Below are 57,671 nucleotides of genomic sequence, written 5' to 3' on the forward strand. Positions count from 1 at the left end.
TCGTCGTCGGACTGTTCTCCTTCTCGTGCTCGTTTCGCTCGGAGCTGTCGAGCCTCACATTCGGTGAGGGCTTCTTCTGGGACACTGAGATAATCGAGCGCCCACTCTTCGACCTCAGGGAGCGTCATCGGGTGAGGGAGTTCGTGATGCCCGACGGGGCGGGCGAGGAATGAGCCATCATCGTCGCGAAGGTCCTCATCATAGTACCCGAGAAAGTATCGCTCGAGGCCGTTCACCCCTGGACCATCCATGATGGTAATCATGGTGAAAGAGTCCGCCTCGAACTCTGATTCGAGGCTGAGGGTCGGATATTTGGAGGTGATATTCACAGGTACAGTAGGACGGGTCTGGTCATAAGTGAGACTGAATCACATCAAATGTGGCGGCTACAGTTCTTTCGAAGGGTATGGCTCGTCTGTCTCGACGCCGTCGGTGTCATCGTCATCTTCGACCTTGACTTCCTCACGGAGACGAGTTTTTTCAGCACAGTGGTCAGAGAGGACCTGACAGAGGCGTTGGCGCTGGCTCTCAAGAGTCGTCTGGGCGCTCCGTACTCGGCGAGCTCGGTCGAACGCGAACGGGTCGCGATACTGCAGATGCGTCGGGATACTGACTTTGGCGAGGTCACCCCCGGATGAGACACCGAGTTCTCTAAGATAGCGTCGGAGCAGCGCCTCCGTAGAGCCGATTTTCGACCGCAGTGCTCGAAGCGTGCGCTCGTGACCGGATGAGAGACCGTCACGCGCCTCGTAGTCGATAGCATCGAGGTCGATATCCTCCCACCGAGGCACGTTATTGGGCGTAGAGTCACCGGTCATGCACTGGCTTGCGCTTCGTCCGGGATATTCGCGCTCGGTGCGTCTGGGGTGATGGGTGCGCAGACGGCGGGCGGGTCGGGATCGGTGTCGTTGTTGTTCTGAAAGCGACGGGCGATTCGGTCGTGGAGTGTTGTGCGCTCCCGATCGTCGTCCGTGTCATCGTACGGACGGCCGGTAGGGAGGGCGATTCGACCGGAGATCGTCCCGTCGCCGTGAGCGGTGAAGAGGACGTGGTCGGTGGCGTAGCCAAACGTGTTGACCGCGAGTTCGTGGAGCTGTTCTACTTCACTACGGGTGCGTTCAGGCGCGTCTTCTGCGACTTCATAGGTCATGTTTGTACGTCCCTCACCGGCACGGGGGGCGACAAAACTGGTCCTACGCTACGCTCGCGTCCGTACTGTAACGTAGGACGCTGAACGCCGGAAGAACGATTCAAAATGCTCCGATCGAGACCTGTTCGTTGACTTCCTCCCACAACTGAAGTCGTGGAATTCCTCCGTTGGGATGTCGGGCTATGCCGATTCCACGGAGGCAAGATTCCCCACCGTGCGGTGGGTACTTCGGTTTGTGCGCTCCTCGTTGGGACTTGCCCTCTCGAGAGAGTGTGGTATCTCCGACCAGTGATGGTCGTCCCACTTGAGGCGCACCGGCTGAGCCATCAGCCCCACTTCCGTCCCAGTCTCACGTTCGAGGAACACCTGACTCGCTTTGAGATCGGCGTGTCCCTCGTACCCACAGACGCAGCGGAACAAGTCACCGTTCCGCTCCGTCTCTTCACGTTCACCGCACCCTGGACACTCCTGTGTCGTCCACGCCTCAGATTCCTCAAGCAGGTCGATGCCGTACTCCTCGCAGACACACTCCAGCCGGTGGATGAACCGTCGGTACGCCCAGAAGTTGTGCGTCTTCGCGTTCACTTCGGCCTTCCAGTGGGTCGAGAGGACGTCTCGAATGTCGCCGACATACACTGTGGATACGCCGTCAACGTACAGCCGTTCGACGAGGTCGCGAACGAGTGCGTCTTGAGCGTGATCACGCCGCCCGTACATCTGGTCATACAATCGGTCGATCCGCTTGCTTGTTCGCCGCTGGTCGTCGAGTTTTGACTGGAGTTCTGCGATTCGGTTGGCTGCCTCGCGGAACTGCTCAAACGGCTGTGAGCCGTCGTACAGGAACTGCTCACCGGTTGTGGTGGTACAGGCGACAAGGTTGTTGGCACCGATGTCCAGAGCGGCTGTTTCATCAGCCAGTGGAGTTGCCCGTGTGTCGTCAGGAATGGTCACGGGCTGCGAAGCTCTGAATGTGCCATCAGTTTCGTCGTACCACAGTTCCAATCGACCTTGGTCCTCATAATCGGGCCAGTTCAGTTCGCCCACGATTTCCAACCGGAGGCGGCTTTTCGGACTGTTGTGTCTGTCTCGTAGTTCTTCTCCGACGATCATCTCGAGTCGGGAACGCGTGCCCCACTCGACACTGTATGCGTCCTTTCGAATGACTCCTTTCAGAACACGGCCGTCGTCTTTGTTGCCACGAAACCCGGGCGGACTGGGGTGTTCCGTGACGGAGTCGTCTGATTGGTCGTGGTACTGCTGTTTGTTTCTGAAGAACGCAGTCCACGCGTTGGAGTTCTTCTGGATCACTTGCTGGGCGGTGGACGCACCGAGGACTGGTTTGTATTGGCCTTCGAGTGAGCCGGTGTCGGCGTCCCAGACACTCTCGTCTTCGAGGCCGTCTTCGTCGTTGTACCGCATGAGGCGCTCGTAGTTGACCTCGTTCCAGAGTGCAGCTGACGCATCCAACAGATCCCGCAGTACGCGCTCTCCAGCCTGTGAGAGCGGTCGCACGGCGAACGTGTTGGTGCGCTTCATCGCTGTACGCACCTAGAACCTATAGATATGAATATCTATGCTATTTCTATTGAGGTATGACGAACAATATTCACATCCAAGTGGACGACGACGAGCAGTTCGAGAAGATGAAGGAGTTGAAGGACAAGTACGGATTGACGTCGAAAGGTCTGCTGGTACAGGGGATGAAGCGGGTGGAGGAAGGAGAACTGTAACGTGGGACATCCCGCGGGCAGGCGACGTTGAACGGGTTCTGAACTGGCGGATTCACCCCACGACAGAAGTCATGGGCTCTCTCCTGCATTCTCTGTAGTGGCCTTCGTCGACAGCGAGGCGGTCACGCTTTCCGTGAGGATGAACGAAATTACCGGCGTGCCCCGACGGGCGCTTGCACTTAGTGCCGATAGGAGCGCTACACGATGGGCACCCTACCTCAAGCACGGGATCGCGGGGCCACGTTCGATCACAGCCGTCGCGATTGCAGGAGAGGGTCATACGAACTCGTCGAAACCAGCCTGGGAGGTGTCACTCGGGTCGAGCGTGACATCGAGGTTCGGTGCGAGTGTTGGTTCTTCGGGTGTTGGTTCCGGGTCGACGTCCAGCTCAGATTCGGTGTCCGGTTCCTCTTGTGCGGCGCCGGCGTCGGTGTCGTCGTCGATGAGGGATACACCGAAGAATCGGGCGAGGACGCGGTCACGCTCGCTCGTGTCGAGTTCTCGCACAGGATGGTCGCCCCCGATGAGCTGGGCAGTGCTGATGAACCATACCCGTCGGGCATCGAGTTTCAAGGCGTCACCGAGTAGGACGTACCCGGTCATAGCGTTGAGAACGAAGTTGAGAACGGCCATCTTCGCGCAGAGAGGATCTTTGTCGTATCCGAGATAGACGGCTGGAGTCTCTGGTGCGAGGTTCTGGAGTCGATGGGCACTGTCGACGATGAGTCGACCGCTCCCGCACCCAGAGACATCACCGATCACCAGAGGGTCGTCCGGCGTGGCCTCACGGAGGCTATCGGTGTCGGGGAGGTTCATCTGGGCCATCGCTCGGCTCACCGCTCCGGGCGTGAAGTACTGGGCGAAGTGCTCGCTGGTGAGGCCGTAGTGTTCGTAGACGCCGCCGAGGACATCTTCTTGCGTTTCCTCCATCGCAAGGACGAGACCCCCGAGGGCGTTGGCGTGCAGCGTCGCGAACTCTCGAACCGTCTCCTCGTCCCGACCATCATTTCGATACCGGTCGAGCGGTTTCTGATAGGCGTCTTCGTCGCCGGAGAAGCTGGCGACCGCCATACTGATCCAATCGGAGAAGACCCGGTAGGTGGATTTACCCGTCTGCTGACTGATGTCGTCGAGCGAGTCAGTGACGAGTTCGCGGTGTTCGGGTTCCAAGAGTGTCGTCATGGCGACGGGTGACCTCCCGCTGTTCGCGGCTGGTGAGAAACGGCGATCTCGGGACTAGCGAATCGACGAGCGCGGTGAGGGACGTGGATACCCCGGGTGAGAGGGATGAATATTGAGTCGTGGTCGCCACAGACGATGCTCGCGAGAAGTTCGTGTTTACACATCACGCGGAAGGGAGCGGATTGCTTGTACGGGCACGAACAGGTGAGGGCGTCCCCCCACGGGATGAATGGGTACTGGCTCCCGCTGTCGTATTCTCCGACAAGGACGGGTGCGGGGAGTTCGATACCGTAGTCAGCGAGAGCCACTGGTTCGTCAGTGTTCGCGTGTGAGAGCACAGATTCCTGGAGGACGTACACCGAGTCGATGTCATGTTCTCGGGCGATTGCGTCGGGGTTGGTGTCGTCGTCAACGATGACCATCCCCACGAAGGCGTTGTGCTCGAGGAGGTGGTTGGCGTCGGGAGTGGGTCCGATGCACTTCTCGATCAGCGACCCATAGGACGACTCCTTGAGGATCTGGCGGAGATTCGCGCCGGGGATGAGTTCCTGATACCACTTCTCCCGGTCCTTACGCACCTTACGGACGGCTTCGTGAGGGTCGGATTGCTCACTAGCTTCGCGGATACGTGCGGCAAGGTAGGCAGGTGCGTCGGCCAGAACAGTGTCATCGTCGGCGTGTTCGTAGAACTTCTCCTCTTCGCGAATCCGCACATCACACGATGCTTCGGCGTAATCGAGGCCCCTCGGCTTCTGTTTTATTCCCCGCCAGGGATGGGTTGCGGGAGTCTCAGCCTTGTACGACCAGGGATTGTAGTTTCCAAGGAGTTGGTCGCGGCGGACAGGCCCACCGCGCATGAAGTCGAGGCGAATCTGGTGTTCGATGGGTTCGACGTTCGGTGGATCGCGATCAACTTCGTAGTCGTAGTCACGGTCTATGTGGGCGAGTGCGCCTGGTGGCAACGCCAGGTGGGGCACACTGCCGTTAGCTGAGTGGATGGTTCGACAGGACATGATTGACGAAGGACGGAGTGCGGACGCCGGTCGTCTGCTGGACGCCCCGCTACCGATACGGGGGGCAACAAACTGGCTCGGAAGACGTCCTATGCAACGAACCGAGTGTCGTCGTGGCGTAGGAGTATGTCATCGTGGTACGCAGAAGTTCTCATACTTTCCAATACAGCAGATCCCCAACTGAATGAAATCACGTTGACCGATATAGAGGTTATATGCAGCAGACACCCTCGTACCGAGGCAATTCGTCAGTGATGATGCATACTGGTGACCTACCATGGAGTCAAACCCGCTACTCACCTCTCTCACCCAGTTTAGTCACTTGGTTTCGGGTTGATTTACTAAAGCCATATTTCGGGGGTGCGTACTTGAATCAGGTCGAGCAACGAGAGAGCCACTGAGCGGGACGGCTCAGTTCACGCTCTTCGAGAGTTCGGCCCCGGCTTTGAACTTCACGTCGTCGGAGGCGCTCGCTCCCGTGAAGTGGACAAGTCGCCCTTGCGCAGTCATAGTTACAGGGACATCAGCGGCAGTCCCCTCCTCTTGCCGCGTCGTTCGTCCCGGCCGCTTCCGGAGGATGATGTCCTCTCCTTCTGCTTCTGAGAGGTGCCCTTCGGCAACCGCATCGGAAACAGCCCCATCGAACAGTCTCGCTCCTCGTCGCTCTCGTTCGCCAGACAGGCGGCGGGCCATCACGTCGCCGTACCCATCTCCATCTAAATCACCAGCGCCAACACCGATGACTGCTGTTGGTTCTCCCACAGCCACGAGTGTGATTGAATCCACGTAGAGGCTGCCATCGTCGATGACCCAGCCACCCGTGTAGATGTACTGATCAGCGTGCTTGCAGCGGCGTACGGACAGCAGCGCAGGGAACGGCGACGGACACTCCGGCGGTGCGATCATAATCGGGCACACCAGCGTCGACGTGGTCGAACTCTCACCGAGTTCAGCACCCCACTCATCGAAGTCTGCAGGCTCGGACGAGGCCCCGTCTGCGCTGACCGCAAGAGCAGGCGTCGTTTCTGTGGCCTGCGGTGGGTCGTTCACTGGATTGACCGTGACTCGTCCGTCTACGACATCTGATTCGAGGTGGATTCCCGTGTCGACTGGTCCAGAGACGGCGGAGAGGAACGTGTCCGAGTTGTACAGCGAATTATCGTCAGACATGAGTCCCCTGTTAAGGACGCTTTCACCGCCGACCGCGTCTCCCTCGTAAATCGGACTGGTGTTTCCACCTCCGTTCTCGACCTTGTTGTCGCCCCACGCGTAGACTTTCCCGTCAGTGTCGGCTCGTCCTGTCACGTACTCGATGATGCGGCGCGGCGTGAGCTCGTCACCGACTGCAACGTCGCTTCCCGGGAGACTGGCATCAGGTACGGTGATAGTGAACTGCTCGCTGAGGACTGGCTCGCCAGCGAGGTACTCGTACAGGGCGGCGATGTCTTCGTCACTCGCTCCGGTCAAGTCCTGAAGCGGAGGGTTTTCGAGGACGTGTTCGGAGGTGTCCTGCAACGACTTTTCGAGTAGTTCGATGTCCCCCTCGACGATTCCTTGTATCTCTTGGAGTGCCTCGGCAGCGTGGCTCCATTCTCCATTGTCAACGTGCGTTGCCGCTTGCTGAGTCAGTTTTTTCCGTCCCTCGGCGTGTTCTCGGACGGTTACGCACACGTCGTCAGAGCAGCTTTCCAGCGTCTCCTGTATCTCATTGATACTGCTCCTCATATTGTCGAAATATTCATCTATCTCCTTTGAATTTTTTCCACGGCCAGTTCGAGCACTACGCTTGCTGATGGATACTGCCTCCGTTGTCTGCGAGAGAAGCGTATTCTCCAAGTCTAACGCAGCCCGAAGAGCGTCATTGTAATCACGGTCGCCTAATCCGTCGCCATCCGAATCGGTGTCGTCCGACCGAATCTTCGACTTATTGCTCCGACTGTTGTTGTAGTTAGCTCGGGCGGTGTTAGCAGCATCCCCTGTGTAGGTTGTTTCTCCTTCGAGGTCGATGGCCGCGAGAGCTGTTGAGGTTACCCACGCTTCGAGTTCGACTTCGCCGGAGAGCAGTCCGGAACCAGCTGAGGCCGTCGGTGTCAGTTTGTACACGGTGGGTTCACTTGTCGGGGAGGGGCCAGTGTACGCGCCGACTCCTGCGAACACTGCTGCTGGAGACGCACCCGTATCCGTCACTTGCGACGCTACTCGACTCAGACACCCACTCAGCCCACCAACCGCAACGGCACCGCTCACGGCGAGTAGCTTTCGACGGCTAATAATAGCACGTGTCACACTGTCTGCGTGACTGTCTCGTCTCCGTGAATTCATACTCGAACGGTGGACGAAGAGGATTATCATAAGTCTTCTTATGATTGTGGTGTGGGAATAAAATCGACGGATAGCCGATTAGCGCGTTGTATTCAGCAAGCTGGATCTATCAGCCACTGAGGTAGATGGTGATAGAATGTCTGGATATTTTTGCTTCCTACTCTCACAGCCCGGCTAGCAGGCTCGCGAACTGGTCGAGTCTGTCGTCCAGACGATCGGGTGTGTAAACGGCTTTCTGGCGTTCATAGTAATGCGAGAGTTCAGAAGCACTGTCAGAGAGCGACCCGGGCTGGCAATCGGTCGCAATAGTGAGCGAGCACACGGGTGCGTGTGACCGCCGTATTTGGTCGATAACATCATCCGTCGAGGCGGGGTTGCCATCCGTCACAGTGATTATCAGCGGCTCGTCGCGTTGTGCTTCGACGAGTTCACGGGCGAGGCTAACCGCATCCGAGAGGGGCGTCCCGCCACCACACGTCGTATCAAGCAGATTCGCCTGGACGTGGCGAGTGTCTATGCTGAACGGTTTCACGAGACGTGCCTCACCACGGTAGAAGTCGGTGATGGCGACACGAATACCGAGGTTCTCCGCGGCGAGTGCAAATCGAGCGAGTGCTTGCGTCGCGATCTCAATCTTCGGTGGTGACCCCCGACGCATCGACCCAGAACGATCGAGGACAAGGACGAGCGCGTACTGCTTTTCGTCCCCAAGGGTTCGGGATTTACACACGCGGGGGTCACCGATAGCGAGGCGATGACCGGCCCGCGGATCGTACGCCCCAGAAGAAAGACCACGTCGCACGTTTTTGCGGCGGTCGAGTCGAAGGTACATTTCGAGAGTTTCTGCGACCCGATCAGCCCCTTCTTCGATAGCGCCCCACTCGCGATTGAGGGCGAGATTGTCGCTGATGGGGAGAATCTCGAGATCCTCGAGACTTCCAGGCCCACCGTATTGTCCACCCTCCCCATTGTTCTGATCTTTTCCGTTCTGTGCTTGCTGGCGGGCGGAGCGTTCGAGCTGGTCAGCTAGCGCGGAGAGTTCTTCTTCGAGGGCCTGTTCGTCGATACCTTCGCGCTCGGATTCACGGTGGGCAGCGCGTTCGTCTCCGGCTAGGGCATTCTCGTAGGTGGCTTCGTCTTCGTCGGGCGACCTCGTCGAACTCTCGGTATGGGCAGGTCCTTCCGGGATGTCTTGCCCCGATTCAGAGTCTGATTCTGCTTCGGGTTCTGAACCGGACTCCGATTCCGAACGTGCGTCGGTGTCGATGTCTCCCGCCGCGCTGCTGCTCGCCGTCTCGAGCGTCGGGGTATCCGCTTGGTCCGACTGGCATGCCTCATCTAATCCGTCCGAGGAGTGCTCGTCGTCGGTCTCGCCTTCGCTCGTATCGGGATTTGTACCCTCGTGATTATCCTGGGAATCGCCGCCGAATTTCTCGAGAGTGAGCTGGTCTTGGTTCTGTTGCTGAGTGTCGATGGAACTCGAAGCGGCGGATCTCGGGACGTCACCCATGTCCTCCTCGGGAGATGGTGACTTCGACGGCGCTTCTGTCTCGGTGTTCGTCCTCTGGCCTGGATTCCCACCCTGTCGTTCCTGCTCGCGTTGTCGGGCACGGTCAGCGGCCTGCGCGATAGCTTGAGCCCGACTCAACGGTTCGGATTCTGACTCGGCCTGTCCATCATTCTCTCCACCCGCCTTGTCTTTGACATCTCCCTCACCATCACTGTCGCCTCCCGTGTCCTGAGCGGCGTCAGTTCTCTCCACGTCGGCTTCTGCGTCACGTCCGTCTTTACCATCGCGGTGGTGCCCCTGTGCGCCCTCGCCAATGCTGGGGGCCTGCTCGTCGTTCTGTTCGTCCTCTTCCCCATGATTGTCGATCTCGCCGACGTCGGTGGGGCTGGGATCGTCCGTGACCGGCGGTTGTTCGAAGACGTTTTGATGGGGGTCACTCGTTGCTTCCCGCGATAGCGAGACGTCGGTCGGATCGAAGTCTTCGGGGAGTTGCGTCGGGGGCTGGGTCTGTGACAGCCGCTGTGAATCCTCATCTGTACTAGCGCCCTCTTCAGCGTCCTGTAGCCCTTCGTTTCTACTGGAACTGTCGTCGCCTGCATCAGAGTTGGATGGCATTTCCAGCAATTCTGCGGCCTCGTCACTCCCATCCCCGCTGGACTGGTCTTGATACCCACCTTCGTTCTTACCACCGACCTGTTGGTTGACCTGGACGTCCTGTTCCTGCTCTTCTTCGTCCTCTTTGTCGGCCTCGAGGACGGGCTGAATGTGGTCGGTCCATGTCTGGATAACTCGTCGCGCTCGACGGATCGAGGCGGTCTTGTCGTGGTTGTGAGTGATGTCTGATCGGTCGGCGCTCCGAATCGCGTGTACGTCGTCAGACAGCGTACACAGTTCTGTGTGGATCGCCTCGAACGCATCCCGATCCGCATCACTCTTGAATTGTATGCGAGAATCGTTTTCGTCGAGAAGAACATCGGTCGTTCCCGTCGGATAGATGGCTTCGTCGTACAGACAACTCGTCACAGCGTCCCAGAACGAGTAGCGAATTTCCTCACCGTCTGGGATGTCCTTGGGCGTCTGCGAGTGGAGCCGTCGAGTGAGTTCAAGTCGAATTCCGGCGTTATCGCTGAAATTCTCGCCGTGGATGGCTTCGGACTCGATGGCGCCATCCTCGACTATGTTGATGAGGTCGTGAACCTGGGCATGGTATTTGACATCGACCTCGGTCTCGAGGAGTTCTGATATCGCTGTGATGGCTGTCTTGAGTATGTGGAGCAGTTCGTGAAAGGCAAGGCCGAACTGGTGGGCGTGGTCGGCGGTGAGCTGGTCGTTGAGTGGGATGCGGGTGAGGTCGGCCTCGGTCCCAGTCACCATCACCAGGTAATCAGCGTCGACGCCGGCGAGCAACTGTTCGGCCTGAGCGCGTTCGATTTCGGTCGCATCTGAAGAGACGATAGCATCGACATCGACGGGGAGAACGGCAGCGGTCTGGACGCTGGAGGAAATGACGACGTCGACGGTCAGACCCCTTGGCAGGTGACCGAGGATGAACTCTCGGAGACGGTCGGCCCGCTGCGGAGAAATTCGTGATCTCACAGCGGCCTTGGGTTTGAGATCGTCGACGACCTGGTGATGTTGAATTGACATTTTTGGAACAGGACGGAGGCTGGGACGGGCAAGTAATGGACAGAGTGTGCAGCCCCCTCGTCGTCACGGGGGCGCACAAACAAGCGCCGCTGGTTCCTCTAGAGGTAGTCATTCAGGGTTTCGTAGGCGTCCTCGGGGTACTGGTTTGGTTCGGCTACTCCCCAGAGCACCCCCTTGACGGCGGCCTTCGGGTACACTCCGTCTTCGATGTGTTCACAGAGGATCGTGAGATTCCGCGTCGAGAGCGTGGGCCAGGACTCGTTCTCTCGGGTCTGGTGGGCGAACTGGACAATTTTCTTGAGCGTCGGTCGATCCACGACGGGTTTACCGCTGTTCACCTGCCTATCGAGCGTATCCACTTCTTCCTCAACATCCTGGATGTAGGGCTGCTCGAACGAGCGGAAGCGGCCTCTCGTCGCCGAGTTCATCGGCTCCGAATCCCGGTACTCGCGGGTCGGCGGGTTCATAGTGATGACGAGGCGGGCCGACGGGTGGGGCTCAACGAGTTCACCGTGACTCTTCACCAAGAGCGTCCCCTCGTTCAAGAGTCGGTGTAACGCGATGGCAGCGCCGGCCTGCATGACGGGGAACTCGTTGATGACAATCGTATCGCCGTTCAGAAGGCCCTGTTTCACGGCGCCGTTGCGAGGAACGATGACATCGCCATCCGGGACGAGCGGGCCGAAGAGGTCTTCGGGTTCGGTCGCTCGGTCGACATCGATTGACTGGTAGCCCCGGTTTGTCTTGTGGCACAGATACTTGAGAAGGTAATTCTTCCCCGACCCACGCGGCCCGACCACCCGAATCGGGACGAGGCCACGAGCGAGTTTCTTCGCGATGAGTTCATCGAGGGGGACCTGGAAGCGTGGGTCGATGGGGACGGCTGGTGGGACGACCTCGCCGTTGTCGTCGACCGAGAGCGCGTCATAGGCTGCGTCGGGGTGAGTCGCGGCCTTCGGGACGCTCGGGTAGTCGGGATCGTCGAGGATGTGCAGGCCTGTGGGGACAGGACTCCCGGCGTTGCGGCCGATATCGGAAACGTACATTCCTCGCTCGTCGTCGGGCTCCCACCCCTCGGAACGGTACAGAGGTTCTCCGACGGAATCCGTGACGAGCGAGAGGTCGGTGACGCGAGCGGCAGCCCGTTCGGTGTCGGGGTCCATCCGCTGGTCGTAGTAGGTGGCGGCGTTCTTCGCGAGGCGGAGTCCAACGGGGACGTGCGTGGCGGCCTCTTTGAGGAGGTTCTCGGCGCGGCTCTCGGTGAGCGTGCTGGTGAGGCCGGCGATGTCGTCAACGTTGGCGTCCGCGAGCGACTCGAAGGCGTCGTACCCGGCGTCTTGGAGGGCGTGATTAATCGTGTCGGTCACGACTTCGATCATGCGGAAGTCAACGTCGGTGTCTTGTTGGAGTTCGCCGAAGGCATCGGTGATGACCTCGGGTTCCGTCCCCTGTGGTGAAACGCCGGTGATGGTGGCGTTCCCGCTCGAAGAGCGATCTAGCGTGTAAATACCGGCGTCGTCCCCCTCGTCGATGAGGTCGGCGGCGTCCTGGTCGGAGAGGTCGACGTAGTCGGACACTCGTAGCGCCACTCGCTCGACAGGGACGTTGCCTCCTTCACGCTGGAGGAGTCGGTTCACGAGGTGTGAGAGGACAACCTGGCCTTCGGGAGTGGTGTCGCCACTCGCGGTGGATGCTGAGGACATGAGTTCTGGTGGTCGAGGCGTTCTATCTGGGTCTTTCCAGCCCCTTCACCTGTCGGGGGGCGACAAAAATGGCGTTCCACCGTCAGAGAGCGTGCAACGGTCGGTTTCTAGAATCGAATTCCGAATAGAGAGACGAGGCACGGCTCTCGATTATAAAGAGCAAGGCGAATACCCGCGCCTTTAGGCCTGTCTCTTACCCACAAATCGAGTCGTTGCCGAGGTCAATAAATCCGATCGAAACCTCGATATCTACAGATTTAACACTCCTATGGAACGATTTTGCTAATCCCGTGTACCACATTCAGTAACCCCCTACCGCCGAGATCATCGCCCGGATCACTCCTCGCCTCGATCTTCCGATTGCAGATTGGGTTCGACAGCGTCTGAAACGTCTGTTTGGGACTCCGTGAACTTATGGGTAAGAGACAGGCCTTTAGGCGCGGGATGAATTCGACAACCCATTCCACAACCCACCATCTATGGCAGGGCCGGATATTCCACCAGTCTCAACCCATACTTTTACAACAGAAACAAGTATAAGTGATTATACAGGCGTTCAAGATGCTGGAAGTCCACCGAACACACCAAGCGAAAATCCTCAACCACCAGCAGGTAGAGGAACCGCTCAACCGGCACGGGTGGTCGGCCAGCAAGCTCTGGAACGTCGCTAACTACCACTCCCGAGAAGTGTGGGAGGAAACGGGCGAGATTCCCGACCACGGCGACCTCAAAGACGAGTTGAAGACCCATCCAAAATACAAGGGACTGCATAGTCAGTCCAGTCAGCGCGTTCTGGAGGAACTCGCTGAAGCCTTTAACTCGTGGTACGGCAAGAGGCAGTCCGATGATCGCGCGAATCCGCCCGGCTACTGCAAGAAAAACTACTACGACAACGACGGCAACCGCGTCCACGAAGAACACCCCCGTTCGACGGTGACGTGGAAACAGAACGGCATCCGCCACGACACGAAGAACAACTGTGTCCGACTTTCGAAAGGCGCGAATCATAAGGAACACCCGAAAGCGTGGGAGTACATCCTTGTCGAGTACGAGACGCGCCCCGGCGTCACCGTCGATAACCTACAACAAGTTCGCGCGGTCTACGATAAGTCGAATGAACGGTGGGAGCTGCATCTCGTCTGCAAAGACGAAGTCGAGACGCCCACCGCACCCGGCAACGAAACGGCGGGTATCGATCTCGGCATCAGCAACTTCGCTGCCGTCGCCTACAGCACCGAAGACGCCGACCTGTACCCCGGCAACCGCCTCAAACAAGACGGGTACTACTTCCCGAAAGAAATCGCCAAGTGCGACGACTCGGGTGGCAAACGGGCCACTCGACTGCATCACAAGTGGTCGGAACGCCGCACCCACTTCTTCCATTCCTTAGCGAGACACATCGTTGAACAGTGCGTCGAGAAGGGTGTTGGGCGAATAAATGTCGGAGACTTGGAAGGCGTCCGCGAGGACGAAGACGGCGACTCGAAGAATTGGGGTCGGCACGGCAACCTTGACTTGCACGGGTGGGCGTTCGACCGCTTCACGTCGATTCTCACGTACAAGGCGAAGGTCGAGGGAATCGAAGTCGTGGAAGTGTCAGAGCGCGATACGAGCAAGACGTGTTGCGTGTGCGGTAGAGAAGACGATAGTCAGCGTGTCGAACGCGGCTTGTACGTGTGCGAGGAGTGTGATGCGGCGTTCAACGCTGACGTGAACGGGGCGGAAAACATCCGCCACGACATCAACAATAGCGAAAGTAACTCTGAGTCTTCGGCCAGTTTGGACGAGGATAGGAGTACCGGCTGGTTGGCACAGCCCGGAGTCTACCTTCATGACCTCTCCCGAGGATTCCAACCTCGGACAGAGGTGGTGGACTGCAAACCCTAATATCCCAATCCAGCGGTGCGGTGCCGTGGGATTCCTCCGCGTTCACGCGGAGGAGGATGTCAATACTCCATTCGTCTGATTGTTGAAAGAGTGGTTATTTAGAGAATTGATATCTGTTCTCGACGGTATCCGCGAAATCGAACGCCTTGACTAACTGAACGTGATTCTCGTAGCTGTGTTGAGAGAGTGCTCGCTCAATCCCACGGAATGCGGCTCTGTCGTTCGTGTAGATCGCTATCGAGTTTGTGAGTCCGTCTTCCAAGAGCGTAGCAGCCGCCCCACCTACTTCTGCATCGGCTTGCTCTATCGTATGCTCGGGACGCTCGGTTGCGGCGGAGATATAGTGTCGAACCATATCCATCGTGGCTGAAACGACGGGGTTCGAGTAATCAACTTCATCCAAGACCTGCACCCAGCCGGATTCTATCGCATCGTCAATTGGAGGTTGGTCGTAGGGATAGGACTCTGGCGTGAGTTCGTCGTATACTCGCTGCGGGACCAAGAGAACGATATCGTGTTCGGTCACTGCTCGCTCAAGCAGGTCAATCGTCTCGTGGCGCTCGAAGCGAATGAAGAGATTCGTGTCAATGAGGTGGCTCTCGACATCGGGAAAGAGGTGTTCCGGCACGGTTACTACTCGCCGATTTGCTCGTCTACGTCTGCATCCAACGCCTCGATATCGATTTCCGTCGAAATCTCGTCCTCTACATCAAGGAGGGTTTCCTGGAGTTCCTGGAGGATTGTTTCGGCTTCGAGGACGGGGATCTCCTGCTCTCGAGCCATGATCCGGGCAGTCATCTCCGATTTCGTGTAGGCCCGAGCGTATTCGATGGCCGTCGCCAGACCGCTGACTTCGTGGCGTTCGACGTAAAGTTCGATATTGTCGTTTGAGTCGCGTTGAGCCAGGGCAACGAGAAGCGTCGGGGTGATTTGAAACGTCTCTTCCCCGGTCTGTATGGTCATATCGACCCGACGAGCGCTATATCGGTGCGGCTGAGAGTCCGTCACGCGCTTGAGGACACCGATTTCCACGAGATGCTTGACATCCTCGTAGACCGTGGTTTGAGAACTCGCAGAACGGCTTGCGAGCTCCTCTACAGTGGGGGTGTCGAGTTCGAGTACCCGAGCGTACAGACGTGCCAACCGTTCGTTCTGGATCACGTCAGAAACTGCCAGCATCGTATCCAACGGGTGCGAACCCGAGAGAGCTGATTCGGCCATATATTTTAATTTCCGCGGAATACATAAAGTTGTATCGGTGGGCTAAGTGGTGCTTCCAACCGTTGATTGAGGGGTTTGTTATTCCTCAAACCGGAGAAGAGACTCATTATTTGATAGAACCGTGTGTAAGAGGTAGAAGATGTATGCAGCACGCGCCGATTTGAATCTCTCTACTGACCGTATCTTAATATCCTCAAAAGTAAGTTTATTCAACAAGCAAAATAATACTACTTAAGACAAAATGACGTTTTCATTTGATACCACGTATAAAAATTTGGACCCAAGCCTCTATTCGAGAGTAACGCCGAAAAGTATCGCTAATCCAGAAATTGTAGTTCGTAATGACGGGCTCTGTGCTGATCTTGGATTGGATCCAGCGGAACTCAATGCTACCATTCTAGCAGGCCAAGACCTCTTGGAAGAACCAATCGCCCAAGCATATGCAGGCCACCAGTATGGGAGCTTTACCGTCCTGGGCGATGGGAGAGCGATGATACTCGGCGAACATGTGCGCGATGGTGATAGATACGATATCCAATTAAAAGGCTCCGGTCGAACGCCGTACTCCGGGAGAGGCGACGGCAACGCAACTGTCAGCTCGATGCTCAGAGAGTATCTGTATTCATATGCGATGCAGAATCTACACATCAAAACATCGAGAAGCCTAGCTGTCCTCGAAACTGACGAAGCGATCCGACGACGGCGGAAGGAACCTGGAGCCATTCTTGTCCGAGTGATGAACAGCCATATTCGATACGGGACCTTTCAGTATGTTGCAAGCCGAGCAGCCGACGAACTACAGCGATTCACTGACTACGTTATCGACAGACACTACCCACAGCTAACTGCAGCGGATCGTCCATACCTCGATTTCTTTGATGCAGTCATGCAGTCGTCGATTGAGATGGTTGTCGACTGGCTGCGTGTCGGATTCGTTCATGGCGTGATGAATACCGACAACATGAGTGTCGATGGAGAAACATTTGATTACGGGCCCTGTGCGTTCATAAATTACTATGATGAGGATGCGGTCTTCAGCTCGATCGACAAGCACGGGCGATATGCCTTCGGCAACCAGCGACCCATTTTGCGGTGGAATCTCGAACGTCTCGCAGAGGCGCTCCAACCGCTGTGTACACGAACGGCGCTCACGTATGATGAACTCGAAAGTAGACTGGACGAATTTGACGATCGATTTGATGCACAATACTACACGATGATGCGAAAGAAGCTGGGGATCACCTCGGATGATGAGGAAGCACTCGTCGATGAATTCCTAGAGTGGCTCCGCAAGTCGAACGCAGACTATACCAATACGTTCCTCGAATTAGAGACGCCCGGTACGTTTGATGACCCAGCGTTTGCAACTACAGAATTCGAACAGCTCAGAGAGAAACTGGCTGCTGTCGGCCTAGATGAGGAGTTGATGCAGGAGGCCAATCCGCGGTACATTCCCCGCAACTACCTGGTTGAACAGGCATTGGACGAGTATCTCGAAACTGGGACTCTTTCCACATTCGAACGGTTATTGAACGTGCTGGAAAACCCCTATATATCGAAGGATATGGGTTCACAATTCCAGCAACCACCGCCACGAGAATTCGATACGGAGTATACAACGTACTGTAATACGTGAGCCAATAGTACCAAAGTAGGTATACTCATCAACTCGCCATTGCTCAGGCGAGGACACTATCATCGGGCAAACGGCAGTTACTGTTGATGAACTGTTGGGCATCGCCGATTGAGAGAGCAGTATTCACAAATGCAAGACTCGCGCCCTCCATCTTGCACGCGGTGAGAGAATTATCTGCTATCTAATATTTGAGCGTATGATTATGAACTCACGAATCCACAGTTGAATGACCACTTCGTTCACGGTGAATCAGGAGATGTCACCGAGTCGTCGCTGAAGCTGATCCTGCACTCGGTGTGCTTGCTGATCCGAGAGGTCGGCCTCTGTATCGACGCTGATGCCCGGGATATCGACGATGTCTTCGAGAGAGTCACTGAGCGTCTGCTGATTCTCGGGAAGGACATACTGGGAGTCGTCGTCCGTCCGGCGGTCGTGTTCTTGCATCGCGAGTTGGATCTTGACCTCCTCTCGCGCCTAAAGTCGCGGGAATCCCACCATGAGATTTCAGGCCGAGCGCGGCCCTCAGGTTTCAAGACGCATACGTTCCAAGCGTCATCTGCTCTGCCCCCGCACTCGGTCGAGCGCTAGACACAACATCGGCTTGGCTGTCTTGTGGGACGGTCAAACGTCCCCCGTCCTCAGCCGAGTCATCGCCACTCGTGTCTTCTCTTGAATGGCTCTCTCCGCTGAGGTAGCGGTCTGCAATATTGAGCGCGGCGTTAACGTCTGCTTGGTACTCCGAAACCCAACACTCGTCGTTGGAGCACTTGAACGTGGCTTGGTCGGGGCGGTAGCCCTGCTCACCACAACAGTGGCACGTTTTCGAGGTGTACGCGGGATTCACCGTCTCCACACGAATCCCCTTCTCAGCCGCCTTGTAGCGAAGTTGGGTGTGCATCTTCGCAAAGCCCCACCCGTGAAGCCGTCGGTTCATGAACGCACCGTAGTCCATGTTCTCACGGATGTGCGTCAAGTCTTCCAGAACCAACACGGGGTTCTCGAATTGGTCGGCGTAGGCGACGACCTCCGACGTGACAGTATGAAGGATGTGGTCGATGTGTCGCCACAACTCGTCGCCGTAGGATTCTGCGAGACGTTCGCTTCCGCGTTTCTGAAGGCGTTGAGTCGCCGTGAAGTACGTTTCGCGGAGTTGGCGAACCGTCTTGCCTTCGTCGTTCCAGAGGTTGGGTGTAGTCGGGGAGCCGCGCTCGTCACGGTGACACACCGTTAACAAAGAGGCTTCCCCGATGTCTACCCCAATCGGCGTCTCCGCCGAAATGGATTCTTGTTCCTTCACGTCTCGCGTAGCGACGATGTGGAAGTACCACTCGCCGTCGCGGTCGAACAACCGACACTCACCCATCGCCGCATCCCCCACGTGCAACGCTTCCAGCCACTCCCGTTGGTCGGGATTCGGTTGCGCGGGCAACCAGAGGTGGTAGTCGGCGTGGTGCGGGATCTTGACGTACCACTCGATAGCGTTCTGTGGCTTGTGGTCGAGCTTTGGGCCTTCGTTCGTGAATCGGACAGGGGGGTCGTCGTGAAGTTCTTTGGCGTTGTAGCTTCCGCCACAGAATTGCGGGACGTACTTTTTGAGTGCGTTCTTCGCGTACCCGCTCAAGTCGTAGTTGACCACGACGTCGTTCGCCGCCGACTGTGAGGTGCAGTTGGCGTTGAACGCGGCTTCAAGCGCGTCTTGGTACGCCTGTTTCGTCTCGCAGAGTTTCCGGTGCTTGTGCACGTTCGGGTCCACAAGCTTCAGCTCCAGCGTCTCAGTGAGTTCTGTCACTGTTCGGCTTCCTCGTGACACTGGATGTGCTTCTCGACAGTCTCGTTTGAAACGTGACCCGCTGTGCCTGCGTAATAGCCGCGTGCCCACTTGATTTTCTCGCCGTCGTGGTTGGCGTAGCGGTGGTTGTATTTCCGCGAACTGATGCCTTTGAACCAGTTGGCGAGGAATGACGGTGCGTGCTTCGGTGGGCTACTGACGAACAGGTGTGTGTACGCTATTGTCCGCTTGACCCGCGCCTGAAGACGCGGGTATGCGCTCGCACTATGTATCATATCAGGTCAATCATCATTATATGATCAGCATTCAGCACACGCGGCCTCTGAGCCCAATCCGCTGTGAGTTGTTGCTGAAGTCACGATCGCCATCCCTCACTCCGCTTCTGGCACTCATGATCCAGTATCCGTTCGGGGAGTCCCACACATTCACAGACAGGACACTCTGCAAGCGGTGTCAGTGGCAGGTCGTCACACTCGCGGATGGCAGCCCGGAGATGTGCTCGTACGTCTGGTGACTCTGCTCGCGTAAACGCCTGCACGAGATGCATTCGGAGTCGCTCACGAGCAGTCATTCGGCCTCCTGGTTCGCCTCATCGCACTCCCCTTGAGCCATCATCGTATTTGAATGTTCGACCGCTACTCATCTCGGCCTCCCGAGTGAAATTCTGTGAGTCATTTCGTGGGGCAATTGCTGCTTGCGTCCATCGTCTAACAATATCGCCACGCTCGCGTGATTCGCCGGACGCGAGTGGCGAGAAAACGGATACCGCCCTCTCGGATCAGGTCACGCTCTCGATGTCGTCGAGGCGACGCTGAACCCGGTCCTGAAGTCGCTGCGCAGCGCCATCACTGAGATCGGCTTCTGAATCCACCGTAATACCCGGGATATCGACGATATCATCGAGTGCGTCCGAAAGCGTCTGTTGGTCTTCAGGAAGCACACGTTCGTCGGGTTGGTCCGTCTGCCGGTCGTGTTCCTGCATCGCGAGTTGAATCATCATCGCCGGCGTTCTGAACAACTCACCAGCGACCTCGAGGTACTCCTGGTACGTGTCCGAGGCCATCGACCCCTCGTATTCCTCCAACACGGAGATGAGCAATGAAAGCTGGAGGTTGAACACGGTTGGTCGTGTGGAGGGGTTGGCGATCGAGGTCGCCCTATCAGCGGCCCGCTCTGCGTATTTGAACGCAATCCCCCAGTAGGTGTAGCAGTCTTCGACGGAGAATGGGAGGTCCTCGAAGTCGTACGCGATGGCCCGCGTCCGACGGATGGCGGTATCGACCTCGATCATCCGAGTATCGATATCGTCGTAGATGGAGCGCCACCACTCGCTGATCGGAACACGCCCCTGACTACGTTCGTGATCGGCATTCGTGGCTTTCCCATAGTGCCGTCGTGTGTACCGCTCACCCATATCCGGGAGAACGGTTCCGCTGTCGGGGAAAAAGAGGATGGGTCGCGCCCAGAGCGTTTGCGTGCCACGGAAGTCGTAGCCGGTCTGGAAGCCGCCGTAAATGACGGTCTCCGGGTTGTTTTCGTTGTCTTCTCCATCGGAGTCGCTGTCGTTACTGACGGCGCTGGTAATGCCGTCTTCGTCGATTGTGTTCTCGAGGTCCTCCTTGTCGCCGGACACGACGTTGCGAAGGCTCGGGCAGATGACGACCATCTTGAACAACCCACCCCAATCGCGGTAGGACACCCACCCGAAGGGATTGGTTTCACCACGCTGCTGGAGTGCACTGATGATGGGGAGATACGCCTCCTGTGGGTTGATAATGGAGTACGAATCCGAGGCGATCTGCCACCGGAACTTAACATCGTAGCCGAGCGCGTTCAACGCCTTTCGGCGGTCGTCGACGATATCTTGATGATCATAGACACGCACGACTGCGTCGGCCTCACTCGCGGCGGCGAGGTCTTCGATCGAACTTCCGGTATAGGATTCGAGTGCGTCGACGTCGAGGCCATGCACACGGCGGATGACGGCAGTGTCGACACGCCCGGATGTCTCGACGAAATCGTTGGTCGCCCAGAGTTCACCGGAGCTCGCCTTCGGGAGGGCTTGGATAGCTTCCTTAAACGAGCGGGAGTTCGCTGCCGAACACCGGGTTTCCGGTGGAACTTCATCGGGATATTCCCGGGAGTCGTTCTCAGTGAGGCCGACGAATTTTCGGTCTGTCTCTCGGGTTAGGAGATCGGCAAGCGGAAGGGGCGGGCGGTCGGTATCGGTGCGACTGGCGCTAGTATCGTTCTCGTCCCCACTGGTGTTCTCGGTCTCGTTCTCGTTCGAGTCGGAGCCGGGGGAGCGAGGCTGGCTGGAACTGGATTTGGATTCTGTTGACATGGGTGAGTCCTCGGTATCGAAAATGCCGCGGGAGTACGCACACGGCTGGGAGTGAACGGAGAAAACGCAGAGACGAGACGGCCGATCCCGTATCATGGGAGTTTGCCGCACAGTACTACAGCTACGAAGGGGAGTGGAGCGTGGAGAACCGCTAGAGCCGAGAGGAGAAAGATGGGGGGTGGTGGAGAGCCCGAACAGAATCCGTCCCGGTGGTCGTCAATCGGCGCGCGGAACGCTTGGAGTGTTCTGTTTGGACATCCGATCCCCCCACCGAACAGGGGGGAACAAACAGGTGAGAGGGAAGCCGAGTCGGTCAGGCTGCTGTGGGTTACTCGTCTGCCTCACTAAGAGTACTTGTGAACGTCTGCTGGGCGGTGTCGCCCCGAGTGTTGGACATCTCCGAGAGCGACATTTCACGGGTGTCGTGCCCGGGGATGTGCTCTGTACCGCCGAAGTACTGGACGAAGCCGGGGCGAGCGTTAGGGATTTTCTTCGCGGATGCGTCGCTGATGCCCGCGAGCTGGGAGTGATTGCGCCCATAGCAGACCCAGGCTGCGAGTTCGCCCATCGAGTCGAACTGCTTGACGAGCGTACTGCGGGCGTTCGAGGGAATGTCGAGGCCTTGAATTCGATAAAGTGTCCCCGAAGCGACGGCGTCGCTGGCGGGATCTTCCTCACCGCTCCAGATGGCTTTCAGCCGTCGAAGGTTCTCGCGACGGTTCCCCGACTGCCACAGAACCTCCGCGTACTTCTCGGCGAGAGCGATCTCCGCGGCGTACGTGATGGACTCGAGGTCGGCATCCTCGAGATCGGGAACGTCTTCGGGGCCGGGGGCGGCGTTTTCGGGGTAGTCGCGACCGTCGATGGCCTCGACGTACTCATCTGAGCGGTAGTCTTGACGTTTGATTTCCCAGGTATCGTCGGTTAGTTCACGCTGGACGAAGTTCTCCGCGAATAGGTGGTAGTGTTCGACAGCGTAGTCCACGCCTTTGAGCGGGGCGAGGAGTGCGATAGCGAGTTGACTGGCCTTCTCGTCAGAGGCGTCAGGCCCCCAGTCGAATCCGCCGGGAGCGAGTCGGTGGACGAACAGATGCTTGTCGAGCAGGTTATCGCCAGCGTGGACGAAGTTTCCGCCAACGCCTCGTTCGCCTTGGTACGGTTCGTTCTTCCATTTCGTTTTTCGCGAGTAATCGGTTTTTGCTGGCATGAGATTAAGTCTGAAGGTGGGTTATCCATCAGCGGATTGGTGGGACTGCGACGGGTCCGAAGTGGGTTGTGCCTCGGTCGGTGGTGTGAGATGCGGTTGTGACTGTTCGCTCGTCGGTGCGTATTCATCTGGACTGGTCGGGGCCGACGGCGAGCCGCGCGTGTGGTAGATGAGGTACTCGTCGTCATCGGCAAGTGCCTCGAGAACGCAGGACGCGCAGCCCGCGTAGTCGTCTGGCCAGCTGTCGAGTCGATAGAACGAGTGCGTCCCCCAGCGACAGTACGGACACTTCCGCTGGGTTTCAGTTCTCGTATCGATAATCGAGAGAGGAGCCGCGTAGCGTCCAGGAGCCATCGATCGAGTAACTACCCAAGAGCCAAATCGCTGTTCGTGGTCGGGTCAGTCCCGGTATGTGCCCCAACGGTGGTCTCGTCGTTTGCTCCGTCAGGACTGAGATCGAGGCAGTGTTCGCCGATGGCGGTCTCCGGTTCGTCCGGGTGGAATACCCGGATAGTGAGTGCATCCTCGGAACGGTCGACAGAAACGATGAACGTCTCGCCAAGCCGTATATCTGCATAGGTATCGCCGTCGCTGAGGGAGGTTAGCGAAGTCATTAGTTGGACCGGATTCGGGGGGCAATCATCGAGAGAATCTCGCACTCGCCGTCTGCAAACTCGTATTCGATCATCATTGGAAAGTCCGTCCCGAAGGTGATGCTGATTGCAGCGTTCTTCGGGAATTTCCGGGAGATGTCCTTAACGTAGTCAAGCGAAAACAGCGCCTCCGCGTCGACGGCGGTCAGCTCGGTATACTCCTCCTCCGTAAGTTCCAGGGACACGTCGTCGGTGTCGCCTTGGGCTTCGATGAAGACGGCCTGCTCGGTCTCGTCACAACGGATTTGGATGTGGTCGGAGACCATATCAGCTGCTTTCACCCCCCGCCTGATCTGCGATTCATCGACAGTGAACGACGCGGGGAGATCCATGTCCGGAATTTCGGGTTCCGACCTGATGCTGTCGGGGTCGATACACGCCATCGTGAACTCGACGCCATCGATGTAGATGACGAGTTTGAACGTATTCGTGTCGAACGAGAGTTCGACGAGATCATCCTTCTTCGCGAGTTTTAGGACCCCCTCGAGACGTTCGAGATTGAGGCCCAGAACACCCTCGGAGGCGTCGTAGGACTCGAAAGCCCCTGCGGACAGCACACCGTCGTCCATCGCGACGTTTGCGGGATCGACCGCACGGACCTGAATGCCATCAGGCTCAACATTGAACTTCGCCTCGTCGACGATGGCGCGAAGCGTACCGACGAACTCCTTGATGTCACCGCCCATGATGGCGGCCTGGAACTGGCTCGGCGGTCCGGTGCCGACATCGGCCTCTTCTTCTGCGTCTTCCTCGACGTCCTCGTCGGCTTCACCGTCGGTGTTGGATTCTTGCTCCGGTTCAGAATCTGGTTCCGATTCCAGATCTGGTTCGGGCTCGCCTTTGGGTTGGGTATTTTCAGCGGTTTCTGCGGTGGTCGCGTCGTCGACGTCCATCTCAGATTCTACGTCTGAGGATCCGTCGTCGGGTGTGGTCGCTGGCTGTGCGTCCGCGCTTTCGGATTCGGTGTTGGTACTCATGTTTGAGTGGAGTCTTGGTCGCGATACTGTCGGTGATCGAGCTGCTCACGAAGGGAGAAAATCGAACCAATAATAGTAATAATAACGGTAGTACCGTTATGAACGGTAACCGTCATGAACTCTTCTACCTCCCCCCATCCCCGTGGGGAGGCCAAAACCGAGCATGATGGTCGCGATCTCGGTCACTCGGGGAAGTCGATAACGTCGGGGTTGGTCGAAAGCTCCCTGGCGACGCGGTCGAGTTCGACATCGTCGAGAGTGATTTTGATGAGCGCCTCGAGTGCATCGTCGTAGGCTTGCTGTACTTCACTCTGATTCGAGGCAGCGTCGAGGCGCTGCTGGAGTGCGGTCTGGAAGCGATTCGCTGCACGGTGGCGTGCGAGTGAGCCCATTTCGAGTTCCCCCACCGTCTCGGGGTGCGACAAACGCGGGGGGTCGCAGGTGCCGCGTCCCGAGTGTTAGTCCTACGTAACGATTCGATGGTGTGATTAGGACTGTTACGTAGGATATGGGCGTGTCATCCGATCCGTCTCGTCGCCTACCACCGTTCCACAGGGTAACGAGAAATGGTCGAGGTTGCCGTCCGGATCGGGAAGTTCTCCGTCATCGGCAAGGCCTTGGAGCTCCCTCCAGAGCTTGCGAATCGTTGTCGGGGTCGTGTAGCCTTCCTCGGCAAGAGTTTGTTGGGTAAGTCGGGGGTTGCTTTGCCCACTCTCTTTGAAGACGTGATAGAGACAGGCAACGGCGACGCCGTTCGGTTGCCGGCCGTTCGCGAGGACACCCACAGCGTTCGATCTGGAGAGCTGGTAGGCACGGCGTTCGAGACGAGGGGAGGCATCAACGGCACTCGCGAGTCGTGGGATGTAGTCCTGCGGGAGTGGTGGAGGCGTTGCGAGCTCAAGATCTTGATTTAGGCACTTGTAGTCCTGATTGATTTCTTTAATATCGACACGAGCGACTTCACCAATCTCTTTGAGCGTGCGTGGCAGGCGTTCGAGACGGCAAGCAGCGTACACACAGGCACTCGCCATACCTTCGACGGAGTTGCCGGCGAGCATCCCTTCTGCGCTAACCTCGCGGTAGAGGTCAGCGGCGCAGTCGTGGATAGAGCCGGAGAGTTCGAGCGCACTGACGAGGCGAGCGATTTCGCCGAGGCCGAGGCGGAGCGAGCGGTCGCGACTCGAGCCGGTTTTCGATCGACTATCCCACTTACGGAGTCGACGGAAACGCCGTTTGGTCTGACGCGACAGCGGGCGGTCGTACCCGTCACTGTTATATCCGATCTCCGTCGGGAGCCCCTTATGATGGAGGCGATGTGTGGTGGGAGCGCCGCCACGTTCGGGTTCACGGCCGTCCCCAGTATCGACCCAGCGAAGGCGCCGATCGAGGATATCACGGAAGAGTACGAGGCCACATTCCCCACAGTAGGTTTCCTCCTCGTCAATGACGAGGTACTCGTCGGTTGCGCACTCAGGACACTGTATTTCATCGGTCGATTCCGAGTCCGTGGCTTTCGACTGCTCGTCTTCGGAGGCAGTCTCGCTGGAAAATGACTGAGTCTGCTGCTGGTTCTGCCTGAGGCGCGTCGAGACGGGAGTGGGAGACCCCGACCCGGCGGAAGACGAGCCGGTACTATGGGTCGTAGTGTCAGTGTTCTCGAGGGCATCTTGAGACATATGGAACGGGGGCGTAGACCCCCCAGTTCCTCCGGGGGAAGACAAACTGAAGGCGAGGAATCTGGTCGTAAGCAACCGAAGAGCACGATTCACGGTCCTTCGAGTTCGCTGTGTTCGTGTTCACTCATCGACGTCATCCCCGGAGGAGCGTGTCTGGCGGTGCTCACCGATCGGGATTAGTGGCTCGTCCATCCGAAGGATGAACATCCCCTCACTAGTAGTGATGACGTCGTCGGCGGGGGTCGGCTCATGGTGAGCATAGTGCTCGATATCGTTGCCGAGCAGGACACGGTGGGTGTCCGAGTCGTGGACGCGCAACTGGCGTTCGTAGCCATCGTCAACGTGGGTGCCGGCGAGGGCGAGGACGAACCACCCCGAGTCGGGTGAGCCTCGCGTGGCTTCGAGAACACGATAGACACGGCCGGTGTCCTCGTCAAGGAAGTACACAGTCGGCGGGTTCTCGCGGTCGATATCGTGGGCTTTCGAGAGCGTCTGGAGAACGCACTCGTCGTCGAATTGATCGCGAAAATCAGCGAACGTATCGAGAGCAGTGCCTATGTCAGTATTCGTTTTGTTCGCACTTGAGTCTGTATTTGCGTCTGGGTCAGTGTTCTGGGTCATGGGTTCGGGAGATTGCATAGTTTCGGCTCTTGGTCATCCGGGTGGCCCGTGCGCGGATTCGAGAATCCCGAGGATGTCTGGGTCGTGCTTGTCGTGGAAGGCATCGAGGACATCCCACTGCCACTGGAAGTGACCAGGATCGCCGAATTGGTTGACGCCGAGGCCCTGCGTACGGGCGAAGTGTTCGAGGTCGATACAACGGATAGAAGAGACATCACCACCCTCACCAGGCGGAACGTTGGCGGCTTCGGGAAGCGGGGTCTCGATCCAAGCGTCGAAACACGCGTCGTTCGAGGACGTGACTACGACACCGTCGGTCGCCCCAGCGAAGAGTTCGGTGGTGATTCGACCGAGATTCTGGTACACACCAGCGGGAATTGCGAGGAGGTTGCGATCGTGGTCGATGGTAGCGTCAGTGCGGATCTCCCGAGGGTGACCTCGGACGAGCCACTGCTCGTCGTCGTTGAGCCAAGCGCCTCGCCTGAGGCGTTCGATGGCGGCGTCAAGGTGGTCGTGCGTGCGGTACTGGAGGTAGCCGGAGATTCGCGCGTAGAAGCTCATGCTGGATGGGGGATAGGAGATGGAGGCGAGTTGCGGCGAGCGTCGTGGCGAAAGATTCGAGCCGACTGCTCATCCCAACTGGATATGGTCAATTTTTCCATCGGGATCGACGCGGTACTGGTAGCCGACGTGGGGGAATCGACATTTCTCGTAGCCGACGGTCTGGATGACAAAGGGCTCGGTGAGGAACGGCGAGAGTTCGCGAAGGAAGTCCTCGGTGTGCTCACCGGCGTAGTCCCAAAGGAGTTCCTCGGTTTCGTCGTTGATGACGACCTCGCGTTCGTCTTCATCGAGATTGTCGTCGAGGCCCTCGAGGACGGCCTCGCGAACGGTCGGCCGATGCGTCGGGGAGAACGAGGCATATCCGTAGAGCGTGAGGTGCGGCGGGTCTGCCTCGCCGGTATCGGGATCGCGTTCGGGAACCGCAATCTTCACCATGATGTCGTCGAATGAGCCCGTGCCGATGAGCCATTCGTCGAGAAACTCGCGGAGTTCATCGACCTGAGTGGGGTCGATAGTCGGTGCGTTCGAGGCGGTGCTGAGCTGGAGTGTAGCCATTTCGTGTTGAACCCTCCACCATTTCAGGGGAGCACAAACGGGGGGGTCAATAGTTCTGTCACAGTACCCTTAGCCGTCACTAATTTTTTGACTATCGGCTTGCCTCGCGTCGATATCGAACCGATCTATCCACCGCGCGACGATGGTCGCACCGCAGCCGCGGTGTTCACCGATTGCCTCTCCGGAGAGAGATTTCTCCCAGTGTAGTTCGTACAGGAGATTCGGATTGCGTCACGGGGCCTCAGAGTAGTCGTGAGACCGGGGTTCGATTCTATGCCGTCTCAACCAGGAGAGTGCCGTGTTCTGCGCACATCTCATCCGCTTTTCGGCGACTTGTTCGACAGAGAGGGAGTTCTCGGCGCAGAGTTCGCATAAATACTGCTCATCACCGGAGATCGGGTTGCGAGTGATTTTTTGCGACTACGCTCGTCTCAGGTACAATTCCACACAAAGCTTACACCGAAACATAACTCTACAGCCAGTTGGAGGGGAATTGTCACACGCTCCCTTCCTTCTCCTGATAACCTACGATACTCCGAAACACGGGCAATGTCCGGAGTGTGGTGAGAACATTTCTGCTGCACACGTCTTGGTTGAATATGAGTAAAACAACGGAACGACTGGTATCTGGGCAGAGTGTCCCATCTGCGACGATGTCGTGAGTCCCGAGTGAATTCTGAGCAACGACACGACAGCAGAGTCAAGTGTTCTGCACTATTACGCTGCCAGGAGGCCGACTAATGAAGATTTCTGAAGAACTCCAATGTCTGTTTTCAGCTTCGATTGAGGAACAGGACGGGTCGTACGTGATCGACGTTCCAGAGCGCGAGCTACAACTGGGTGATCTACAGCAAGGAGAAACATATCGCGTCGCACTCGTGTCTTCCCCGACACAGAGCGAGCCAGAACAGAGCGAACAGGCTGAAACGGGATCACAGTCCCAGCGTGAGCCACAGGAACCACCAGTTGAGGAAAGTGAGACTCGAGAAGTCGAGATTGAGGACATCGGCGAACAGGGTGATGGCATCACTCGGGTCGAACGTGGTTTCGTCGTGATCGTCCCGGATACGAAAGAGAGTGAGCGAGTGAAAATTGAGATTACCGATGTACGGCAAAACGTCGCTTTCGCCGAGGTCGTCGAACGGTTGAGTTACTACGAGTAATTCCTCGATTTTCGGTGCGAGAAGAGGACGAACAGACACTCGCAGTTATTGTACGAATAGGTTGTCCGTAGAGTCAAACTGCACTTACAGCTCAGGGAAGGTGGATTTCGGCGGGGAGGAACGAACGACGGAGTGGGGCGGGGTGAAAGCCCTCCCGAGAGAGTTGTGCGACCACGTTAGTGACGGTTGTGGAGTCGGAAGTCAGGCTACTCGGGTCGCGTTCTGGTTCGGATTCGAGGTTACGGAGAATCGAGGAGAAAGCCTCGCGCTTCAGCGCGGGGATGAAGCCGACACTTCCTTTCACACTCCACGGTCGATGGCACAGCTGGATATTCCACGCTACTTCCAATCCAATCCCTCAAGTAATTCTGTCTACATCGGTTACGTATGGCGATACAGGTCGTCACCCGCACCTACACTGCTTCCATACGGAATCAGTCTCGGGTGCAGGACGATCTTGATTCGCTCGGGTTCGCCGCCTCGAAACTCTGGAACGTCGGACGGTGGACATGTAGTCGCATCTGGGATGAAATCGATCACATCCCGAACCACAACGAACTCACCACGTACCTCAAAACCCACGAACGCTATGATGACCTGCATTCGCAGTCAAGTCAGCGAGTCCTCCAAGAACTCGCTGAGGCGTTCAACGGCTGGTACGGCAAACGACGTAACGGAGATACACGAGCGAACCCGCCCGGCTACCGCAAACACAGCGACGAACACCCGCGTTCAACGGTGACGTTCAAAGCCGCTGGCTTCAAACTCGACACCCAGTACAACCGTGTTCGACTCTCAAAGGGGTCAAACCTCAAAGAATATTGGTCGGACTTCATTCTCTGTAAATACCAGACCCGCCCCGGCGTTGACCTCTCCACTGTGGAGAACATCCAACAGGTTCGGGCTGTCTGGACGGAGGACGAGTGGGAACTACACTTTGTTTGTAAGGTCGAGATTGACGTGGCTGAAGCCCCCGGTGAAAAGACGGTGGGTGTTGATCTCGGTATCAACAACTTTGCTGCACTCGCCTACGAAGACGGCCACGCTGAGCTATACCCGCTGACCTGTCTGAAGCAGGACGACTACTACTTCAGCAAGCGGATCGCTCAGTGTGACGACTCGAACTCTGTGCAGGCCACGCAGCTAAACCACAAGAAGTCGGCTCGTCGCACTCACTACTTCCACACGCTCTCGAAACACATCGTTCAGCGATGTGTCGAGCAGAGAGTCGGAACCATCGTGATTGGTGACCTCTCCGGCATCCGCGAGGATGAGGAGAATGGCGAGTCGAAAAACTGGGGCAGACACGGTAATCTTGATCTCCATTCGTGGGCGTTCGACCGATTCACCGACCTGCTCGAATACAAGGCCGAGATGGAGGGCATCGCGGTAGAAGCAGTACCCGAGCGAGATACATCGAAATCGTGTTCGTGTTGTGGTCGCAAGTGCGACGCGAATCGTGTTGAACGTGGGCTGTACATCTGCGATGAGTGTGGGATGGTGGCGAACGCAGATGTGAACGGTGCGGAGAACATTCGACAGAAAGTAACTCCGAGTCCCGCTACGAATGGCGGAGATAGGAGTAACGGCTGGTTGGCACAGCCATCTACGCTCCTGTTTGACACGAAAACTGGTGCGTTCGCACCTCAAGAACAGGTAACGTCGTAAACCACAATATCCCAACCCAGCGGTGCGGTGCCGTGGGAATCCTCGTGCTTCAGCGCGGGAGGATGTCAAGGCTAGTTCTGCGGATTTTGTGTTGCTTGACATTTTCTGGAAGTGGCGCGATTGCTGTCGCTGGCTGGAATGGTTCGACTGGGTGAACGAGACTAGATAGAAGATGAGATTCGAGTGGGAGTGCCCAGAGGATGGCTGCTGGAGCAGCACCCAGGATGTTTGCTCCTCCTCCGATTCCCCTCACCCCCTTGGGGGAGCCAAAACACAGGTATTGGTGGCCAATCGCGATTCACCGGACTTCATCGAGGTTGATGGTTTCCTCGGCACTGATCCAGCCGCCGACGTTCCCGCGCTCGATGAACGCCCAGGTGCCGTCGATGAGCCTGACGAACCGCATCGTTCTTGCAAGGGGACCGGGTCCCGACGGGTACGGGTTGAACTCGTTCTTGTCGTCGGTGACGGGCCGGCTGGGATCTTCGCCGTCGACGATGTCAAGATGGAAGTCGACATCGTCGTCGCCGGTGAGTTCCTCGTTCGTGGGTGGTTGACTGTGACAGTTCGTCGGATCGTGGTCAGAGTTGTTGGTTGACATCGTTTTATTGGAATGGTGAGACTGGATGCACGGAGTGCAGTGCTGCCTCTATCGACTAGCTGTCTTCGCGCCATCTCTGGCCGCAACTCACACAGGAGAGGAGTCTCGTCGGGGGTTCGTCGATGGACCGGAGTTGGACGAGGCGATATTGCGCTCGATCGTGAGCACACTCTGGACACCGGCACGTGGTCGTTGGAAGTCCAAGACCCGGCTTGTCGTCGCTCGCCACGGTAGTCTCCGAGGTGTCGGGGGTTGCGACGCCAGTGAGTTCGCTCTCGTTCGTGTCGTCCGCTGTCTCCGTCTCTGCCTCGCCCTCCTTGTCGTCATCAATGGCGGTTCCGAAAAGGTCGAGATCACGGATGAGCGCCCAGAGACGACGCTTACCCTGGGGAACGGGAGTGACGGGAACAGGCGTGGATTCGGGACGGCCCGTCGAGACGACCTCCCTGATGGCCGCGCCGATCTCGTCCCCTTCGGCGTCGACGTCGACGATTAGGGAGACCACGTTCGCTTGTTCGCGCCACCAAGTTGGGAGTGGTATCTTGCTATCGTCCTCGTCGAATATCTCGGTGGCTTTGAGCCATTCGAGGGCGTCCAGCTTCTCGCCCTTCTCTTGGTCGAGTCTGTCGACGGGAGCATGCACGGGACGGGAGACTTCTTCGACGCCGGGAGCGCCCAAGGGGGGAATCGTACACGCGCTGTGCACTTGGAAGGGCTGTTCGATGCCCTGTTCGCGGTGACGCTTGGCGTATTTCTCCCAGTCTACGTTCGGGATGTCGCCTCTGGGAGCGGGTCCGTCGCCACGCTCGAGAACTTCGATATGCGTCTCGGAGTCAGCGGCGAGAGTGGCCTGTCCCTGGTACTTCCCGACTTTCCCGACACGAATCCGAACGAGATCGCCTTCGTGGAGGATGACACCCTGTTGAGAGCGTGTCCACACGGTGAATTTGATGGTATCGCCGGCGTCGTCTTTGATGAGGCCGACCTGCTGTTGGCTCCCTGATTTGGGTTGCCAGAGGGTCGTGACTTCGCCCTGGATGTCAGCCTCGACGTTGTACTTCGAGGGGATAATCGGCACGGACGAGATAGGTTGGATGACGCTCGCCTCCTGATAGAGCTGGTCCAACGTGTTGGACTGAGCGGTGAAGACGTCCTGACCGCTCCGGACTTTGCGTGCGAGCAGGTGTCGGAGTACTTCGTCACCGGGGCCGGTGATAAGGTGGTCTTCGATTCGAGCAGCGGCCTCGCGGACAGCCTCAGCCTCGTTGTCGTCGATATCTTCGAATGCGTTGTTGCGGATGATTCCCTCCCCGAGGACGCGCTCGTTGCGCTTGGACTGGCGTTCCTCGCGCTCTTCGACGAGCTCCTCACGGCATCGTGTCTCGCGGTCAACGCCGACGACGTGGGCGGCTAACGCTTTCTCGCGCTGGCGTTTGCGTTCCTCGCGGAGTCCGTGCAGACGCTCCTGGGCTTCGAGTGGGAGTCCAGTGAGGTCCTCGTCGGCGAGGTCGATGGGATCGACGTCGCGACCTTCGGTGGTGCGGAGGCTCGCACCAATCCAGTAGGCGTCGAGTTCGTAGTTTCCATTTCCTTCGATTTCGAGGCCGAACTCGTCGTATTCGGGCTCACGACGGGCAGCCATCATAAGTTCGCCAGCGTTCTCGAGGCGGATGCCGAGGCAGTCGCTTTCGAGGTGCGGTGACTCGTAGAGGCCGCGCATGGTGAGTTCGTCGAAGCGGTCGTCTTGTTCGACGTCGCCGTTCGTGAGCCGGTCGTCTCCGTTGTGGTAGTACGTCATCTGGTAGTCACTCCATCTGGGTGAGGTCTGAGGCGGTCTGACCCAACAGCGGCGCTGCTGGCGACCCTCTCTCACTCCCTCAACCCCATTTGGGGTCCAAAACTGAGCGCGTGCTAGCCGATCGCGTCTCTACTGAGTAATCGCGAACATCGAGTCAGCCCTGGAGGGGCAGGACGTCCGAAAAGAGGTGGTCGATGATTTCCCACAATCGGAGCGACGGCGTGTCATGTTCGAACGAGAAGGGTTGGTAATCAGTCTCGCCCTCGTCGGTGTACTGGAAGTGCGCGGGACCGAGATCGGGATGGTCTTCGTCCTGATGCCAGCCAGCATGGAAGCCCGTATTCGGGTCGCTATAGTTGACGCGGAACCAGTCGTCGCGGGTCTGGCGATACCAGGTGATGGTTAGTGTCGGCGATTCTGGACCTGTCTCGATGTCGAGGCGATTGGGATCGAACGTCGCTTCGAGTTGCTCGGCTTTTGCCCGGTCGGGGAGGAACTCAACACGACTGATTTCAGGTACACGGTCAAGTACGTCTCGTTTGAGTTGATAGTACAGGTTCGCGTTGGGATCGCCGCCGAGATGTGGGACCCCCATGGACTAGTCGCTGGCCTCTACAAACGCCGCACTGGAGCTCAGGAAGTCCCACTCGCGAACGGCGAATCTGACAATCCCGAGCCGGCCTTCGAGGTGTTCCCAAGTCCGAGCGATGTCTCGGCGTTCGGCTTCCTCGTCGGAACTGAGGTCAGCATCGGCGATAGTCGCTCGAAGTTCGTTCGGAGAGGAGACATCGTACATTGATTTCCACTCCTGGATCCGGGTTGTTATCTCGCCGAGGCGGTCGGTCAATTCCTCGACGGAGCCTGCGTCGTCACAGAGCGCCATCGCCTCGCGCATTGCCTGATGACGATAGTCGGGGCGGTAGGTCGTATGCTGACCGTCGTCATCACGGCGAATGACGCCATTATCGACGAGGCGTTCAAGGACGCGTTTTGTAGGTTCGTAGGACCAATCGGCTTCGGAGGCGATCCAGTTCGCAGTACGCGGTTCGGTTAGCTGACGGGCGACCATCCGGACGCGATCTTCGCCTGTTGTCCGCTGGGTCACGAGCGGTGGGTGCTGGTCTCCGTCACTGGAGCTGTCGTCGTGGGTCATACCTGCAGATTCGTGTCGTAGCTTGATATAGGTTGAGGGTGGTTCGTCCTATATCAAAGGATATTACACTGGTACTCGGAGGCCATTCCTTTCGAAGGGTGTGGACGCACCCAATCAATTCCGGGAACGGCGAGGAATTTTATCGAGCAGCGATGTCTGGAGAAAGGACTTGCGTCAATACCCGGGGGGGTGCACCCGGTCAGTGTTCGCCCGCGTTCGTCAGGTAGTTGATAAGCGTGAACGGGCGGGATTCTGGGGGGATACGTCCGGAGAGAGAATTGTGCTACGAACTGGGTGGCCGGTAGCCGATACGATTATATCTATACCCAGAGTAGGTAGGAGTGAGCCTTGAACGGCTCAACATGACAACTTAGGAAAGGCGACCATCGTCTTTCCACTTCCACACCTCCTGAGCGATAGCGCCGCCGGATAACGGTCTGCGAATGCGGACTGTAAGTCGATGCACACCGTGAGCGACTGTTTCACGCTGCGGGGCGCATGCAGCCTAGTCGGTTGCTCTGTTGGAGAGGGGCGGTGTTTTGGGGGTTTTCCGCAGAGAACCGCATTACTGCGCGGGGATCAGCGCGATACAGTTATACGCGGATCTACCGTCTATGCGAGTGGAAAGCACGGTTGCTTTCCTAAGTTGTCATGAGTGGAAACACCGACAGTGTCCACCTCTCTGAGGCTGGTCACGAGAAGAACGGTAGAACCGAAATCGAATATGAGGACCCGACCCACATCGCCCGTCAATACGACGGGTGGTTCGACGATCTCCGCTCCCTCGATCGCGAGGAACGCCGTCGCCTGGACGGTAACGTGGAATCGCCGACTATCCGCAGGCACGCCGGCCTCGATGAGCCCGAGCGTCGCCCCACCGTGGACATCGTGGCGTCGAAACACTCACCCACCGAGTTCACAGCTGGCCCCGAACACGAGTTCGAGGCTGACGAGCGCGAGAGCGAGAGTACCGATGGTTGCTACGGCTGGTACGATGGCCAACCGATGGTCCCATCGCGTAGTGACGAGCGGAGGGCTGAGATGAATGCGAAAGGCCGTCCGGCTGACGCGATATCTGAACCCGATGCTCTCTCGACTGGGGAGTACATCTACATGGGCCACGACCGTCTGACCGACCCAACTGGCGATCAGTTGACTGGCACGGCCTCTGGTCTTGAAGAGTACATCCCGACGAGTGCGTCTGCTGTCCCCGTGCGGTTGGGACGGAAGCTCGAACCTGTCGAGACCCTCGACCCGGACACCCAACGGCTTCGTGAGCTGAAGATCATCCCCGAGGATGAACAGACGCCTCGCGACTCTGAAGGTGTCACGACGCCCGATCTGGAGGTGCTGCTTCCCTACGGCGAAGTCGCCTTCCTTCGGAGCGTCGTGCCGAACCCCGAGGACTACTCTCGGTCGTCGATAGCCGGAATCGAATTCCGCCTAGCGTTGGATGAAGAACTCAAGCGGAGCTCTCATGGTATCGACGAAAACGGTCACATGACGGGTGTGGCTGCGCTCTTGGATCAACACACAGACATCCTTGCTCGTTTCCGTACGGAACACGATCGCACGCTTCCTGAGCGACGGGATCGGAACCGGCGGAGCTTCGAACAACGCTTCAAACAGCAGGTCTACGACCGAGCTGCTCCGTTGCGCGAGCTGGGTAAGGAAGATCCCGATCTTCGTGAAGAAATTCTCGCCGAGACACGCAGGCTGCTTGACGGGAATACACTGCACGAAATTCGGAAACCACCGGTCACTGTCGCTTCCCAACTTGCACGCCGTGTGCAGGCTGGGACGGACATCACGACCGCGTTCCTTTCGCTTGTCGAAGAGGAGCAGACTGACCCGAGAAACGTCATCAGGATCAACGCGATTTTGAAGGCGAATCTCGCGTCCTCGAAAGGCTATGTCACGACACAGGGCGTCGTGAAGAAAATCTACTATCCACCAGTTCCTAGCCTGAAGTTTGCTATGATCCTAAAGGATGGTAACCGCCGCGAGGATGAGGTCCGCGTTTCCGTCTGGAAGTCCAGCGAATACGAAGAGACTGCGTCAACGGCTGACCCCGGTGATGTCGATGGCGAAGTCCTAATCTCGAAGAAAACCTTCATCGAACCGAACGAGGGCGACACTGTGCGTCTGGTGGATTTCAAGCTTCCACGCGAGAGATCCAAGCAGACGTATCAAGGTCAACCGAAGCTCGATTCACGATGGGCATCTGAAATCGAGATTGTCGAACGCGCTCCTGTCAAGTCATCCGATCAGACGTCGACGACTGCCAGACCGCAACATGTTGGTCGTTCGTTGAGTCCGTCTGATGATGGTGAACCAGTTCCCCGGAGTGAGGCTGCGAATTTCGACGGTGAAGTCTGTGTCTCCTGGCCCGAGCCAGTGATGATTGCTGACTTTATCGCCGATGAGCTCACCCGCATTGCCCAGACTGGTGATACTGCATGAGTACACGCGTAGTGCGTACTCCTCGGTATGGATTCGATGACGGAATACCGTCTCCGTACTGTCACCCCGAAATGTAACGAACCCTAACAACAACCCGAGTTCCCAGACGAACTCAGAAAACTAAATCTTCCTTTTGCCAAACCACAGAGCAAGTGGTCTTGCTGCCGGTCGCAACCTCACAATCATCCATGTTCGGAGTCCCGAAGCGACGTGGAATAATGTGGAGGATGTGACGAGTGTGACGGATGTGACGCTACATTGAATGTGAACGGCAAATCGATTTATACTGCTACAGCGTTGGGTGCGGTACGGTTGCAAGCCGGGATGCTCAGATATCCCGCCTGCTGACGCGACCGGCCATAACACTCTCCAACAGCACGGAATTGGCTCGATTCTGCCCCCGTTGCGGCATTGACGTGGGCGGATTGAGCGGATTCTGTCTCCACCGATGACACCGAAATCTCCATTGATAGCGAATGGCAGACGGCGATACACAGTTGATACTCACGTAACTGGTCGGCGATCGCGATGACGAGTTGGCGCAGCGACGACGAGACAGGTGACGATGAGCAGTGGTACGAAGTTCAGTTGTCGGTCCCGTGGGTCGTCCCCGGCGTGAAGAGCGTTCAGGATGCAATCAATATTGCAGTTGCACAAGTCGGTGAGCGGACGAAGTCAACAGAAGCACGGTCGTCGGAGATCCTTGTTCAAGATGTTGGCTGTCCCTCCTGTGGGTATGAAATGGAGGCGGCGCTCTGTACGACGGATTTTGCGCTGGTCGTACTGACTGTTATCGTCGAGATGTTGGCAGAGTCTCACGAGGAGAGCGAGCGTGTCGCGAAGCGCGAGTTGGGCGTCCGCATGAAGGACATCCCGCTCACGGTGTTGGAGACGCGACCGGTTGACGAAGCGGATGAAAAGCCAGAAATGAACTTCGCGGATCTTGGTCGCGACGTCCAATCCAGAAGCGAAACAAAGCAAACGCAAGGATAATTGCTACAAGAACACCCCCCGGAGTGTGAATGGAATCCTTGATCGACACCCCTCGGTGTGAATGGGTGAATAGATGACGAATTGATATAACCACACCCCCACACCCCTCAGTGTGAATGGTGTACCACCGCTCATACCAGGTTTAATCTCTCGTGATCAACGTCAGTACGGTCACGACTGGTAGTCTCCCTTCGCTTCGCTCAGCCATCGGCTGCGGCGTAACCGCCTCGCCTTGTAGAACTACTCTACTTGGAGGACTGTTTATGCCGGAATATAATAAAATTAACTACTAGTGCGGTAGCGGTGCGGTTGTCGGTGCAGTTGAACACACTGGACAGACAACACAGCAACAAATACCGCCCGGTGGTAAGGATATCTTTAGGTACAGATGGTCTAGAGGGCGTTCGCGACATTACTGCCGTGTGTTCTCTTTCCGGTTAGACTGAGGAACGAGTGTTAATTTAGTATCACTGTGTCCTATGGTGGACCATTCACACCGAGGGGTGTGGGAGGTATCACCCCATCAGCTCTTGGAGTTCTGGTGTCGAATTAATCAGCCCTCTCCGGGTGCTTTCTACTTCACCCTGTAACGAGTATGATCTGAACTTCCCGTCATCTCCGCCCTCTTTCTTCTTCGACTCGAGAACACCCGTTGTCACGTGTTTATTTAACAGCTCGAGAGCACGATTGTATCCTTTCGGCTCAACACGGACATCTTTCGCGACTGTTTCGTACACTTGATGTATTTCTGAAGTTCGAAACCATTCTTTCTCCGGGTTGTTCCGATCAAGTCGAGTAAGTGCAAACAGGAGTAGCTTCCCTGATAATGGTGTTCCCTTGACCATTTCCATGAATAGTTCTACTTCAACGAGCTCGTCAGCTTCAGAGACGTGGTCCGCCGTGACGATCTCGCCACCCTCTTCGTCGGCAACCTCACCAGCGTTTCGTAACAACCGAACTGCACGGCGGGCGTCACCGTGTTCATCGGCCGCGAGCTCGGCCACTTTCGAGATCACATCATCTTCCAGTACTTTTTGGTAAAATGCGTCACGGCGATTATCCAGAATAGAGACAAGCTGATCCTCCTCGTAGGGTGTGAATGTCCAGTGCTTGGGCTGAAGCGTTGATTGAGCCCTTGAATCAATATCCCCTTTGAATTCAATATCGTTTGAAATGCCGATCGTCACCACAGGGAAGTTAACATCATCTTTCGATTTGGCCCTCGACAGTGTGTAGAGAATCTCGTTGATTTCGCCGTGTTTATCGATCTCGTCGATTATAACAACAAGCCCACCCGGAAACTCTCTTTCAACAATAGGCCATAGTTTCTTGTCACGATAATGTTCCGCTGATAGACCCAGAGATGGGACGTCGACTGGATCGTTGGCTTTGGCATTCACTTGTTCTGCTATCTTACGAAAAGTAGAGGTGTATGTCGATATTGGATCTGGATTAACATACGCCGTAACAATAGACCCATCAGTCCCTTCTGTCGTTGCCTCGAGGCGCTCACAGACGTGCCTAGCGACCAGTGTCTTCCCGGTCCCTGTCTCCCCCCACATCACGATGTTGTCCGGAACATCGTCCGTCCTCATCTTACGGAGATTCTTCGCCAAGGATTTTATTTTATCATCACGTCCGACGATCCGATTCGCATCTGGGACATTATCTATTTCGAGCAGCCACGGTTTCTCAAAGATTTTTGATTTATATTCGTCGCTCTGATCGTCGACACTCAAAATCTCGTCAACAGTTGTCTGGGTTGTATTGTTATCCGTCATATTGAGGACATCCGACCCCATTCACATAAAGGTAACCGACCCTCGATGTGATAGGCCAATCCATATTCACGTTTTAGAAGAACTGAGAGTACGGTTCCGTATGTATATAAATTCCGGAAAGTAAAGGATCCCATTCACACTCCGGGGGGCAAACTGGGGATTCCATTCACACCGAGGGGGGTCAAATCGAGGACCCCATTCACACTCCGGGGTCAAACTGGATATCCCATTCACACCGAGGGGGGTCAAATCGAGGACCCCATTCACACTGAGGGGTGCTGGATAGCGATTAAAGAGAAGAGAAATTTTAGTGTAGAGGATATCATCGACGTTAGTCTCGGAATTCCTCATCGAGGAGGTTGCGCTCGGCGGGATCGCCGTCGTACGTGAACGAGACGAGTTCGTGGAAGTCTTGATTCGTCCGATCCTCAAGATACACGCTGTAGTCCGTGTCCGCGTCGGGTTCGTCATCTTCGCCGTAGCCGAGGACGAGATACTCGGTCTCCGTCTCGTCGACGACGAAGTGAGACCGATCGACAAACCACTTATTCTCGACTCTGTACCAGCCCTCGTCCTTATTGATATGGAAGATGCGGCCGTACTCTGGGTTTCCACCGTTTTTCGAGACTCTGATGGGATACATCGTCGGAACGGTGTACTCGTCGGAACTCTTCCAGTCACCGATATCGACGGCCAGATCGAAGGTAAGGTCGACAAGCCAGACAGGGCCGTGATATTCGGTGTCATCCTCGTATTCGTTAATGATACGGTAGAAATGGTACGGGTCGGAAACCGAGGCGGTGAGCGGGAAGACAGGCTCATCCGAGTCAGGCGTCGGGCTCGAACTCTCCCCACCATCATTCGTCCCGCCACTAGCGCTGGAGCTGGAGCAGCCGGCGATCGCGGTGATTGCTCCAGCGCCGGCGAGCGCACCGGTCTCCTGGAGGAATGACCGGCGACCGAGAGTACTGTTCGAGTGCTGTGCGTCCGCAGAGGTATTGTTGGAGTTCATGATTGGAATGAACGAAATCGACCGAGAACAGCGGTTACGCCGCCTCTCCGATCTCCATCACTCCTCTTCAGGGCCCAATACTCACACGATGCCGAGGAAGGAGCTTGGTGGGTGTTCATAGTCAGAACTAGCAGTGAAACGCAGGCATAACTCTTCGCGAACCACATTCAATGTAGCCGCCACATTTCACGGTGTGCGGCGGGTGCTCTGACCGCAATTGGTGACGTTGACGGTATCTCCAGACTGAGATGGAGTCGTATGTAAGGCTGAAATCCTACGTTACAGTACGAACGTAGGTGCCGTTTGTTGTTGCGTAGGACAAGAACGGAGCGCCGGAACTGACACCCGTCTAAAACTACTGGCGGATGGTCGAATGGGTACAGAAAGTGACGATGCGAGAGCCAGGTGCGTCGTCAGACGTGGGATTGGCAATACTGGCCGACGTCCAAGGACCACGCTCTCAAGCGTATGGTCGGGTCGGCTGTGACTCTCGACGGGGACTCTGCGATGAGTTCGGTGGCGTTGCCAGATTGCTTTCCAGTGTTGATATGAGTGGACACGGGCAGGACTCGTGCCAAGACTCCGGGAACGGAACCGATGGAAACAGAGTCGAACGGTCGGTGAGGGCTAGCGATTGATCGTCGTGAGGCCCGCGATCTTCAACGAAGGCAGTGATAAGCCGACCTCATCGATGGGGCGAGCACTAATAGATGGTCGAATCGCCCCCTCACCTCCTTCGGGGGGCAAAAACTGGAGAAAAGAAGCGCCAGAGGGAACCAGAACTGGGTAGAAGCTAGTCAAGAGTCAAGAGCCGATGTAACAGCATACCGCTTGAGACCAGCGAAACCGCAGTCGTGCCGGAGGCACTCGGCAGATTTTCGATGTACAGTGACGCCGTGCCGGAGGGCGACGTTCACCCTAGCCGGACGGGAATATCCCGCGCCGCCCTTACTGGGCGGGAGCTGGCTCCGACTCGATGTCGCTGCCGGCAGGCGCGAGGTCCTCGGCTGTCGCCTGGACTGCCGCTTCGATGGCCGAGGTATCGCTGTTGTAGACGCTGAGAACGGCGTCCGCTGCATCCGATTCACCGCTCTCGAGCGCGCCGAGTCGCGCCCGGGTCGCGTTAATGGTTTCAGCCATCCACGAGTCGCGAATCTCCCCGCCCACCGTCGAGATGTGCTCGGGCTGGATGGAGACGTTCACGCCGGCGTCCGTCTCGTACTGGTGGACCTTGCCGACCACTGCGACGAACGACGGGGTCTCGGCCGAGCGGAGCACAGCCATCGGCTCCTGCTGGTACTGCCCCGCGTAGATGTTCACAACTTCACCACCTGCCATGACGCGCCCCTTCCAGAACTCGGAGTCATCGCCGACATCCGAGGTTTCGATGAGAGCACCGACCACGAGCACGCGGTTGACCGCCTCACCCGAGGGGAGTAGCGTGAACTTTGGCGCACGATCGTCGCCCTCGTCCTCTGGGCGGGTGAACGAGTGGGTCGCCATGTTCAGCTCTTCAGCGAACACGCGCTTGGCGGGTTGGCGCTGCGTGGCGACGTCTTCGAGGGCTGCGTTACTGAGGCCGGCATTCTCTCCCGAGTATGAGATCTCCTCGACCTCGTCGACGAGGAAGTACTCGCCGATGACCGGGCCCCGGATGTCGTATGTCCTGCCGATGAGCAACTCACGGAGCTCCGTTTCGACGACGCTGGGATCGAGGGCCTCGGAAGCCATCTCTATGGCGTCATCGAGACTCACTCCGGAGACTGCCTCAGTCATCTCAGCGTTGAACAGCGTGCGGACAGCACGGTTGCCATCGTCAAGGATGGCCTTCAGGCGAAGATCAAACACGCCATCGACATCACCGTGTTCGGAGCAGCGACCGTTCTGAACGACACGCGTGCAGTCCTTGCTGGGGCAGCGCTTGATGAGACCCGAACCCTCATCGAGGCCAACGAGCGTCCCAGTGGCACGAATCGACCCGTCCGTGGGTTCGACGGCCTCCTCGGACTCCGTGACGCTACTCGCCTTGTTGAGCGAGATGGAGTACTTGCTCTCGTACTCGTTCGTGACCGCCGAGGTGATGTCGTAGGTGACACCCTCCTCGAGGGTCGGGAGCGAGTCGGTGTTCTTCGCCCAGACAACGAACTTCATTTGGGCCGTTTCGTCGGCGATGAGGCCGACCTGCCGCATGGAATCGGAGTGCGGCTCCCAGAGGTCGACGATCTGCGCCCGGACGTCCACCCATTCCTCGTCACCGAGGTCCGAGATATCCTCGAGAGCTATCCGGTCGAAGCCTCGGGAACTGCTGTTACCGGTGCCGACGAAGCCGGCAACCGCCTTGACCCCGTCCGAGAGGTCGCTGGATTCGAGGTCGTGGTCGTCGATGACGTTACGAACTGTCGTCTCGACCGCCGTCTCGATCGGAACGGAGAACTCCTGCATGGCCGCAATCCGCTCTTCAATGCTTGACACGGGGATCTCCACGCCCATCTCGCCGAACTCGCCGCTGATGTCTTCCGCGCGCTGTGCTACGTCTGTGGTAATGTTTGTACACATGTTTGTCACTCTCTGAGGGGGTTTCTGAGAAACGGCTTCGGGACTGGGCACTCGACCGTCGCGCCCCACCCCACCCGCTCTCCCTCACCCCCTTTGGGGGCTAATACTCACGGGAGACGCAAGCAGGATAACCGGAAAGCGACGATTGGGACATCCCGACCGCCGCCGTATGGACTGATTCGCTCCGAGGTTGAACCCCGGATCTCGGCGAGAATGAACGCAGTCACCGCTGCGCCCCTCTCTGACTTCCCTCACCCCTCTTTGGGGACCAAAACTCACGCTGCGAGGAGCTGGGGAAACCGAGAGAACAGAGGCACTTTGCCCGTCCGAGCCGTCTAGTCGGAAAGCAGTACGTACAGAATCGCGTTCACATCCTCGACGACTAGAAGGTGTAGTCGTCGCGATCGCGAGCTTCGGCACACGCCTCGCAGAGGATGTCGAATGGCGGCCACCCGGTCAGTCCGTCGGCATCTTCGAGGAGCGTGGTCGGGACCAGGCCCGACATCCCACACCCACCGTCACACGACGCCCAGGAATGGCTGACCGCGGCGAACGTCTCGCCATGTGGGTCATGGTCGGGCTTCCTGAACTCGGGGCCATCGCCGGTCTTGAACTGAACGCTCACGGGTTCTCGCGGCTCAATTTTGGCTTCGGTCGCTGATCTGCTGAAATCGCTGTCGATACGCCGCTCATCGGGGTTGATGTTGTCGTACATCTCACTTCCCTCACCCCCATTTGGGGTCCAATACTCACGCTGCGAGGAGCGGGGGTACACACGGAACGAACGGCGCGATCAGCCCGCCGGCCGAACAGTTCGGAACAGCGCCGTTACCTGAAGAGACGCGAGAGGAAGCCCTGTTTCTTGCGTCGTTCGCGTTCTTCGGCCTTGATACGTTCGTTCGCCTCTTCGTACTCCTGGAGGACGGCGTCGATTCCTGTGAGTGTCTCTTTTGCTGTCTGTGCGTCTTCGCGCCGAATCTTCGGACGCATAATCTGCTTGACTCGCTTCACGGGGTCGTCTGGGAGCTCGGCAGCGTCTCTCGAGAGCTCCCCGAGGTGCTTGAGTTGCGTACGATACTGAGCGCGTTCCTCCATCAGCTCATCCATCGTTTCGAGGTAGACCCTGAGGACAAACCGGAGGCGTTCGTTCTCCTCGCCCTGCTCGCTGAGTTCGGCGAGTTCCCTTGATTGCCGGTCGAGTTTCCGAGCGAGAATTCGCTGGTCTTCACGAGCGAGACGCATTGCCTGGTCGGTCGCGGAGTAGCCCCGGATCTCACCGATGGTCCAATCCGCTGGGTACTTCTCGTCATCATTGAGCGTCGGGTCGGTGCGTTCCCATCCCGGCCCGGCGTCGCGAGCGGACGCTTCCATCATTCGCTGGGTGCTCTCGTCGAGGTCGGAATCGGTGTCCACCCCACGCGGGTCAGCGGGTTCGCGACCATCCGTCGTCGGCGGCGCGGCCCCTGGCCCGGCCGTTCTCTGCCCTGAGACAGGACTATCATCAGCACTTGTCCCAGCTGTCGTGGAACCTTTGGGTGTGGTCGTCGACGAAGCGGCGTCATGACTATGGGCCCGGGCGTGGCTGTTCCCCTGTTCCGGTTCCTGCCTAGTTGCGTAGGCGTCAGCGACTGCTGCCGGGTCGCCATCTTTGTCGGGGTTGACGGGAATGAACTCTTCGTCGTCCTCGAGGTTAGGATGGACATCGGTATTGACGGCGGGGGATCCCCCGTTCGCCCCTTCGCTGTGCAGTGGGTTTGTCTCGTCCGTAGCGGCGTTGACAGTCTCGGACTGCTCGGAATCGGAGCCAATCTTGAAATCCATCGGCGGGAGATCGTGGTCGTCCGCCCCCGAGGATGACGATGAATCCGAGCCGTTGGAATCGGCCTTCGAGAACTTCACACCATCTTTGCTCGGGACTTCGTAGTAATCGTCCACCCGGAGGAGTGCACGGGCGAGCGTGACATCGCCGTAGGTTGCGCCACTCGCGTAGTGACGTCGCTCCCACTTATCGCGGTGCAGGCCGGATTCCTCGAACAGTGCGTTCATCCGTTTGGGGTCTTTCGCCGTCCAGAACGCGAGGTTGTGAGCGAGCGCCATATCTGCCTCGGACTGGCTTGGATAATCGGCGTCATGGGACCCCCACATCGAGGCGTCGCCTTCGTAGAGACGCTGCCTGCGGTCACCTCCCTGAGAGTCGAACATCCGCGTGAGTATCTCTTGATCTGATAGGTCCACACCGGGTCCCGCGAGGTCGGCGAACGTACTCGGACACTTGGAGGGAAGGTACTTCGTCGCGACCCGCTCGAGGGCCTCCTTGATTGCGGGGTCGTGGATGCTCTTGAAGGCGTCTCCATAACGCTCAATGAGCGAACTCGCACTCTGCTGCGCCCGGGCCTCGATGCCGCGGCGACCATCCGCGTCACCTCTGCTTTCTGAATCTTCAACTTCTGTCCCTCTGGTGAGAGTCGTCTGTCCATCTGGTCTCACGCCATCCTCGATGAACTCGCGGTGAACGGTCTCTATCTCATCCTGACGCTTCCGGATTTCTGTGGGGGTTCCCTCGACGTGAGCACCAGTCGTAGCGAAGTACCGTCCGGAGTCATACATCTCAATAGGGCCCTTCCGGTTTCCGCCGGGCGGAAGTTTCCCACTTGCGAGGATATGCACACCAGTCCCGGAAGCGGAAACCTCCGTATATGAGTCGACCTTGTCGATGATTGTTTGCGTCCATTCCTTGATTTCACCAGTATCAGAATCACGACAGTTATCGAGGTCGATACCGACGATGGTGACGTCGTCACTGAAGACGAACCCCAGACCATCGGCGTTCACGCGAGAGTCGTTGAGTGAATCCCAGGCGGTGTCGAAGTCTCGGCGATGTTCGGGGTTGGTAACGTCGGCATTAATGTCACCACTCGTCCGATATGGTTTAGTCGGAATCTTGGTAGATTTTCCGTCACGCATACCTTCACGCCAGCAAATCCAATTCCTGATAGTGCGGATTTTGTCCGGGATCCCGTCTTTAGCTACGTCTACTTTTGGCATGGATATTACCTATTGTCAGTCCGCCTCGTCGCCTCGTTTCGTCGGGCGAGACAAACCGATTTCGTCGATTTTCCCCGACTCAGGGCGAAAACCAACAGACAGCACACGAATTGTGAGGGAATGATCCCCCTCCCGTATCCAATACTATGTAAAATCACTCCGGAGGTGTCGAATGGAGCGATCTGGTTGGTTGATAGCCTGTCTAAAGCGCTTTGCGCACGTGCGCTAAGTGCTGACGCTGAAGGGGTGTTAGAAAAGGCGGATTCTGACGATAGAGCTCCCATACTGCCGATGCGCGTCACACGCGAATTTTGCGCGAAGTTGCGAGCATTCGAAACCCCCGCAAACCCGGTGATTTCGCTTTGACCCTCGAAATACCGTTTTAGAGCCTCTAAAGTGCCTTGAACGCGCGCGCTAAGTGCTGACACTGAATAGGTGTTAGAAAAGGCGGATTTGCGGGGTACAGCGTCCGTACTACTCGTGCGCGCCGTGGGCGGACTTTTTTCGAATGCATGGATGGGACTAGTCGAGATCATCGAGGAGATTTGGAGCGCCGACGAACGTCCACTCACCATCTTCACCCCAAATGGCTTCGGTGAGCTTCTCGTAGGTCCGCTTACTTCTCTTGGGGGGCAGTTCGTCGATCCGGCCAGCATTTGCGAGGGCTCGAGTGATATCCCATGCGACTGATAGATTAGGCACAATCCAGATTTTCTTCTCGACGTCGAACCTGTTGAAGTCGTCATAGTGCTTGACCATCAGCGAGGGATGGACGTTTGAGATGACCTCTCCAATAATGACGGGATCTTTGCCATCGTAGCCGACCACGTCTGGCTTCACATCAGTCCCGTGAAGTGGTGTATATTTTTTAACAAAATAGTGCTTGTTCGGGTCACGGGCGAGTGAGCGAGCGAACGCCTCTACCATCACCTTGTGGTAGGTCTTCTCGTTCACATCGCCCTGGTCTTCGCCCGTCGCAACCTTCGCTCCACACGCTCGCTGGCCGTCGCGAGTCACAGTGTAGTAGACCCGCAGATTTTCGGTCTGCTTCTCGAGGTAGCCGAGTTCGATGAGTTTCTCTTTGTCTACCTCATCAAACTGATTTTTTATCCTCTCCATCGAGTTCACAACGTCGTAGGCAGGGTGGTTGCCGTTGACTGTGGTGACAATCGCGGTCAGGAAATGGCGTTCTTCAACTGTCAGACTCTTATCTATACCTGATCGAGTCTCTCTATCCTCTTTGTCGGGACTCTCAGCGGCGTTCTCGTTGGGTGCATCAGACGCACTCTGATCGTCTGTATTGTTGGCACTTGTTCCTCTCTCCTCGTCGGTGTCTGTATCGTCGGTTTTGGACGGATCTTCGGAGCTAGGGTCAACTCCACCGTAGAGAAAGCCGTCAACTCGATCTCCCAGATTACTGTCTCCTTCATCAGCTGATCGTGGAGCCCCGCCATCGGTCTCGTTTTCATCGCTCGTCTCTCGCGGCGGGCGGCGTGAACCGAGATCGTCTGTGAGGTCGTCTGCGGGAACTCGACTAGCCCCTGATTCGGCCTGTTCGCCGTGCTCGTTCGATCGGGGTTGTCCCTCTGTGTTGGGGGTGTTCGGACTCCCCGTGCCGAGTTGCGTCTGAGGGTTGGACCCAGTCTTCTTGCCTTCGCCGTTTGCGTCTCGGTTCTCGCCGGACACGCCAATCTCGAAGTCACGATTCTGGCTATTTTCACTACCGTTGATGCCGTGTCTGTGTTCGGCTGAGAGCTGCTCGTCGGAAGCGTCGGTGTTGCTTCCGGGTAGCAGGCAGTGGTCACGCCGCGTAGTACGGGTAATTTCTGCGTTGATGTCGCTGAAGACATGACCCTGCGTCGACACGGTCTTGTTGATGACGGGGTTGTCGGAATCGCTGTGACCGTCGGGGATATCGACGGGGAGCATCGTCACGATTTCGGGGATATCGGTCATGAACCCGGTGTCAGGGAGTTGAGCGACCCATTCTCCACGCGGGAGCGACGTGATCCGGTCGACGAGTTCCTCATCCTCGATGCCTTCGTGGAACAGCGTCATCACGAGTTCGTCGTCGACGGCGAGTTTCCCGATGAGTTTCGTATTAATGTTCCGCAGAATTTCCTTGTACGAGGAGACGTCGAGGGCATCGGCCTTGACCTGCTCTGCGAAGTGGACGATGACTTCGAGGGAGAGACCGAATTCACGCCCGTCAGGAATCATGTCGTCGCGTACCAGTTCGGACTGGAGCATCGCCGCAGCTTCGTCGATGATGAGGTTGATAACGTATCCATCCTCGACCGGCGGGGTGTTCCTGAGTCGATGACGGAGACGAGCGCCCGACCAGATGTAGTCGAGCAGCATGAAGGTAAACAGATTGCTCGAGGCGGGCCGGAGGTCACCCGTATCGACGAGGACGACCTTCTTCGAGGCGAGGACGTCCTGGATGTCGAACATCGGCGATTGGTTGGCGTAGCAGCCCTTCTCGCCGTTCCACTCGGGAACGAAATTGAGGACACGCCAGACAAAGCTCCGCTCAGCGAGCTTCGTGATGCGGTTCATCACAGCATCGATCGACGTTTGGAACCGCTGCTCGTCGGCGTGGAGATGCCGCGTGAGAGCGAGGCGAAGCGTCCGGTCGCTCACTTCGGGGAGTTGGCCCTGCTGCATCTCGTAGGCAACCTGGAACAGGTCTTGGATGGGCCATGCGTCCCGGCCGTACACGGGGTCGAACATCGCCTTGATGAGGTTGTTGAGGATCTCTTGGGCGACGAACGCCTGCTGGGTCATTTCTCGGCCCAGCACGTACACGAGGAGTTCGTTGTAGCGGTCAACTTTCTCTTGGACGGCGACCGTGCGTGAGACGCCGGCAGCGAGTTGCGGTCGAATGTCGAAGTACGGGAAAGCAAGTACCTCGTCGTTCGGCCCCGGAACGGGGACGTGGAGAACGTCATCGAGGTTGCCGAACTTCTTGAAGTGTGCTTTCTTGTACTCGTCGGCCATTGTCCCACCTTTCCGGTCGAAGACGAAGATGGGGCCGTCAAACGATTGGTAGGCCGACAGCGCATCGTTGACCATTGCGGTTGTCTTCCCGCCGCCCGTCGTCGCTGCGCGGAGGATGTGGTGCGTCAGCTGCTCTGCACTGAGACGGATGGGAATGTCTCGCCGGTTGTCGACGGCGGTCTCGGCGTATCCGATGTGCATTCCATAATCGTACTGCGAGAGCAGGTCCTCATCTGTCGCCGTGAGTGGCGAGCGAGCGTCGGGTGACCCGCCCGAGGACCCACGCGAGGCTCGCGGGAGGGCGTCCGTGTGTGGGACGACGACGAAGTTCGCGAGTTCGTCGGGAGAGGCACAGATGAGTGGGTCACCTTTACTGAAGCGCCCCGTAAAACCGCTGATGCTGGCCTGACGGGCGTGGCACAGGCGGGCGAACTCTTTGCTGTTGAACCCGAGGAGTTCCCCCTCGATGCCATAATATGGCCCCGAGAGCGACGTGAACGCGTTTGAGATACTCTGGACAGTCTGTTCGTCGCAAGCAGCCCGGAGTGTGAGGTCGAACGTTGTGGTGGGTTGTTTGCGGTCGATCTGTTCCATCCGCGACCCCGTGATCTTGTCATCATCGCCGGCGCTGACGGACCCTCCGACCTGCTCGGAAATGTCTCCACGGTGGATGTTTCGGCGTTCCTGGTCGGATGTTCCAAACATCTGCCGGGCAAACTCGTTTTTAAACGCGGAGAGCGTCCCGTGGTTACCCATTTTGAGGTTCCGCTTGTGGGTTTCAGCCTCACTAGTCCAGTTAGAGCGTGGCCTGAAGGTGGCCTGGAAGATGAACGGATCGTCGGTGTGGACGGCCTGCTCAAGGAGCACACTGAGCGGCGAGCGATACTGATCGTCGCTGTCGATAGCCAAATCGCTGAACGGCCGAAGCAGCGTCATCCAGTCGTCTTTTTTTGAGGCAATGCCTTTCCACCGGACGAGCGAGGGACGCTTCTCTTCACGGATTTCCTCGGGACGGAGCGGAACGCCTTCCCTGACGAGCTGTTCTTCAGCCTGCTCAGAAGAAAGATTGTGCCCGCTTCCAATACTATGGTCCACAAAAACCTCGGGGTCCTCGAAGCCAGCGAGGTTCTCGAGGTCGATAATGTCGTCGAGCGTAGCGATACGTCGCCCGCCAACGCGGGCGTTCCCGTCTTCTGAGGCAAACGCCGCGACGGGGTTGAACGGGACGATCTCGAACTCGAAGGACTCGGGATACATCGCGGCGACGTTTGCGGCGAGCGTCTTGAACGCAGTCGCCTCGTAGGGCGTCACGGAGATATAGAAGTCGAAGCGCTTCGTGTTCCGCGGCTTGTGGATGATAAACTCAAACGTCTTCTTGTAGTCCTTGATGCCGAGGCTGGCTTTGAGATTGAACCGCGAAGTGCTCGTCACGCCCGCCCGGTACAAGCCAAAAAGCCCCGCGATGACGTTCCCGGGCGTGACCTGCTCACGGGCGGGTGAGATGTGGATATACGGCCGGGCTTCGATCGGGTCACTGAGTTTCTTTCCCGGCCCAGTCGTGCCCTTGACCTCGTAGGATGTGAGTTGCTCCTCACGCTCTTCGTTCTCCTGATCGACCCCGTTCTCGGTCGGAGGGATGCGGTCAAAGTTGGTCGGTTCTTCCTGATTCTGAGTGGGGTGGTCCCGTCCCGATTCGGTCGAGTCTTCTCCGCGCGTTGACGACAAAGAGTTGATGCGATCGTGGAGGGTGTCCTGTTCATGATCGTCCCGATTGGGGTCCGTGGATGGGGGAGTCATTGGCCCACCATCTTCTTGCGAGTAGACACACCCCTCCGCCGACACTGTACAACGGTCGAGTGCGTCCCAACCCATCGGGCGATTCGGTTAGATAGGCACACTATTGGACTGTTTGTTGTCATTTTGGATTGTGTTGTGTCGTTTGATTCAGCCGCTACTGGATTGTGACCTAATTCTCCCCACAATTGGAAATTCGGACACGAGCGGCGAGCGGGGAAGGCGTCCGTACCGTCTAGCCCGTCTAGACGGTTTACGGGGTGGCGATCCACTCCAAGACAGCCACGAAGATCGTGACGCCGAAGTAGAAAATCGTCATGCTCATTCCACCAATCATGAGCCACATCCCGTTCTCAGCGCGGTCGGAGTTTTTCCGGGCAGTGAACCACACGATCGCGCCAAAGGCGAGAGCCACGAGGCCAGCGTACTTCAGAACGAGCAGGACGGTGTCGTATAGATTGGTCATGATACCCTCGAAATCGGCTGGGGGCCCACTCTGCGCGGCGACTGGATCCACGAAAACGACTAGGACGAGGATTCCCAAGACGAGGGATGTGCTGTGCTTTCTCAGGAGTTTCTTTGTTCGGAGGGTGCTCATGTTACCCACCGGGAAGAGGTGAGAATCTATTATAAAGAAGAGTAGACTACATCTAATGTGGCAGATGTAGAACGGCGGTTTCAGGGTGTCAACGGGCGGGATTACGGGGGTTTTCACCGGAACAGTTATGTGGTTACCAATAGCACACCTAATTGTTGGACTTGGAACACCCTCCAGTGCCTCCTTGTCCATAGGTGATTGCAGTGCCAACAAACAGCTCCAAGCCCACCTCGAGTGATAACACCGACCGCGACCCCGAGACGACGATCAACATCTGCCTCCACCGGGATACGCATACGCGGTTGACCGCCTACAAGAACGACAACCCCCTGATAGAGAAGTCGTACGACGAAGCGATCAACGAAATCCTTGAAAAAATCGACTTCCCACAGGCTGAAATGATCGAGAACAAGTACCTTCCGTCAATGTCCGACGCACATCCTAGCGACTCAGACTGAGACGAACGACCCACCTACAACATGTTCTTTTTCACGCTGGTTTCCTTTCCCCACTGACGTAGCACGGTATTACGGAGAGCTGGCCGTCGGGCGGCGTTTCGAATTGATCGGGACATCGTTGTGAGGGCCGCTACTGGAGGCTATCGATATCCCACCTGTTTCGGTGCGCGGGGGGCCCCACCGGAACTCGACGGTATCACCGACGTCGATGCCGTTCTCGGTGGTCCAGTAGTAGGGGACTTCGAGGACGTATTTCGACTGGCCCCGGTACTCTGTGAGGGGATCCCTGTTTTTGAGTTCAGCGTGGTGGATCACGGTGATCCGCCCCTCCTTGTCGATAAAGATGATATCGATGGGGAAGGCCATGTCCCGCATCACGTAGGTGCGTTCTCGTTCTGTGTCGTGGAGAAAAATCATCCCGTGACCATCTTCGAGGGAGTCAGTATTCGAGAGGCCGGTGTATTGTTCTCGCCATGTGGCGGCGACATTTCCCTCGACGGACGCGAGGTAGTCGCCGCTCTCATCGTAGATGGTCGCAGTCCCGTAATCGGGAGAAGTCAGGTCTGCGTGAACAGTATAGCCGACCCATACGACCATCGGTACGAAAACGACGATGAGGATAGCGATGACCCAGGGGTTCTTGAGACGGTCAACAATTCGCCGAGCGATTGTGTCTTCAGGGAGCAACGGTTGGTTCGTGGGGCCGTACTCTTCTTGCTCCTGATCAAATCCCTGTTCTTGCCTGCGGTCGAGATTTCCATCACAATCTCTTCCGGCGTCCGGGCGTTGGCCGTTGCCGGTCATAGCAAAATCCACGCGAAAACGCTGAACACGTTGCCTCCGATGCTTCCACCGATGAGAGTAAGCCCCATTACGATCCCACGACGGCCGCGAGACTCGGCACGCGAATCGCGGCTGCCGAACGCCCACCACGTCACACCGATGATGAATAAGACGAGGCCAAGGCTGTGGAGGACGATGCTGAGAGCGGTGGCGAGCTGGGAGAGGTTGCTTTCGTGAACGCCGGTCACGGCGCCGTAGGGCCACCCATCCGGGAGGAACTTGCTTCCGAGGATGAACACGAGAACCTCGTAGATGACGTCGATAGCGACGATCGCTATGTAGCCGGCTCCGCCACCGACGGCCATCCCCCGGAAGCGGGCCATCGCTCGAGGACTTTTCGCGTAACCCCACCAGCCGATGATACCGATGACGAGCGCAATGAGGGTTCCGTAGCGCCCGATAATGGTCGCGATTTCGAGGAGTTCGATTGCGGGCTCAGTAAATTCACTAACCTTGCTCATCCTGATTTCCCCTTGCTGGTGCGACGACGCATCCGCACCCACCACACGGCGAAGATCCCGAGGGCGAGCCACTCGACGAAGATGAGAACATTGCTGATTGATGCCGAGATGTATTCCCCGACTGCGCCAACGGCCTCGAAATCGAGGGGTGAGGGCGGCAGGATATAGAGGAGTCGGTCACCCTTGTAGTAGGGGTCGCCGGGTGACCAAAACACGTCGCCGTCGTAGCGAGCGCGGAGAACCGATCCGTCCCACGCGATCTTGGCACGGCCATTATTGTCAGTCGTAACCGTCGATGTCGTTCCGTCATCTTGGGTGACAGTGATTTCCTTATTTTTGATGGAGTTGCCGTCAGTGTCCGTGAGAACGAGGACGCCATCGTGATCCGCGCCGGTAGACGAGACATTAACCTCTGTCATCTGGAGGACGGTTGACTCGTATGGTTGGCTATAGACTTCGAGCTGGTCTTCGCCGGAGACTGTCTTCCCGTCGAGTGGAGCACCGAACGGATTCGAGGCGTCGACGGTGACAGCTTCACCTGTGTCGAGATCACTCGATCTGACGTCGATGACGTGATGTCTGTAGAGGTCGGTCGGCTGATCGTTATCGGGATCGTTGACGTTGGCAGGAAGTGGTGCTCCTGGGAGCGTCGTCGAAACTTGGCTATCGACGGTCTTCGTGTATCCCCATACCTGGTTGTCTTCACCCTTCTGTGGGAAAGCGGCGGTGACGTTGGCGACGCCTGTCTCGTAGCGGTAGATGGCAGGCCAGCGGTCGTTGTGGGTGTGCGTCGCGTTGTGGGAGGTTGACCCGCCTCCGGTGAGGACTTCTACCTCGTCGTTGCGAGAGATACCGTAGAACCGCCACGGAGAGGTGAGGTGGATGGTTTTGTTGTCGATATTGACACTGATTCTTCTCCAAGGGTCGCTCGGGAAGTCTTGATTGCCCTTCCACCTCACGGCGAGGCGGTCGTGACCAGCGCCGTCGATGTGAGCGACATCGATCTCGAGATTCGGGGAATCCCAGTCCGTGATGGTGACGGGGACGCTGTATTTCGTCGTGTGTGTGTTTGTGCTCACACTCGTTCGCGACCATTCACTGCATTTCGAGCTGGTGACACCCCACCGAGTTTCGACTTCGCTGGTGACTTCGAGGGTCGCCGTCAGGGTGTAGTCCCCTCGAGGATATTCGAGATTTTTACTCGATATAGATTCAATCGCGATCCAAGTTACCTTACCGAATCGGTTCCATTCGGACTCGCCCGTGAATCCGGGACGATCGAGTCGGACGGATGTGACGTTCGCCGTCGAATCGAGGAGATCGTATTCGGCCCACTCGGTCTTCGGGTATGTGTGGGTGTGGGTACTGCCACCGTGGGTGTGCGATCTCGTACACGTGGCACTTCGACTAAAATCCGCTGGGGCAACCGCCCGGTGGTCGTAGGGAACGTACGCACCCCGGGTCGGGGTTGACCCGGAAACGTATCTATCACGATACCAGGCACCGCCAAAGAGGTCGTTGATGCCGACCCATGCCTTGCGGACTGTGTTGAAGTCGCTCTGTCCCCATTTTCGGGACATACTCGCGCCGCTCGAGGTGGGGTAAAGCTCCCTGCCGTTCATTCTCGGGATGGCGATCCGATCTGAGTCCTGCGCGTACTTCGTGTATTGTTCGGCCGCGTGGAGGTTCCGTGAGATGATGCTCTCGTGTTTGGCCTGGTGAACGAGGGCGTCATCAGGGTTTGAGACGTAGAGTTCTTCGGTGTCTGGATCCCATTTCACGTCGGCGTTGTAGACGGGTCGCCACTCACCGTACTGGTTGGTGGCACGCACGAACCACTCACCATCGTTGCTCCTAGGCCCGTCGTAGGTGTTGTTGGCATGTACGTTGATAAACTGCGTTTCTGTGTAGAACGGCATGCTGGAGTAGGGTTTCCACTCATCCTGGATGGGAATCGCGTTGTAATCGGAGAGGTCCGTGATGTAGACATCGCTTGTTGTGGAATACCGAAGCGATTGCGAGGGTGACAGTGTAGCCCGCCCGAGGTCGACTGGGTAGGCCGGGTAGTCGTTCTCGAAATAGCCGGTGTAACTGACATCTGCGGGATCGACATCCGCGTCGTTGTTCGCGAGAACACGATAGGTTTCGTCGTAGGTCTTATCGACGCCAGTCTCGGGACTCGGAATGTCATAGATTGGGCCGATACCTGCGGCGTAGACAACGGTGACGGGTGCGATCACGAGGCTGGTCGCTAAAAGGACCATCACGAGGATGCGGAATCCGTGTGACCAGTCCCGGAAAGCGTTCGCGGTGGCCTTCATCCCCACACTAGTTGTGGTAGTGAGTTTCGCTACACACGCGGCGTAGATAGCGTATATACGTCGTCTAAGCCTATCGGCCCAACTGTCCTCGTGTGCCGATCCAGTCTCTCCGTCTCGACGTGAATCAGCCTGAGAGGACATAGTGGATCAGGCTGATGAAGATCGGGAAGGCGAACCCAATGATTGTGAGGACGAGCCCGGTTGTTGCCATCGCGAACCCTCGACGGCGGTTGTTGACGGACGGGCTGATGAAGTACGCAATTATGCCGATGACAAGCGTGATAAGACCCGTCCACTTGAGTGCGCTCCCGACCCAACCAGGGAGTGTAACAGCGGCCTTTAGATCGGAAATAAGCGTGCTGAGGTCGGGGCCACTCTGGAGTGGGATAACCGATGCCTGCTGTGTGTGGGTGTCGGTATGCAGGAGTGCGCTCGCCGCAGTATCAACGACAGGATGTAGGAGAGGACCGTAGCTGTACCCGACGAGTTCTGCTAGTATACGCGTGAACGTGGAGATGGCCCGATACCATCCGAGTGGTACGAATGGGCTGGTGATTCCTCGAATGTATGTTCCTGTAAGATGGGAAACATTGGTACTTACCGACAGTACTCCACCGACGGGAATGAGCCAGTCGATAAACAGTTCAAGCGCCTCTAGTTGGAGGGGGTTCATGAGATGGTGTTCTGTCGTCGCCAGCGGTGTCGACGACGCTTGGAGTGGCTAATCTGAGGCTATCTGCGACTAAATATTCTCTTTACCTACACCCTCCACATGCGCTACATTCGCCACAGTTGTTGTAGATTTGAAAAGTCCTTAACTGCCTGCTGCTTATGAAGGCCGATGGCAAGTCCTGCTAAAATTCAGTCGCTCACCGATACGTCGAGTGACGGCTCGCCCCTCCAGGACGAGCGCGAGTCGCCTGCACGTGACGATACGTGCGAGGGTGACTGCGTCTGTCCGGTGAGCTCCAAACAGGGCACGTCCTCTAGCCCGGAAATGCGAGCACCCTCCCATGCCTGAAATTCAAGTCGACTGGTACTCTCGGGAAGAAGCTGACCGCCTACGCGACCTCCGTGATCGGCACGGGATGATATGGCGCGGCGTCCTCCTTGAGGGAGCCAAACACGCAGAAAGTATAGACCTCCTCAAAGCCCTCGTTGAGTTACACCCAGAACTTGCATACTCTCGACCGGGTGACCACGCTGGCGTTTCTACCGAGCGAACAAATGTCACCGAGCAACTGCACGAGCAGATTCGCGAACGGCAACGTGCCCGCTCAACGACCGAAATCCCACTGTCTGGCTTCACAGATACGGATGTGGACGCTAACGCGAACGGCAGTAGTGACGTCGATAGCAAGGGTGATAGTGATCATAAGGATGCCGAGCACTTTGACGTGAGTGCTGCCGTCGCTCAGGTGCAGGAGAATCGCACCCCCGCTCCCAACCATATGCAGCGGTCGGTTGCGGCCGAACGTACCCGGGAAAGAGAATACGAGCGTTGGGATGCTCAAGCGGCACAGACCGCCGAAGATGGTGGACCATTTCACCCCGCGGACGCACACGAGGATGTCGAAGATGTGCTTCGACACCACGGCGACCACGACGAGTGGGATATGGTCGACCCGCGCTATGATTACGAGGGCTATGCTGACGAATACGACGGTGATTTCCGATGAGTCGGTCGTCGAGTCCCTCGGACTACAATACGCGAATCAATATCCCATCTCAAGAGGAGTATGAATGGTTAAATTCGGTTCGGAAAGGTCTCGGACTGACCTGGCGTGGGATGATGCTGAAAGCCGAACAGCGGCTTCTCGCTGCTGAACGAACGTGGCCGCCGGCACTCCGAACCCAGCATGTGGTTTCGGCCCCTGATCAATCGGACGCCGATCTCGAAGTGGAACCCGAGACTGAGGCCGACACTAAGACCGAAGCAGAGAGTGACAGTGACTCCGAGATTGACGAGGTGGCGAAATGAGCCAGGACGTTCCGGTGGCATCTAATCTTCTCGCCTCGAAGATGTTCGGTGTCTCGGCCCGCAAATTGGCCGAATCGATGGGGCCGCCTCTTATTCTCCCGCTTATACTCTACACTATCGGTCTCCCGCTGCTGGTGACGCTCCCGTTGGTGTTCGTCGGATTCCTCGTGGGACTGTTCATCTATAGCCGCACTCCGCCGGGACAGCGCCCTCTGCAATATGCAGCAGCGATGGCACGGCACCTGCGTGGGCGAACGGATTACGTCTGGAAGCCTCCGGAGCCTAACAAGGACGATCTCGCGTATCACGAACCCTTTGAGGCGTGGATCACGGGACGCCCAAAGCCAGTTGTCGCCGATGCTGACGGAGCTCGTGATGACGCTGACGAGACAGGCGCGGAGACGGACGAACCAACGGACTCGGACGACGGCCTTGACGCGGATTGGCCGATCGCGACGTATGGAGGACAAACAAATGACTGAATACGAAGACGCCGGTTCGACGCTGGACCTCATGGATTTCAAGAATGTCCGTGATGGCGGCGTCGTGGAAACGCCTACCACCTATGCGATGGTGATGCAGATACAGCCTCGAG

General features: G+C 57.4%; 48 protein-coding genes and 2 pseudogenes (2 of these 50 only partly in view). 16 read left to right on the forward strand and 34 right to left on the reverse strand.

Features of this window, described 5'->3' with window-relative positions; genetic code table 11:
* Positions 1 to 329, reverse strand: the 5' portion of a protein-coding gene (locus DQW50_RS02190) for a hypothetical protein (RefSeq protein WP_112077681.1). The gene continues 16 nt to the left of window position 1, outside the view; the window shows 329 of its 345 coding nt (coding positions 1-329); its start codon is at positions 327 to 329; the stop codon falls past the left edge of the window.
* A 48-nt stretch (positions 330 to 377) separates the two neighbouring features.
* On the opposite strand from DQW50_RS02190, the gene DQW50_RS18040 reads away from it, so the two are divergent.
* On the forward strand, positions 378 to 638 hold the full coding sequence (locus DQW50_RS18040; RefSeq protein WP_112077682.1) for a hypothetical protein: 261 nt from the start codon (positions 378 to 380) through the stop codon (positions 636 to 638).
* Between the two features lie 176 nt (positions 639 to 814).
* Here DQW50_RS18040 and DQW50_RS02200 read toward each other — a convergent pair whose 3' ends face one another.
* Complete coding sequence (locus tag DQW50_RS02200) at positions 815 to 1,150, reverse strand: hypothetical protein (protein ID WP_112077683.1); 336 nt, start codon at positions 1,148 to 1,150, stop codon at positions 815 to 817.
* 180 nt (positions 1,151 to 1,330) lie between these two features.
* A complete protein-coding gene (locus tag DQW50_RS02205; protein ID WP_112077684.1) occupies positions 1,331 to 2,686 on the reverse strand; it encodes an RNA-guided endonuclease TnpB family protein in 1,356 nt (451 codons plus the stop codon).
* A 56-nt stretch (positions 2,687 to 2,742) separates the two neighbouring features.
* Here DQW50_RS02205 and DQW50_RS18045 point away from each other — a divergent pair, with 56 nt between their 5' ends.
* Positions 2,743 to 2,880, forward strand: coding sequence for a hypothetical protein (locus DQW50_RS18045; RefSeq protein WP_198664573.1), 138 nt, complete (start codon positions 2,743 to 2,745; stop codon positions 2,878 to 2,880).
* A 276-nt stretch (positions 2,881 to 3,156) separates the two neighbouring features.
* Here the strand turns inward: DQW50_RS18045 and DQW50_RS02210 are convergent, their stop codons facing one another.
* From DQW50_RS02210 to DQW50_RS02235, 5 genes are all read right to left on the reverse strand, one after another.
* Positions 3,157 to 3,951, reverse strand: a complete 795-nt coding sequence (locus DQW50_RS02210; protein ID WP_157964835.1) for an N-6 DNA methylase — start codon at positions 3,949 to 3,951, stop codon at positions 3,157 to 3,159.
* Positions 3,952 to 4,058: 107 nt separating this feature from the next.
* On the reverse strand, positions 4,059 to 5,039 hold the full coding sequence (locus DQW50_RS02215; RefSeq protein ID WP_127341299.1) for a hypothetical protein: 981 nt from the start codon (positions 5,037 to 5,039) through the stop codon (positions 4,059 to 4,061).
* A gap of 447 nt (positions 5,040 to 5,486) precedes the next feature.
* Positions 5,487 to 7,178 carry a hypothetical protein gene (locus DQW50_RS18340; RefSeq protein WP_241964305.1) on the reverse strand — a complete coding sequence of 564 codons (1,692 nt, stop codon included), beginning with the start codon at positions 7,176 to 7,178 and terminating at the stop codon, positions 5,487 to 5,489.
* Between the two features lie 382 nt (positions 7,179 to 7,560).
* A complete protein-coding gene (locus DQW50_RS02230) occupies positions 7,561 to 10,554 on the reverse strand; it encodes a VWA domain-containing protein (protein ID WP_112077688.1) in 2,994 nt (997 codons plus the stop codon).
* A 98-nt stretch (positions 10,555 to 10,652) separates the two neighbouring features.
* A complete protein-coding gene (locus DQW50_RS02235; protein ID WP_112077689.1) occupies positions 10,653 to 12,131 on the reverse strand; it encodes an AAA family ATPase in 1,479 nt (492 codons plus the stop codon).
* 687 nt (positions 12,132 to 12,818) lie between these two features.
* On the opposite strand from DQW50_RS02235, the gene DQW50_RS02240 reads away from it, so the two are divergent.
* The gene (locus DQW50_RS02240) at positions 12,819 to 14,144 is read left to right on the forward strand and encodes an RNA-guided endonuclease TnpB family protein (RefSeq protein ID WP_112077778.1); all 1,326 of its coding nucleotides are present in this window, start codon (positions 12,819 to 12,821) and stop codon (positions 14,142 to 14,144) included.
* Between the two features lie 94 nt (positions 14,145 to 14,238).
* Here DQW50_RS02240 and DQW50_RS02245 read toward each other — a convergent pair whose 3' ends face one another.
* Both DQW50_RS02245 and DQW50_RS02250 read right to left on the reverse strand, forming a co-directional pair.
* Positions 14,239 to 14,772, reverse strand: a complete 534-nt coding sequence (locus DQW50_RS02245; protein ID WP_112077690.1) for a hypothetical protein — start codon at positions 14,770 to 14,772, stop codon at positions 14,239 to 14,241.
* 5 nt (positions 14,773 to 14,777) lie between these two features.
* Complete coding sequence (locus tag DQW50_RS02250; RefSeq protein WP_112077691.1) at positions 14,778 to 15,365, reverse strand: helix-turn-helix domain-containing protein; 588 nt, start codon at positions 15,363 to 15,365, stop codon at positions 14,778 to 14,780.
* 274 nt (positions 15,366 to 15,639) lie between these two features.
* Between DQW50_RS02250 and DQW50_RS02255 the strand changes: the two genes are divergently transcribed.
* Entirely contained in the window at positions 15,640 to 17,001 is a 1,362-nt protein-coding gene (locus DQW50_RS02255) for a protein adenylyltransferase SelO family protein (RefSeq protein WP_241964306.1), read from the forward strand.
* A 249-nt stretch (positions 17,002 to 17,250) separates the two neighbouring features.
* On the opposite strand, the gene DQW50_RS02260 is transcribed toward DQW50_RS02255, so the two are convergent.
* The 5 genes and pseudogenes from DQW50_RS02260 to DQW50_RS02285 form a co-directional block, all read right to left on the reverse strand.
* Complete coding sequence (locus tag DQW50_RS02260; RefSeq protein ID WP_112077693.1) at positions 17,251 to 17,445, reverse strand: hypothetical protein; 195 nt, start codon at positions 17,443 to 17,445, stop codon at positions 17,251 to 17,253.
* Positions 17,446 to 17,530: 85 nt separating this feature from the next.
* Entirely contained in the window at positions 17,531 to 18,790 is a 1,260-nt protein-coding gene (locus tag DQW50_RS02265) for an RNA-guided endonuclease TnpB family protein (protein WP_112077694.1), read from the reverse strand.
* Positions 18,787 to 19,005 (reverse strand): annotated as a pseudogene (tnpA, locus tag DQW50_RS02270) (IS200/IS605 family transposase); the annotation flags it as partial. The gene DQW50_RS02265 and the pseudogene tnpA, both read right to left, overlap by 4 nt.
* 563 nt (positions 19,006 to 19,568) lie before the next feature.
* Positions 19,569 to 21,134, reverse strand: a complete 1,566-nt coding sequence (locus tag DQW50_RS02280; RefSeq protein ID WP_112077779.1) for a hypothetical protein — start codon at positions 21,132 to 21,134, stop codon at positions 19,569 to 19,571.
* A 328-nt stretch (positions 21,135 to 21,462) separates the two neighbouring features.
* Positions 21,463 to 22,341, reverse strand: coding sequence for a DUF6166 domain-containing protein (locus DQW50_RS02285; RefSeq protein ID WP_112077696.1), 879 nt, complete (start codon positions 22,339 to 22,341; stop codon positions 21,463 to 21,465).
* A gap of 410 nt (positions 22,342 to 22,751) precedes the next feature.
* Here DQW50_RS02285 and DQW50_RS17555 point away from each other — a divergent pair, with 410 nt between their 5' ends.
* Entirely contained in the window at positions 22,752 to 22,946 is a 195-nt protein-coding gene (locus DQW50_RS17555) for a hypothetical protein (protein WP_127341300.1), read from the forward strand.
* Between the two features lie 8 nt (positions 22,947 to 22,954).
* Here the strand turns inward: DQW50_RS17555 and DQW50_RS02295 are convergent, their stop codons facing one another.
* Both DQW50_RS02295 and DQW50_RS02300 read right to left on the reverse strand, forming a co-directional pair.
* Positions 22,955 to 23,971 carry a DNA polymerase sliding clamp gene (locus DQW50_RS02295; protein ID WP_241964307.1) on the reverse strand — a complete coding sequence of 339 codons (1,017 nt, stop codon included), beginning with the start codon at positions 23,969 to 23,971 and terminating at the stop codon, positions 22,955 to 22,957.
* 182 nt (positions 23,972 to 24,153) lie between these two features.
* A complete protein-coding gene (locus tag DQW50_RS02300) occupies positions 24,154 to 24,363 on the reverse strand; it encodes a hypothetical protein (RefSeq protein WP_112077698.1) in 210 nt (69 codons plus the stop codon).
* A 174-nt stretch (positions 24,364 to 24,537) separates the two neighbouring features.
* On the opposite strand from DQW50_RS02300, the gene DQW50_RS18345 reads away from it, so the two are divergent.
* Positions 24,538 to 24,885 carry a hypothetical protein gene (locus tag DQW50_RS18345; protein ID WP_241964308.1) on the forward strand — a complete coding sequence of 116 codons (348 nt, stop codon included), beginning with the start codon at positions 24,538 to 24,540 and terminating at the stop codon, positions 24,883 to 24,885.
* A 54-nt stretch (positions 24,886 to 24,939) separates the two neighbouring features.
* Here the strand turns inward: DQW50_RS18345 and DQW50_RS18780 are convergent.
* Together DQW50_RS18780 and DQW50_RS02310 are read right to left on the reverse strand one after the other, a co-directional pair.
* Positions 24,940 to 25,647, reverse strand: a pseudogene (locus DQW50_RS18780) (transcription initiation factor IIB family protein); the annotation flags it as partial.
* Positions 25,648 to 25,767: 120 nt separating this feature from the next.
* Positions 25,768 to 26,268 carry a hypothetical protein gene (locus DQW50_RS02310; protein ID WP_112077700.1) on the reverse strand — a complete coding sequence of 167 codons (501 nt, stop codon included), beginning with the start codon at positions 26,266 to 26,268 and terminating at the stop codon, positions 25,768 to 25,770.
* Positions 26,269 to 26,316: 48 nt separating this feature from the next.
* Here DQW50_RS02310 and DQW50_RS17790 point away from each other — a divergent pair, with 48 nt between their 5' ends.
* The 3 genes from DQW50_RS17790 to DQW50_RS02330 all read left to right on the forward strand — a co-directional run bounded on the left by DQW50_RS17790 (position 26,317) and on the right by DQW50_RS02330 (position 30,218).
* Complete coding sequence (locus DQW50_RS17790) at positions 26,317 to 27,282, forward strand: hypothetical protein (RefSeq protein WP_157964836.1); 966 nt, start codon at positions 26,317 to 26,319, stop codon at positions 27,280 to 27,282.
* 845 nt (positions 27,283 to 28,127) lie between these two features.
* Positions 28,128 to 28,550: a TRAM domain-containing protein gene (locus DQW50_RS02325; protein ID WP_112077703.1), complete on the forward strand. Its 423-nt coding sequence runs from the start codon at positions 28,128 to 28,130 to the stop codon at positions 28,548 to 28,550.
* A gap of 387 nt (positions 28,551 to 28,937) precedes the next feature.
* Positions 28,938 to 30,218: an RNA-guided endonuclease TnpB family protein gene (locus DQW50_RS02330; protein ID WP_112077704.1), complete on the forward strand. Its 1,281-nt coding sequence runs from the start codon at positions 28,938 to 28,940 to the stop codon at positions 30,216 to 30,218.
* A gap of 298 nt (positions 30,219 to 30,516) precedes the next feature.
* On the opposite strand, the gene DQW50_RS02335 is transcribed toward DQW50_RS02330, so the two are convergent.
* The 4 genes from DQW50_RS02335 to DQW50_RS02350 form a co-directional block, all read right to left on the reverse strand.
* Entirely contained in the window at positions 30,517 to 30,819 is a 303-nt protein-coding gene (locus DQW50_RS02335; protein WP_112077705.1) for a hypothetical protein, read from the reverse strand.
* 55 nt (positions 30,820 to 30,874) lie between these two features.
* On the reverse strand, positions 30,875 to 32,617 hold the full coding sequence (locus DQW50_RS02340) for a hypothetical protein (RefSeq protein ID WP_241964310.1): 1,743 nt from the start codon (positions 32,615 to 32,617) through the stop codon (positions 30,875 to 30,877).
* A gap of 154 nt (positions 32,618 to 32,771) precedes the next feature.
* Positions 32,772 to 33,212, reverse strand: coding sequence for a hypothetical protein (locus DQW50_RS02345; RefSeq protein ID WP_112077706.1), 441 nt, complete (start codon positions 33,210 to 33,212; stop codon positions 32,772 to 32,774).
* 3 nt (positions 33,213 to 33,215) lie between these two features.
* Positions 33,216 to 33,770 (reverse strand): BlaI/MecI/CopY family transcriptional regulator, encoded by a 555-nt coding sequence (locus DQW50_RS02350; RefSeq protein ID WP_112077707.1) that lies wholly within the window; start codon positions 33,768 to 33,770, stop codon positions 33,216 to 33,218.
* A 651-nt stretch (positions 33,771 to 34,421) separates the two neighbouring features.
* On the opposite strand from DQW50_RS02350, the gene DQW50_RS02355 reads away from it, so the two are divergent.
* A complete protein-coding gene (locus tag DQW50_RS02355; protein ID WP_112077708.1) occupies positions 34,422 to 36,233 on the forward strand; it encodes a hypothetical protein in 1,812 nt (603 codons plus the stop codon).
* Positions 36,234 to 36,761: 528 nt separating this feature from the next.
* Positions 36,762 to 37,226 carry a DUF555 domain-containing protein gene (locus DQW50_RS02360; protein ID WP_112077709.1) on the forward strand — a complete coding sequence of 155 codons (465 nt, stop codon included), beginning with the start codon at positions 36,762 to 36,764 and terminating at the stop codon, positions 37,224 to 37,226.
* 515 nt (positions 37,227 to 37,741) lie between these two features.
* Here the strand turns inward: DQW50_RS02360 and DQW50_RS02365 are convergent.
* The 7 genes from DQW50_RS02365 to DQW50_RS17560 all read right to left on the reverse strand — a co-directional run bounded on the left by DQW50_RS02365 (position 37,742) and on the right by DQW50_RS17560 (position 51,204).
* Positions 37,742 to 39,007, reverse strand: a complete 1,266-nt coding sequence (locus DQW50_RS02365; RefSeq protein ID WP_187347824.1) for an orc1/cdc6 family replication initiation protein — start codon at positions 39,005 to 39,007, stop codon at positions 37,742 to 37,744.
* Positions 39,008 to 39,338: 331 nt separating this feature from the next.
* A complete protein-coding gene (locus tag DQW50_RS02370) occupies positions 39,339 to 40,019 on the reverse strand; it encodes a twin-arginine translocation signal domain-containing protein (RefSeq protein ID WP_112077711.1) in 681 nt (226 codons plus the stop codon).
* Between the two features lie 948 nt (positions 40,020 to 40,967).
* Positions 40,968 to 42,575 (reverse strand): hypothetical protein, encoded by a 1,608-nt coding sequence (locus tag DQW50_RS02375; RefSeq protein ID WP_112077712.1) that lies wholly within the window; start codon positions 42,573 to 42,575, stop codon positions 40,968 to 40,970.
* Between the two features lie 382 nt (positions 42,576 to 42,957).
* Entirely contained in the window at positions 42,958 to 43,290 is a 333-nt protein-coding gene (locus DQW50_RS02380) for a hypothetical protein (protein WP_112077713.1), read from the reverse strand.
* A gap of 113 nt (positions 43,291 to 43,403) precedes the next feature.
* The gene (locus DQW50_RS02385) at positions 43,404 to 45,539 is read right to left on the reverse strand and encodes a hypothetical protein (RefSeq protein WP_127341301.1); all 2,136 of its coding nucleotides are present in this window, start codon (positions 45,537 to 45,539) and stop codon (positions 43,404 to 43,406) included.
* A 603-nt stretch (positions 45,540 to 46,142) separates the two neighbouring features.
* Entirely contained in the window at positions 46,143 to 50,417 is a 4,275-nt protein-coding gene (locus tag DQW50_RS02390; RefSeq protein WP_112077715.1) for a hypothetical protein, read from the reverse strand.
* A gap of 250 nt (positions 50,418 to 50,667) precedes the next feature.
* On the reverse strand, positions 50,668 to 51,204 hold the full coding sequence (locus tag DQW50_RS17560) for a hypothetical protein (protein WP_120083793.1): 537 nt from the start codon (positions 51,202 to 51,204) through the stop codon (positions 50,668 to 50,670).
* 11 nt (positions 51,205 to 51,215) lie between these two features.
* Here DQW50_RS17560 and DQW50_RS02400 point away from each other — a divergent pair, with 11 nt between their 5' ends.
* On the forward strand, positions 51,216 to 51,470 hold the full coding sequence (locus DQW50_RS02400) for a hypothetical protein (protein ID WP_112077717.1): 255 nt from the start codon (positions 51,216 to 51,218) through the stop codon (positions 51,468 to 51,470).
* A gap of 69 nt (positions 51,471 to 51,539) precedes the next feature.
* Here the strand turns inward: DQW50_RS02400 and DQW50_RS02405 are convergent, their stop codons facing one another.
* The 4 genes from DQW50_RS02405 to DQW50_RS02420 form a co-directional block, all read right to left on the reverse strand.
* Complete coding sequence (locus DQW50_RS02405; protein ID WP_112077718.1) at positions 51,540 to 52,274, reverse strand: DUF192 domain-containing protein; 735 nt, start codon at positions 52,272 to 52,274, stop codon at positions 51,540 to 51,542.
* A complete protein-coding gene (locus tag DQW50_RS02410) occupies positions 52,271 to 52,774 on the reverse strand; it encodes a hypothetical protein (protein ID WP_112077719.1) in 504 nt (167 codons plus the stop codon). Before DQW50_RS02410 ends, DQW50_RS02405 begins: the two co-directional genes overlap by 4 nt.
* Positions 52,771 to 55,101: an Ig-like domain-containing protein gene (locus tag DQW50_RS18050; protein WP_198664575.1), complete on the reverse strand. Its 2,331-nt coding sequence runs from the start codon at positions 55,099 to 55,101 to the stop codon at positions 52,771 to 52,773. Before DQW50_RS18050 ends, DQW50_RS02410 begins: the two co-directional genes overlap by 4 nt.
* Positions 55,102 to 55,219: 118 nt before the next feature.
* A complete protein-coding gene (locus DQW50_RS02420; protein WP_112077720.1) occupies positions 55,220 to 55,768 on the reverse strand; it encodes a hypothetical protein in 549 nt (182 codons plus the stop codon).
* Between the two features lie 340 nt (positions 55,769 to 56,108).
* Between DQW50_RS02420 and DQW50_RS17565 the strand changes: the two genes are divergently transcribed.
* From DQW50_RS17565 to DQW50_RS02440, 4 genes are all read left to right on the forward strand, one after another.
* Complete coding sequence (locus tag DQW50_RS17565) at positions 56,109 to 56,774, forward strand: hypothetical protein (RefSeq protein WP_127341302.1); 666 nt, start codon at positions 56,109 to 56,111, stop codon at positions 56,772 to 56,774.
* 113 nt (positions 56,775 to 56,887) lie between these two features.
* The gene (locus tag DQW50_RS18055) at positions 56,888 to 57,076 is read left to right on the forward strand and encodes a hypothetical protein (RefSeq protein WP_198664576.1); all 189 of its coding nucleotides are present in this window, start codon (positions 56,888 to 56,890) and stop codon (positions 57,074 to 57,076) included.
* Positions 57,073 to 57,558, forward strand: coding sequence for a hypothetical protein (locus DQW50_RS02435; protein ID WP_112077723.1), 486 nt, complete (start codon positions 57,073 to 57,075; stop codon positions 57,556 to 57,558). Before DQW50_RS18055 ends, DQW50_RS02435 begins: the two co-directional genes overlap by 4 nt.
* Positions 57,536 to 57,671, forward strand: the 5' portion of a protein-coding gene (locus DQW50_RS02440; RefSeq protein WP_112077724.1) for a hypothetical protein. Its footprint extends 1,514 nt past the window's final position; only the first 136 of its 1,650 coding nucleotides appear in the window; its start codon is at positions 57,536 to 57,538; its stop codon lies beyond the right edge, outside the window. The genes DQW50_RS02435 and DQW50_RS02440 overlap by 23 nt, the downstream gene beginning before the upstream one ends.

Origin of the sequence: Halorubrum sp. 48-1-W, from assembly GCF_003287355.1 — an archaeon.
Taxonomy (GTDB): Archaea; Halobacteriota; Halobacteria; order Halobacteriales; family Haloferacaceae; genus Halorubrum.

What these genes read in the sequence shown, in the direction of transcription:
- DQW50_RS02205 (WP_112077684.1), bottom strand. Translation starts at nt 2,686, where the DNA reads ATGAAGCGCACCAACACGTTCGCCGTGCGACCGCTCTCACAGGCTGGA.
- DQW50_RS02300 (WP_112077698.1), bottom strand. Translation starts at nt 24,363, where the DNA reads ATGGGCTCACTCGCACGCCACCGTGCAGCGAATCGCTTCCAGACCGCA.
- DQW50_RS02285 (WP_112077696.1), bottom strand. Translation starts at nt 22,341, where the DNA reads ATGCCAGCAAAAACCGATTACTCGCGAAAAACGAAATGGAAGAACGAA.
- DQW50_RS02405 (WP_112077718.1), bottom strand. Translation starts at nt 52,274, where the DNA reads ATGACCGGCAACGGCCAACGCCCGGACGCCGGAAGAGATTGTGATGGA.
- DQW50_RS02355 (WP_112077708.1), top strand. Translation starts at nt 34,422, where the DNA reads ATGAGTGGAAACACCGACAGTGTCCACCTCTCTGAGGCTGGTCACGAG.
- DQW50_RS17560 (WP_120083793.1), bottom strand. Translation starts at nt 51,204, where the DNA reads ATGGACAAGGAGGCACTGGAGGGTGTTCCAAGTCCAACAATTAGGTGT.
- DQW50_RS18040 (WP_112077682.1), top strand. Translation starts at nt 378, where the DNA reads ATGTGGCGGCTACAGTTCTTTCGAAGGGTATGGCTCGTCTGTCTCGAC.
- DQW50_RS02380 (WP_112077713.1), bottom strand. Translation starts at nt 43,290, where the DNA reads ATGTACGACAACATCAACCCCGATGAGCGGCGTATCGACAGCGATTTC.
- DQW50_RS02350 (WP_112077707.1), bottom strand. Translation starts at nt 33,770, where the DNA reads ATGACCCACGACGACAGCTCCAGTGACGGAGACCAGCACCCACCGCTC.
- DQW50_RS02280 (WP_112077779.1), bottom strand. Translation starts at nt 21,134, where the DNA reads ATGTCAACAGAATCCAAATCCAGTTCCAGCCAGCCTCGCTCCCCCGGC.
- DQW50_RS02360 (WP_112077709.1), top strand. Translation starts at nt 36,762, where the DNA reads ATGACGAGTTGGCGCAGCGACGACGAGACAGGTGACGATGAGCAGTGG.
- DQW50_RS02330 (WP_112077704.1), top strand. Translation starts at nt 28,938, where the DNA reads ATGGCGATACAGGTCGTCACCCGCACCTACACTGCTTCCATACGGAAT.
- DQW50_RS02365 (WP_187347824.1), bottom strand. Translation starts at nt 39,007, where the DNA reads ATGACGGATAACAATACAACCCAGACAACTGTTGACGAGATTTTGAGT.
- DQW50_RS02410 (WP_112077719.1), bottom strand. Translation starts at nt 52,774, where the DNA reads ATGAGCAAGGTTAGTGAATTTACTGAGCCCGCAATCGAACTCCTCGAA.
- DQW50_RS02390 (WP_112077715.1), bottom strand. Translation starts at nt 50,417, where the DNA reads ATGACTCCCCCATCCACGGACCCCAATCGGGACGATCATGAACAGGAC.
- DQW50_RS02295 (WP_241964307.1), bottom strand. Translation starts at nt 23,971, where the DNA reads ATGAGTACCAACACCGAATCCGAAAGCGCGGACGCACAGCCAGCGACC.
- DQW50_RS02420 (WP_112077720.1), bottom strand. Translation starts at nt 55,768, where the DNA reads ATGAACCCCCTCCAACTAGAGGCGCTTGAACTGTTTATCGACTGGCTC.
- DQW50_RS02310 (WP_112077700.1), bottom strand. Translation starts at nt 26,268, where the DNA reads ATGACCCAGAACACTGACCCAGACGCAAATACAGACTCAAGTGCGAAC.
- DQW50_RS18345 (WP_241964308.1), top strand. Translation starts at nt 24,538, where the DNA reads ATGGTCGAGGTTGCCGTCCGGATCGGGAAGTTCTCCGTCATCGGCAAG.
- DQW50_RS02260 (WP_112077693.1), bottom strand. Translation starts at nt 17,445, where the DNA reads ATGCAAGAACACGACCGCCGGACGGACGACGACTCCCAGTATGTCCTT.
- DQW50_RS02230 (WP_112077688.1), bottom strand. Translation starts at nt 10,554, where the DNA reads ATGTCAATTCAACATCACCAGGTCGTCGACGATCTCAAACCCAAGGCC.
- DQW50_RS02250 (WP_112077691.1), bottom strand. Translation starts at nt 15,365, where the DNA reads ATGGCCGAATCAGCTCTCTCGGGTTCGCACCCGTTGGATACGATGCTG.
- DQW50_RS02370 (WP_112077711.1), bottom strand. Translation starts at nt 40,019, where the DNA reads ATGAACTCCAACAATACCTCTGCGGACGCACAGCACTCGAACAGTACT.
- DQW50_RS02210 (WP_157964835.1), bottom strand. Translation starts at nt 3,951, where the DNA reads ATGGCGGTCGCCAGCTTCTCCGGCGACGAAGACGCCTATCAGAAACCG.
- DQW50_RS17565 (WP_127341302.1), top strand. Translation starts at nt 56,109, where the DNA reads ATGCCTGAAATTCAAGTCGACTGGTACTCTCGGGAAGAAGCTGACCGC.
- DQW50_RS02340 (WP_241964310.1), bottom strand. Translation starts at nt 32,617, where the DNA reads ATGACGTACTACCACAACGGAGACGACCGGCTCACGAACGGCGACGTC.
- DQW50_RS02335 (WP_112077705.1), bottom strand. Translation starts at nt 30,819, where the DNA reads ATGTCAACCAACAACTCTGACCACGATCCGACGAACTGTCACAGTCAA.
- DQW50_RS02240 (WP_112077778.1), top strand. Translation starts at nt 12,819, where the DNA reads ATGCTGGAAGTCCACCGAACACACCAAGCGAAAATCCTCAACCACCAG.
- DQW50_RS17555 (WP_127341300.1), top strand. Translation starts at nt 22,752, where the DNA reads ATGTGCCCCAACGGTGGTCTCGTCGTTTGCTCCGTCAGGACTGAGATC.
- DQW50_RS02375 (WP_112077712.1), bottom strand. Translation starts at nt 42,575, where the DNA reads ATGTGTACAAACATTACCACAGACGTAGCACAGCGCGCGGAAGACATC.
- DQW50_RS02345 (WP_112077706.1), bottom strand. Translation starts at nt 33,212, where the DNA reads ATGGGGGTCCCACATCTCGGCGGCGATCCCAACGCGAACCTGTACTAT.
- DQW50_RS02200 (WP_112077683.1), bottom strand. Translation starts at nt 1,150, where the DNA reads ATGACCTATGAAGTCGCAGAAGACGCGCCTGAACGCACCCGTAGTGAA.
- DQW50_RS18055 (WP_198664576.1), top strand. Translation starts at nt 56,888, where the DNA reads ATGCTGAAAGCCGAACAGCGGCTTCTCGCTGCTGAACGAACGTGGCCG.
- DQW50_RS02325 (WP_112077703.1), top strand. Translation starts at nt 28,128, where the DNA reads ATGAAGATTTCTGAAGAACTCCAATGTCTGTTTTCAGCTTCGATTGAG.
- DQW50_RS02435 (WP_112077723.1), top strand. Translation starts at nt 57,073, where the DNA reads ATGAGCCAGGACGTTCCGGTGGCATCTAATCTTCTCGCCTCGAAGATG.
- DQW50_RS18045 (WP_198664573.1), top strand. Translation starts at nt 2,743, where the DNA reads ATGACGAACAATATTCACATCCAAGTGGACGACGACGAGCAGTTCGAG.
- DQW50_RS02385 (WP_127341301.1), bottom strand. Translation starts at nt 45,539, where the DNA reads ATGCGTGACGGAAAATCTACCAAGATTCCGACTAAACCATATCGGACG.